This window comes from Cronobacter sp. HA18006 (assembly GCF_011605445.1).
GTDB classification, from domain to species: Bacteria; Pseudomonadota; Gammaproteobacteria; order Enterobacterales; family Enterobacteriaceae; genus Cronobacter; species Cronobacter sakazakii.
On the sequence record NZ_JAANQB010000022.1, the window covers coordinates 1 to 56,161 of the forward strand.

The following is a 56,161-nucleotide window of genomic DNA, read 5'->3' on the forward strand; positions in this document are numbered from 1 at the left end:
AAAACCCCCGCCGAAGCGAGGGTTATAAATGAGTGGTGCCCGGACTCGGAATCGAACCAAGGACACGGGGATTTTCAATCCCCTGCTCTACCGACTGAGCTATCCGGGCAACGGGGCGCATTAAACCCGATTCAACTTACGGCGTCAACGAAATTCCGCGAATTCTGCGCCGCCCGCCCATTCCTGCGCCACTTTGCTTGCGAAATAGCCGTTTTAACGCCTTACGCGAAGAAATGCGTCCAGAGCGCGGAAAGGGGCATTGAAATCAGCAGCGCGGGCAGCAGATTAACCACCGCGAACATCTTGATGCCGCAGATGCGCAGGCCTGTCGCCAGCAGCAGCAAACCGCCCGTCGCGGTAAAATCGCCCATCATCGCGGGTGTGGTCAGCGGCAGGATAAATACCGCGCCGGCGGCGAGCGCTAACTGGATGAGCAGCATCGGCAGGGAGATGGCCGCGACGGCGGCACCAAGCGTTGTGGCGAAAATCGTGGCGGTAAAGAAATCGAGAAACGCCTTGGCGATAAGCAGGCTGTTATCACCGGTCATGCCTTCGCGCATCGCGCCAAAAATGCCGGTTCCGCTCGCGCAAAACAGCACGATGATCGCCACAAAACTCTGGACGAAATTATCCTGCGCGGGCCGCGCGTTTTTACCGGGCCGCAACCGGCGCGCCACGCCGTTCAGGCCATGCACCAGATTGATGATTCCTTTTTCGATATAGCAAAGCTCGCCAATCAGCGCGCCGAGCAGCATCGAGAGCACCATCACCGGCAGGTTCACGCACTTCACCACCAGTAAAATGCCAATGCCGAGCGACGCCAGCCCGAAAATCGAGGGCATAGAACTGCGTAGCCGCTCGGGAAGCCGCTGGCTTAACGCCGCGCCGAGCAATCCGCCCAGCAGTACTGCCGCTGCATTGATAAAAGGTCCGGTTACCACATTGAGCTCCTGCCTGAGTCTGTATCGCGATGGGCTTCAGCATAAGCCCACAGTGAGAGGGAGAAAAGCGCGCCCGCTACCGGCATTTTTATGCGTATCTTATGCTTACTTATTTTAACGATTTATTTTTCACAATAATAATCAAAAAGATAAAAAATAAGGCTGCAAATCTTCTGCTTAAAACCCCGATTTTCTCCACGCGCAGTCTTGCCCCACGCGGCGTAAGGTGACATGATTGCGCGACTTTTCTCCATCAGACAGGGTGTGTTATGACCGCGCGTTCGCTGCCAGCCGTCATTTCTTCGCGACATTGCACAATGCCGCGCGCCCGTCATGTCTGTCCGCCATACTTCTCCATGCCCACCATGCGGTGAGGCCACCGTACGCTCACTGCCGGACAACAGTAAAACCAGGCGTGCTCTGCTTTTACTGATGTCTCGCGGTCGGAGCTGGTAATCAGTCAGACCTCATTGTTTCGCCGGGATACCGTCCCGTTGCCGTGCCCGAAGGCGCTTACACCGACACTCAGGGTTTTTGTGCTTATGAAATCGTTAAAAATTGCCGCCAGCCACGCCGTGGCTCCTCTGCTTTCAACCTCCCGCGACGTGGTGGGGCTCGATAGCACCGACTTCACCGACGTGGCCGCCGTGGTGCTTTCTGTGGCCGATACGCGCAGCGGTATTCTCGCGCTGCTTAAGCGCACCGGGTTTAATCTGCCGGTTTTTGTTTATCTGCAAAGCGGCGAACGCTGCGACGCGCCGGTCAGCGGCACGCTCACGGGAACGTCGCAGGAGTTCCTGGCGCTCGAAACCGCGGCGCTCGCGTATGAAGAGAACCTGCTGCCGCCGTTTTTCGACACGCTGACGCAGTATGTAGAGATGCAAAACAGCACGTTCGCATGCCCCGGCCATCAGCACGGCGAATTCTTTAAAAAGCATCCGGCGGGCAGGCAGTTTTATGATTTCTTCGGGGAAAACGTGTTTCGCGCCGATATGTGCAACGCCGACGTCAAACTGGGCGATTTGCTGATCCACGAAGGCTCCGCCAAGCACGCGCAGAAATTTGCCGCGAAGGTCTTTCACGCCGATAAAACCTATTTTGTGCTGAACGGCACGTCGGCGGCGAATAAAGTGGTGACCAACGCGCTGCTGACGCAGGGCGATCTGGTGCTGTTCGATCGTAACAACCATAAATCGAACCACCACGGGGCGCTGATTCAGGCGGGCGCGACGCCGGTCTATCTCGAAGCGGCGCGTAACCCGTTTGGGTTTATCGGCGGGATCGACGAGCGCTGCTTCGACGAGGCGTATCTGCGTGAGCTGATTGCCGAAGTCGCGCCGTCGCGCGCGCAGGAGGCGCGTCCGTTCCGCCTGGCGGTGATCCAGCTCGGTACCTACGACGGCACCATCTATAACGCCCGTCAGGTGGTGGATAAAATCGGCCACCTGTGCGACTACATTCTGTTTGATTCCGCATGGGTCGGCTACGAGCAGTTCATCCCGATGATGGCCGACTGCTCGCCGCTGCTGCTGGATCTCAATGAAAACGATCCGGGGATTTTCGTCACGCAGTCGGTGCACAAACAGCAGGCCGGGTTCTCGCAGACCTCGCAAATCCACAAGAAAGATAACCATATCCGCGGACAGGCGCGTTTTTGCCCGCACAAGCGGCTCAATAACGCCTTTATGCTGCACGCTTCGACAAGCCCGTTTTACCCGTTGTTCGCCGCGCTGGATGTGAACGCCAAAATCCACGAAGGCGAGAGCGGCAAGCGGCTGTGGGCCGAGTGCGTGGCGCTTGGGATCGAGGCGCGCAAGGCGATTATCGCCAACTGCCACATGATCAAGCCGTTTATCCCGGATACGGTAGCGGGGCGGCCGTGGCAGGATCACCCGACAGACGCGATTGCGCGTGAGCGGCGTTTTTTCAGCTTTGAGCCGGGCGCGGCGTGGCACGGTTTCACCGGTTACGCGCGCGAGCAATATTTTGTCGATCCGTGCAAGCTGCTGCTGACCACGCCAGGTATCGATGCCGAAACCGGCGAGTACAGCGATTTCGGCGTCCCGGCGGCGATCCTCGCCAATTATCTGCGAGAAAACGGCATCGTGCCGGAAAAAGCGGATCTTAACTCGATCCTGTTTTTGCTCACCCCCGCCGAGAGCGCGCAGAAGATGGCGCACCTGGTCGCGATGCTGGCGCGCTTTGAGCAGCATATTGAAGACGATACGCCGCTTGCCGACGTGTTGCCGACGATCTGCCAGAAATATCCGGTGCGTTACAAAGGCTACACGCTGCGCCAGCTCTGTCAGGAGATGCATAATCTGTACGTGAGTTTCGACGTGAAGGCGTTGCAGCGGGCGATGTTCCGCAAAGCCGAGCTGCCTCAGGTGGTGATGAACCCGCAGCAGGCGAATGTGGAGTATATTCGCGGCAACGTGGAACTGGTGCGTCTGAGTGAGGCCGAAGGACGCGTGGCGGCGGAAGGCGCGTTGCCGTATCCGCCGGGCGTGTTGTGCGTGGTGCCAGGCGAAGTGTGGGGCGGCGCGGCGCTGCGTTATTTCCTGGCGCTGGAAGAGGGCGTGAACCTGTTGCCGGGCTTTTCGCCGGAATTGCAGGGCGTTTACAGCCAGACCGACCCGGACGGTATTAAGCGGTTGTACGGGTATATGTTGCGCGAATAAGGCGTTATCGGGCGGGTGTTGGATGTGACGCTGGCGGGTGCGCTTCGCTTACCCGCCCTACATAATTTCAGCGCCTTATGTGTCGTTGGTGATGGTGGGGCGTGAATGGTGGGTGCGCTTCGCTTACCCACCCTACGAGAATGCCATCATTTTTATCGTGTAGGGCAGGTAAGCGTAGCGCACCCGCCGTACAGCCAGAGCATCGATTTCCGTAGGGCGGGTAAGCAACGCGCACCCGCCGTAAAATCACATCCACCGTAACATCACGCTTCTTCCGCCCGGCGGTATAACCGCCGCGGATGGCCAATCTTCCCGTACAGCATCTCCACCGTCAGAAACCCGCTCTCCACGCAGTGCTCCAGATACCGCCGCGTGGTGGTTTTGCTTAAACCCGTCGCGCTCACCACGTCATCGACTGAAAAAATCTGCTCGCGGCTCTCCACAAACAGCCGCTGCACCAGCGTCAGCGTATTCTCCTCAATCCCCTTTGCGCCGGAGTCTGGCCGGAAGCTGCGCGCCTGCAACTGATACAGCGAATCCACGTTCTGCTGATCGACAATCTTCCACACCCGTTGCTGCTCGCGAAACTGCACAAAGCGTTCCAGCGAGTGGCTAAGGCGCTTCCACGACACCGGCTTTAACAGATAATCGAACGCGCCGTTGCGGATCGCCTGGCTACAGGTGTCCATATCGCTCGCGGCGGTAATAAAAATCACTGAGCAGGCGCTGTTCTTCAGCGTCAGGCTCTCCGTCAGCGTAATCCCTTTGCCGTCCGGCAGATAATTGTCCAGCAGCACCAGATGCGGGCGCTTCTCGCGGATCTGCCGCTCGGCGTCGGCGAGCGTCGCCGCCATGCCCACCAGCCGCAAATGCGGGTGCTGCTTTACCATTTCGGCATGCAGCGCCGCCAGCTGGTTTTCATCTTCCACAATCAGTACGTCGGTCATCTCAGGTGGCATAGTCAGGTTCTCCCTGCGGTTGGGCCGGACGAACGTCGGGCGCGTCAGGAATAAAAAGTGAGAAAATCGTGCCGCGCGGCGTATTGGCGGACACTTCCAGCGTGCCGCCTGCGAGCTTCACATAGCTGGCGATAAGATGCAGGCCGATACCGTGATCGCCGCGGCGTTTGGTGGTAAAACCCGGCTCGAAGATCCTGTCGCGAAGCGCGGGCGCGATCCCGACACCGCGATCCGCCACCTCGATGATCAGCTCCCGCTCATTCAGGCGGATCAACACCTCGACCGGATCGTGCGGCCCTTCGGCGCGCTGGGTGGCTTCAATCGCGTTATCCAGCAGATTGCCGATAACTGAAATCAGCTCCGGCTCGCCAAGCCCGCGGAACGCGCGCGTCATCTCGCAGGCCGGATCGAACGTCAGCGTCACGCCTTTCTCGCGCGCTCTGGCGCATTTGCCGATAAGCAGCCCGCATAACGTGGGGGAATGAAACCGCCGGGAGATAAAATCGAGCAGCTCCTGGGTGTGCTCGGTCTGGGCCTGAATATAGCTCAGCGCCTGATCGTAATGGCCCAGATGCAGCAGCCCGGCCAGCGTCGACATCCGGTTTAACTGCTCGTGGCGCAAAATGCGCAGGTTATCCGCGTAGCGTTTCACCTGGCTTAGCTGCACGCTCAGGCTGTCGATATCCTTGCGATCGCGAAAGGTAATCACCCAGCCCTGAAGCTCGCCTTCCAGCAGAATGCGCACCCGGCTTGCGATCACCGTCAGATGGTTGAACACGCAAATCTCATCATGCGTGTCGTTCTCCAGCATCACCTGCGGGGAGAAAAACGAGACCGGGTTAATCACCGCCTCCAGCGGCTGGCCGCGCAGCGAGCGCGACGACACGTTCAGCCCCAGCAGCCGCTTGGCGGCGCGATTAATCACCGCGATGCGCGAATGCTCGTCGATGGCGATAACGCCTTCGTAGATGGACTCCATCAGCGCCTTTTGCTGGCGCACGAGAAGCCCGATTTCCCGCGGCTCCAGAAAAAACATCTGTTTTTTAATACTGCGGGTGAAAAACCACGAAAAGATAAACAGCGCCAGCAGCAATAACACCGCGCCAATCAGGATATTGACCACCTTGCCAAGCGTAATGGTGTCGAGATAGCTGGTCAGATAGCCGACCGAGACAATACCGATGACATGGCCCTGGTCGTCAAAAATCGGCGCTTTGCTGCGCAGAGAGACGCCAAGCCCGCCCCGGCGAATGCTGGTAATGGTTTTTCCTTCTAACACATCCTGATTATCGCCACCGATAAGCGGAGTGCCGATGCGGTCATGAAAAACAGAATGAAACAGGTGCAGACCTTTCTCATCGCCAATAACCATAAAACTGGCGTCGCTGTGGCGCGCCATGCCTGTCATAAAGGTGTTAATCGCCGAAATATTACGTTGTCTGACCGCTTCACGTAATGACGGAATGAGCGAAATCTCTTCCGCCTGTATTCTCGCGCGACTGCTCATCTCCTGATAAAGCTGGCGGCTGACATCGAGATAATAATAAACGCCGAGCGCCGTAAACAATACGGAGAAGAATATGATGAGATGAATAAATAACTTTATGCGAAAGGAAAATTTCATCGTTCACTGGCGCGCCGGAATACAAACAATAGAGAACTGTACCATTTTTTCAGGCGCTTACCGGGCCTGTGCCTGAAACTTGTGATCCCCTGCACAGGGCGCGGTGCGCGGCGGTAACTGTTTACCCGCGTTACGTTTTTACGCCAAAAACGGTGCTTATTGAATAAACGCCATAAAAACCACGCCCGTAAATTGAGCGCTGATCACATCGCGTTAATTAAAACCATAAACACCATAGGTGCCATTAAATTACCGCTGCCGATTCGGCCTTCCTCACAAATTGTAAGGGTAACCTCTTTTACGCTTGTCGGGAAATATAACTACGGAGCTTAATAAAATGAGCACAACCGATGATTCTTACGTTGTACCCCACACATCGTCTGCTACGAAGCAAATATCTCTGAAAGAAAAGTGGTGGCATATCATGGATACCTGGAAAATCGGGATTATTCCATTGCCGCTGTTTCTGCTCTCCGGCGCGCTTATCGCCATTGACTGCCTCGGCGGCAAACTGCCGAGCGACATTGTGGTGATGGTCGCGACACTTGCCTTCTTCGGCTTCGCCTGCGGCGAGTTCGGCAAGCGCCTGCCGGTGGTTGGCAAAATGGGCGCGGCGGCGATTTGCGCCACTTTCATCCCTTCCGCGCTGGTCTATTACGGCTGGCTGCCGGATGTGGTCGTGGAATCCACCACCAAATTCTATAAATCCACCAACATTCTCTATCTCTACATCTGCTGCATTATCGTCGGCAGCATCATGAGCATGAACCGCACCACGCTGATTCAGGGCTTTCTGCGCATTTTCTTCCCGATGCTGTGCGGCGAAATCGTCGGCATGCTGGTGGGGATGGGCGTCGGTATCGCGCTGGGTATGGAGCCGTTCCAGATCTTCTTCTTCCTGATCCTGCCTATCATGGCGGGCGGCGTGGGCGAAGGGGCGATCCCGCTTTCCATCGGCTACGCGACGCTGCTGCATATGGATCAGGGCGTGGCGCTGGGCCGCGTACTGCCTATCGTGATGCTCGGCAGCCTCACCGCGATTATCATCGCCGGTTGCCTTAACCAGCTTGGCAAACGCTATCCGCACCTGACCGGCGAAGGCGAGCTGATGCCGGATCGCGGCGATAAACCGCAGGCCCAGATGCTGAACAGCGCGTTCAGCGGCAAGGCTGATGTCACCACCATTGCCTCCGGCGCGCTGCTGGCGGTGCTGCTCTATATGCTCGGCATGCTCGGCCATAAGCTGATTGGCCTGCCTGCGCCGGTTGGCATGCTGTTTATCGCGGTCTTTATCAAGCTGGTGCACGGCGTTTCTCCGCGCCTGCTGGAAGGCTCGCAGGTGGTTTATAAATTCTTCCAGACTTCCGTGACCTACCCGATTCTTTTCGCCGTCGGCGTGGCGATCACCCCGTGGGAAGAGCTGATGCACGCCTTTACGCTCAACAACCTGCTGGTGATTGTCAGCACCGTGTCGGCGCTGGTGGCGACGGGCTTTTTCGTCGGCAAGAAAATCGGTATGCACCCGATTGATGTGGCCATCGTCTCCTGCTGCCAGAGCGGGCAGGGCGGCACCGGCGACGTCGCCATTCTCACCGCCGGCAACCGCATGACCTTAATGCCTTTCGCTCAGATTGCCACCCGCATTGGCGGCGCGATTAACGTCTCGCTCGCGCTGCTGGTACTGGGCAATTTCCTTGTTTAATCGTCAGGATACGTTGTTATGAAACTTGCGAGTTATCTCCATCAGGGCCGCCGCAGTTACGGCATTGTCACGGATAACGGCGTGGTGGATCTCGGCACCCGTCTCGGGGCGCACTACGCGGATCTCAAAACGCTGCTGGCGCGGGATGCGCTGGAACAGGCGCGCTGCCATGCGCAGGCGCCCGCTGATTTCGCACTCTGCGACGTGACGTTTTTGCCGGTTATCGAGCAGCCGGAGAAGATCCTCTGCGTGGGCATGAACTACGCCGAGAAACGCAAAGAATTCGACCAGCATAACCCGGCGCCGACGCTGTTTGTCCGCTTCCCTGATTCGCAGACCGGCCATAACGCGCCGGTGCTCAAACCGCGCCACTCCAGCGAGTTTGATTACGAAGGGGAGCTTGCGGTGATTATCGGGCGCGGCGGCGAGAACATCGCCCGCGAGGCGGCGCTCTCGCACGTGGCGGGTTACAGCTGCTACATGGACGGCTCGGCGCGCGACTGGCAGCACACCTGGTTTACGGCGGGCAAAAACTGGCGGCAGACCGGCGCGTTCGGCCCGTGGATGACGACCGCCGATGAGATCCCCGATCCGCACCAGCTCGTCATCCGCACCTGGCTTAACGGCCGCATGGTGCAGGACGACAACACCCGCAGCATGATCCACGGCGTGGCGGAGCTTATCGAATACATCAGCACCTTCACTCGCTTAAGCGCGGGCGATGTGATCATCACCGGATCGCCGGGCGGCGTTGGCAAAAAACGCACGCCGCCGCTGTTTATGAAGCCGGGCGACAAAATCGAGGTGGAGATCGAGCGGATCGGCCATCTGTGCAATGTGATCGCCGAAGCGCCCGTCGCGCAACCGGCGCCCGCCCACTAAAGAGACCGGACGGACGTATGAGCAATCTGGAACTCATCACCGTGGCGCTTGCCCGCCAGCCGCAGGAGAAAGCGCGCGTCGCGGCGTTTCTCGCCAGCCATCAGTTAGGCATGGATGAAGACGTCACGCATGTCGTCATCGCCGTCGCGCAGGGTGAGATCGCAGGCTGCGCGGGGCTTGCAGGCAACGTGATTAAAGGCGTGGCGGTGGATGAGCGCTGGCGCGGCGAAAACCTCAGCGCCCGTCTGCTGGTGGAGGTGGAAAACCTGGCGATGAGCCTCGGCCACTTTCATCTGTTTCTCTGCACACGTCCGTATAACCTGGAGCGCTTCCGGCGCTGCGGCTTCTGGCCGCTCGCGCAGTGTGATGATATCGCGGCGCTGCTTGAAAACACGCCCTCCGGCATCCGCCGTTACTGCCAGCAGCTTGGCAGGCTGAAACACCCCGGCAAGCGTATCGGCGCGGTGGTGATGAACGCCAATCCGTTTACGCTCGGCCACCGCTTTCTCGCCGAACAGGCGGCGAGTGAGAGCGACTGGCTGCATCTTTTTGTGGTGCGTGAAGAGGCGTCGTTTTTCCCTTACCGCGAACGGCTTGCGATGGTGCGGGCGGGCGTCGCGCATCTGCCGAACGTCACGGTGCATGAGGGCTCGTCGTATCTCATCTCTCGCGCCACCTTTCCGGGTTATTTCCTCAAGGAGCGCGGGCTGGTGGATAAAGCCTGGAGCGGGCTGGATTTGCAGATTTTCCGCCGCTATATCGCGCCGGCGCTTGGCATTAACCAGCGCTTTGTCGGCAGCGAGCCGTTCTGCCCGGTGACGCGCGCCTACAACCAGGCGATGCACGCGTGGCTTGAGCGCGCGCCACTTAACGCGCCGCCAGTGAGCGTTATCGAAATTCCACGTCTCAGCCACGCCGCGGGCGAGGCGATTTCCGCCTCCGAAGTACGCCGCCTGCTGCGCGCGCAGCGTTTTTCTTCGATTCACGAACGGGTGCCGGAGAGCACTTTCGCCCTTCTCGCGCAACGTTATCGCGCTGAAGTGGCCTGAATTCTTATCTGACAGGACAAACCGTAATGAAGATAGTTAAAGAGGCGCTGGCGGGGACCGCCGAGTCCAGCGACCTGATGGTGAAAATCGCCCCGGCGGCGGGCGAGCTGGAGATAGAAATCTACAGCGATGTGATAAAGCAGTTCGGCGACCAGATCCGCCGCGTGGTGAAAGAGACGCTCGCGGCGATGGAAGTGTACGAAGGGCTGGTGATTATTGAGGATAAAGGCGCGCTGGATTGTGTTATCCGTGCCCGGCTGCAAAGCGCCGTACTGCGCGCCTGCGAGGCGCAGCCGCTGCGCTGGGAGGCGCTCAAATGAGCAAACTTCGCCGCAGTATGCTGTTTTTACCCGGCGCGAACGCCGCCATGCTCTCCACCGCGTTTATCTACCGGCCTGATTCCATCATGTTCGATCTCGAAGACGCCGTGGCGCTGCGCGAGAAAGACACCGCGCGCCTGCTGGTCTTTCACGCCCTGCAACACCCGATGTACCGGGATATCGAAACCGTGGTGCGCATTAACCCGCTCAGCACGCCGTTCGGCTTGCCCGATCTCGAAGCCGCGGTGCGCGCAGGTGTCGATGTGATCCGCCTGCCGAAAACCGACTCGCCGGAGGATATCGACGAGCTGGAAGGCCATCTGGCGCGCATTGAGCGCGAGTGCGGCCGCGAGCCCGGCTCGACGCGCATTATGGCGGCGATTGAATCGGCGGTGGGCGTTATCAACGCCGTGGCGATCGCCCGCAGTTCGCCGCGGCTTATCGGCATTGCGCTCGCGGCGTTCGATTACGTGATGGATATGCAGACCGAGCGCGGCGACGGCACCGAACTCTTCTACGCCCGCTGCGCGGTGCTGCACGCGGCGCGCGCCGCCGGCATCGACGCGTTCGACGTGGTGTGGTCTGACGTCAACGACGAAGCGGGCTTTTTAAAAGAGGTCGACCTGATTCGCAAGATGGGCTTTAACGGCAAATCGCTGATTAATCCGCGCCAGATAGATCTGCTGCACAACGCTTATGCGCCGACGCAGGAGGAAGTGGATTACGCCCGCCGCGTGATTGCCGCCGCCGAAGAGGGTGAGCGCAACGGGCTCGGCGTGGTGTCGCTCAACGGCAAGATGATTGACGCGCCGATTATCAACCATGCGCAGGTGGTGCTGGAACGCGCTGCCGCCTCCGGCGTGCGCCGTTAAGGAGATAGTGATGAATCAGACAGAACTTCTGCATGTGCAGTTTCCGCACCTGCGCGACCTGGCACCGTTCGATACCGCCCATACCGCCACGCCGTGGCTTGCGGATGACGAGTGCAAGCACAACCGCAAACTCTGCGCGTCGCTGGAAGAGGCGGTGCGCAAAAGCGGCCTGCGCGACGGCATGACAATTTCCTTCCACCACGCGTTTCGTGAAGGCGACCGGGTGATCAACCAGGTGGTGGCGACGCTTGCGCAGATGGGCTTTAAAGACCTGACGCTGGCGTCAAGTTCGCTGATGACCTGCAACGAGCCGCTGATTGAGCATATCCAAAGCGGCGTCATCACGCGGATTTACACCTCCGGCATGCGCGGCAAACTCGCCGAGGCGGTCTCTCACGGGCTGATGGCGGAGCCGGTGCAGATCCACTCCCACGGCGGGCGCGTCAAACTGTTGCAGGATGGCGAGCTGAAGATAGACGTGGCGTTTCTCGGCGTGCCGTGCAGCGATGAATTTGGCAACGCCAACGGCAGCCACGGCAAATCCTGCTGCGGTTCGCTCGGCTACGCGATGGTGGATGCGCAGTTCGCCCGTAAAGTGGTGCTGCTGACCGAAACGCTTGTGCCGTACCCGAATATGCCCGCGAGCCTGTCGCAGGATCGGGTGGATTTCGTGGTGCCGGTGGAGAGCGTGGGCGACCCGGCGAAAATCAGCGTCGGCGCGGCGCGCGTCACCAGCAATCCGCGTGAGCTGATGATTGCCCGCTACGCCGCTGACGTGATTGAACACGCCGGCTATTTCAAAGACGGCTTCTCGATGCAGACCGGCTCCGGCGCGGCGTCCACCGCCTGTACGCGGTTTCTCGGCGAGAAGATGGCGCGCCGCGGCGTGAAGGCGCGCTTCGCGCTCGGCGGTATCACCGGCAGCCTGGTGGATTTGCATGAAAAAGGGCTGATAGACGTCCTGCTCGACACCCAGTGCTTTGACAGCCAGGCGGCGGCGTCGCTCGCCCGCAACCCGAAGCACATCGAAATCTCCACCAACGTTTACGCGAGCCCCGCCAGTAAAGCGGCCTGCTGCGACAAGCTCGACGTGGTGATCCTGAGCGCACTGGAAATCGACGTCGGGTTTAACGTCAACGTGATAACCGGCTCCGACGGCGTGATGCGCGGCGCGTCCGGCGGGCACTGCGACGTGGCCGCGGCGGCGAATCTCACCATCGTGGTGGCGCCGCTGTTGCGCAGCCGCATTCCGACGGTGGTTAAACGCGTCACTACCCGCCTGACGCCGGGCGAGAGCATCGATGTGCTGGTTACCGATCACGGCATTGCGGTTAACCCTGCGCGGCCCGAGGTGCGGGAGCGGCTGGTCGCGGCGGGGCTGAATGTCGTCGATATTCATGCGCTGTGCGAACGCGCCGTGGCGATCGCCGGCGAGCCGAAACCCATTGAATTCACCGACCGCATCGTCGGCGTGGTGCGCTATCGCGACGGTAGCGTCATCGACGTGGTGCGTCAGGTTAAGGAGTAACGTATGGAAATTGATACGCCCGTGAATCCGGGCGTCACACTTGATGAGCTGCTGGCGGCGAAAGACGCGCGCGCCCGCCGTCAGCAGGCGTGGCTTACCCGCTACGGCCAGCCGGTGATTTCGCTCTCACTGGTAACGCCCGGCCCGATGAAAGACAGCGTGCGTTACCGCAATGCGTTCGCGGTGGCGGTGCAGGCCTGCGATCAACTACTGTGGCAGCACCGCTGGCCGTGGCTGGCGCGCGAGGTGTTTCACGCGCATACCGGCCCGACGGCGCTCTGGAGCGTGGCGCACCCGGCAAGCGAAATCAAAGCGCTGTGCGTGGCGCTTGAGCAGACGCACCCGCTCGGCAGGCTGTGGGATTTCGACATTCATTGCCCGCAGGCGGGCCCGGTGGGGCGCGCGTCGCTTGACCGTCCGGGGCGGCGCTGTCTGCTGTGCGATGAGCCGGCGCACGCCTGCGCGCGTTCGCGCCGTCATCCGCTGGAAGAGGTGGTCGGGCGCGTGGAGAAGATGATCGATGACTGGTTTGCCCGCGACTGACCGGCGCTCTGCGCGCCAGCCCGATGTGCCGTCACTCGCGGTGGCGGCGCTGTACGCCGAACTGACCCTGACGCCCAAGCCGGGGCTGGTGGACTGCGCCAATAGCGGCGCGCACCAGGATATGGATCATGCGCTGTTTGTCGCGAGCATCAGGGCGATTGCGCCGTGGCTGCGGGTGTTTTATCAGCAGGGCGTACAGGACGCCGGGCTTGCCGAAAGCGAGATGCTGCGGCGGCTGCGCCCGGCGGGGCTTGCGTGTGAACAGGCGATGTTCAGCGCCACCGGCGGCGTAAATACGCATAAGGGCGGGATTTTCTCGCTCGGCCTGCTGTGCACCGCCGCGGGGAGGCTTGCGGCGCAGGGTGAGCCGCTGACGCCAACCACGCTCTGCATGACGGTGAGCGCGATGGCTCGCGGCATCGTAGCGCGCGAGCTGGCGCACGGGCGGCGGGCGGCGACGGCGGGCGAGCGGTTGTATCGCCAGTTTGGTCTGACCGGCGCGCGCGGCGAGGTGGAGAGCGGCTTTGCGACGGTGCGCCGCCATGTTTTGCCGTTCTGGCAGCATGCGCAGGGCGAGAGAGGGTTGCAGCAGGCGCTGTTGCGGCTGATGGCGGTTAATCCGGATACCAATCTGGCGTCACGCGGCGGGCTTGAAGGGCTGCGTTATGTGCAGAAGTACGCGAGCGGCCTGCTGGCGCGCGGCTGGGACGACGAGGCGTTACGCGAGATGGACAGGGCGCTGATTACGCGCAACTTAAGCCCCGGCGGCAGCGCGGATTTGCTGGCGGTGAGCTGGCTGCTGGCGGCGCTGGCTTTGTGATTCGGCGTAAAAAAGGCGGGTGCGCTTCGCTTACCCGCCCTACGATTCAGCCACAAACCATTTGTAGGGTGGGTAAGCGAAGCGCACCCACCAGATAACAAATTATCCGCCTTTTGTAGGGCGGGTAAGCGCAGCGCACCCACCGGATAACAGATTATCAGCCTTTTGTAGGGTGGGTAAGCGAAGCGCACCCACCGAATAACAGAGAACCTCCCCGCGTAGGGTGGGTAAGCGCAGCGCACCCAACAAACCAGCGCTACGCACCCACCTCTCACGCTTATTTACGGCGATACATCTTCTGCGCGGTATTCACCTTGTAGAGATAACGCCGCGATTCGGCAGACGGATGACGGTTGGTCAGCGTCTCGTATACATCACCTGGCGATAACTGGTTGATAATATTCACCGCCTGGTCTTTATCGCTTGAGAACACCCGCAGCACGCTGCCCGCGCCGCCGTTATAGGCGGTGATCACGGCGTAACGACGCGAGGTCGGGTTGGTAATGCCGCCCAGATACACATTATTAAGCATCGCCAGATACGCGGTGCCGGTATCAATGTTGCTTTGCGGATCAAACAGATAGCTGCGGCTCGGCGTGCCCCATTTGCCCTGCGAGCGGAAAACGTCCTTACCGGCGCTGTGCTGCACCACCTGCATTAGCCCGAGCGCATCGGCATGGCTCACCGCATACGGGTTAAACGACGACTCGGTCTGCATAATCGCGAGGATCAGCGATTCCTCCACGCCATATTTGCGCGACGCCTGACGCACCATGCCAATGTACTTATGGGCACGTTTGTCGAGGTGGTTCGGCACCAGGTTAATGGTCACGCTGTAGATAATCCGCAGGCCGTTGCTGCGGCTCTTCAGATGCGTTTGCAGCAGGTAGTCGGCGAATTTCGATGCGCGGCCTTCCCAGCGAATCGGCTGCCCAGTGTTGTCCACCACCTGACCATAAAGGAACGGCTCGCGGGAGATCTGAATGTCATTAACATCAGAATAGAGATCGATAGAGCCGGGGTCGTCGCCCATCAGCAGCGTGGTGATAATCGCCCGACGCAGGCGCGCCGCAGGCTCGGTACCGGCTATCGTCTCAACCGTAATGGTGCCGTCGTCGAAGTTGATGTGGCTGCGCGTCTGGTACTGATCGGTATATTTCACGTAGTCCTTCGGACCCGCGATTAAAACTTCGTTAAATCCCCAGATGTTTTCAATGTTATGGGCAAACTGGCCCATCAGAATGTCAAACCCGTTGGTGTCCTTAATCCAGGCCTCGTTATAGGCGTTTTCGGCGTTTTTTTTGCTGGAGCAGGAGATGAGCAACGGCGCAATCAAAGCGAGCGCAAATATTTTTTTCATCATTCCGGGCGTGCTGTTGGGTTAAGTGAAAGGGCCAGAGGCCCTTACTGTTGTTCCGGCGGCGTATAGCCTTCGATGTGCACCTCTTTGCCTTCAAACAGGAAATTCACCATCTCCTCTTCCAGCAGCTTGCGATGCTCAGGGTTCATCATGTTGAGCTTTTTCTCGTTGATAAGCATGGTCTGCTTCTTCTGCCACTGCGCCCAGGCTTCTTTCGAGATTTCGTTATAGATACGCTTACCCAGTTCGCCCGGATAGAGCTGGAAATCCTGGCCTTCGGCGTCACGCTGAAGAAAAGTACAAAAAATGGTTCTGCTCATCGTCAATCCTCATGAATGGCGCGAGCGGGGCGGGACGCCACCGGCTCTGCGCGCACTTGCTGTAACAGGCGCTCTACGGGGGCGGCGAGGCCCACCGCTGGCGGCTGCGCTAAGTTATACCAGAGACCCGACGCTTCATCCATGCAGGCGGCGGTCTGCTGCACGCCAAGCCACATCGGCACGATATCCAGATGGAAATGGCTGAAGGTGTGGCGAAAGGCGGTGAGCTGCGTCAGGCCGTCATCGTTAATGCCGCGCGCTGAAAGCCACTCGCGCAGCGCGGCTTCGCTCTCAAACTGCGGGAAACAGTACAGCCCGCCCCATAAACCCACCGGCGGGCGCTGCTGCAAAAAGAGTGCGCCTTCATGCTGAAGCAGTAGAAAATAGCCGGTTTTCTCCGGCAGGATTTGTTTGGGCTTCTTGCCAGGGTATTTCGCATAGCTCTGGTGGGCGAACGCCTCGCAGCCATTATTAAGCGGGCAGATCTCGCATTTGGGTTTCGAGCGGGTGCAGACCATCGCGCCGAGATCCATCATCGCCTGGTTAAAGCGCGCCACGCCCTCGGCGGGCGTTACCGTCTCGCTTATCTGCCACAGGCGGTTTTCCACTTCTTTTTTCCCCGGCCACCCTTCGACCGCGTAGCAGCGCGCCAGCACGCGTTTCACGTTGCCATCAAGGATGGGGAAATGTTTGCCAAGCGATAGCGACAGCACCGCGCCTGCGGTGGAGCGCCCGACGCCCGGCAGCGCGGCCACTTCTTCGAACGTTTCGGGGAATTTTCCGCCGTGCAGCGTCGCCACCTGCTGCGCCGCCTTATGTAAATTGCGGGCGCGGGCGTAGTAGCCAAGACCGGCCCACAGATGCAGCACATCGTCGAGCGGTGCATTTGCCAGCGCCGTCACGTCAGGAAAGCGCGCCATAAACCGCTCAAAATAGGGGATAACGGTCGTCACCTGCGTTTGTTGCAGCATGACTTCCGAGAGCCATACTTTGTAAGGGGTTTTTTCCTGCTGCCAGGGAAGGGTTTTGCGACCATATTTGTCGTACCAGTCGAGCACCTGGCGGGAGAACTGCTGTGCCTGCATCATGAACGCGTGGCTTCCGGCTTGAAGAAATCAGGGGCTGTGATTCCAGCACAGGCCCTGTGGGCTGTAAACAGGAACTTTCCTGTGCTTGCATCGGGCAACTATCTTTGGATAATGCCCGTTTCCCGAACCACTACTCAAACAGACTAATCGCCATGAATAACGACGTCATTTCACCGGAATTTGATGAAAACGGTCGCCCGCTGCGCCGTATTCGCAGCTTCGTCCGCCGCCAGGGGCGCCTGACCAAAGGGCAGCAGCACGCGCTGGACCACTACTGGCCGGTGATGGGCGTTGAATATCGCGCAGAGCCGCTCGATCTCGTCGCGCTGTTTGGCCGCGACGCGCCGGTGACGCTGGAAATCGGCTTCGGCATGGGCGCGTCGCTGGTGGAGATGGCGAAAACCAATCCGCAGCAGAATTTTTTAGGCATTGAAGTGCATTCGCCGGGCGTGGGCGCGTGCCTGAGCGCCGCGCATGAAGAGGGCGTCGAAAACCTGCGCGTGATGTGTCATGACGCGGTGGAAGTGCTGGAGAAAATGATCCCGGACGGCTCGCTGCATATGGTGCAGCTGTTCTTCCCGGATCCGTGGCACAAAGCGCGCCATAATAAGCGCCGCATCGTACAGGTGCCGTTCGCGCAGCTGGTGCTTCGCAAATTACAGCCAGGCGGCGTCTTCCATATGGCGACCGACTGGGAACCTTATGCCGAACATATGCTCGAAGTAATGTCTTCGGTGGAAGGATATGAGAACCTGTCCCCGACGCAGGATTATGTACCGCGCCCGGCCTCGCGCCCGGTGACCAAATTTGAACAGCGTGGCCATCGTCTTGGTCACGGCGTATGGGACTTAATGTTCGGGAGAGTAAAATAATGGCGAAGAACCGTAGCCGTCGTCTGCGTAAAAAGATGCACATCGACGAATTTCAGGAACTGGGCTTTACGGTAACCTGGCGTTTCCCGCAGGGCGCCACGGATGAGCAGATCAACACCACGGTGGACGAGCTTATCAGCGAGGCTATCGAGCCAAACGGCCTCGCCTTTGGCGGCAGCGGCAACCAGGCCTGGGAAGGGCTGGTGTTCCGCCAGCAGATCGGCAAATGCACCGATGAAGATCGCGAAGTGGTGCGCAAATGGCTGGAAGCGCGCGGCATGACGGATGTCCAGGTGAGCGAACTGGTCGACATCTGGTGGGATTAAGTTAAACAACGGGTCGGCTCTGCCGGCCCGTTAGCATTTCAGGAGCGAGTATGATGCGTAAAGCGCTGCTGGGCGTGTTGCTGGTGACAGCAATGCAGGCCCAGGCGGAATACAAATGCAGCGTCACGCCGCGCGACGACGTGGTGCTCAAGCCCCAGCATGTTCAGGTGGTGGGCGAAAACGGCGATTTGGTGATTGGCCCTGACGGCGCGGTGCAGTTTAACGGCAAGCCGATGACGCTTTCCGCCGCCCAGCGTCAGCAGGCGCTCGATTATCAGAAAGCGTTGCGCGCCACGCTGCCGTGGGTCGATCAGGGCGCGCTGTCGCGCGTGGAGAAAGGCCGCGTCGCGCTGGATAAAATCATCGCCAAAGAGGTGGGTGAAAACAGCAGCATGCGCGGGCGTCTCACCAAACTCGACGCGCAGCTGAAAACGCAGATGAACCGAATCATCGAGCATCGTGACGACGGGCTGACATTCCACTATAAAGCCATCGATCAGGTGCGCGCCGACGGTCAGCAGCTGGTGAATCAGGCGATGGGCGGCATTCTGCAGGACAGCATTAACGAAATGGGCGCCAAAGCGGTGCTGAAAGGCGGCGGCAACCCGCTGGAAGGCGTGCTGGGGAGCCTCGGCGGCCTGCAAACGGCTATCCAGAACGAATGGAAAAACCAGGAAGCGGATTTCCAGCAGTTCGGCCATGAAGTTTGCACCCGCACCATCCAGCTTGAAGAGCAGCGTCAGGCGCTGGTGGGCAGCTTTAAATAATCGTAACGGGAGTGCTGGCTCCCGTTTTTACCGTTTCGCCTTACTCCGCCAGATACATCCCGTTACACAGAATCACAATCGCTTCCTCTTTGTCTTAATTTTTCGCACTACGCTCTACGAGTGACTTCACACGATAAACGCGAGGATGCGGATGAAACGGGATATTTCAGCAGGGAGCCTTATTTCTCTCTTTTTGCTCGCCATCATCACGCTAAACGTCGCCGTGCTCTGGGTGCAAAATTACCAGGCGGAGAGCGTGCCCGTTAGCGCCTCAGCAGACCGCTGTGTTAACGCTGCGCCGGAATATTGTGAAGACGAAATGCCGCCCGCAGGGCCGCTGCCCGGCGAGCCGCCATTACACGTGACTGAAGATATTTTGCCTCCCGTAAGCCCGCGCTTTTCTCCCGCGCAACTCGCGCTCTACCGTAATGATGATATGTATTGGCCGGACGACCTGCCCGATGATGATTTCTGGCTGGGCGAGGAGTCGGGCGAACCGTGGTAATTCAGGACTCAACTGTCATTACTCTTCTTCCTTTTGCCTGGGCGACGCGGCGTTTCTGAAGACGCCTCGCAGCGTCACGATTCCCTCCTTTACGCCTTTTCATAAACACGCATAGTGATCTTTGTGTTTGTCATCGGCCTGTACAGGCCATTTGTTTTCGTGTGTATGCATGTGTATATTATGAGGGCCAGGAGGGCGGATGAGATCCAGCGAGCTTATCAGGCGGCTGCAGACGGCAGGATGTGAATGCGTGAGGCATAACGGCGGCAGTCATCAAATATGGTGGTCGCCGCTCACGGGCAAAACGTTTCCCGTCCCGCACCCGAAAAAGGATCTGCCGCCGGGAACGCTAAACGCCATCCTGAAAATGGCCGGTCTTAAACCATAACTCGCCGGAGGCAAACATGTTTTTTTCTGTAGGCGTTGAAACGCCCGCGAGCGTTGATATGGCGTGGGGCATCGTGGTGCCTGCTTTATGCAATGAGGAATTTGGCTGTTATTCCGCAGTCGACGACAAAGCGGGTATTGCGCCTGCCGCTCGCGAGGCGATTTTGCTGGTGCTTGAAGAGATGATCCGTCGCGGTAAATATCGCGCGGAGGCGATCAGGGATGCCGGGCATCTCACCTACGCCGCGCACCCGGATTATCGCGCGTATGACAGCTGGTTCGTGATTGAGGTGGATCTGAGCGGGCTGGAAGGGCGTCAGCAGCGCATTAATATCACGCTGCCGGATACGCTTATCCAGCGCATCGACAACCGGGTTAAAGCGAGCGACGGGCGATACCGCGACCGCAGTCACTTTCTGGCGCAGGCGGCGCGCCATGAGCTACAGGGCGAATAATCCTTTATTCGTGTGCTGAGTGCCTGCTCAATCCTTCGGCGCAAGCGATGCAAAGGCGGCGCGGATCTCGTCTTCCGGCAGGTGCGCGCCGATAAACACCAGCGTGCTTTGCGGCGTTTCGTCGCTCGCCCATTCGCGGTCCCAGTCGGCGCTGTAAAGCCGCTGGACGCCCTGGAACAACAAACGGCGCGGCTCGTCCTGAATATAGAGCATCCCTTTGTAGCGCATCAGATTATCAGCGAACTGCAGCAGCAGTCCTTCCATCACGCGGGAAACCGCATCCAGCGCTACCGGATAATCAAAATTCACCACAATAGAGGCGATATCGGTCTGCGCGGGGGGCGCGAAGTGAAAGCGTGGTGCAGGCTGTACGATGCGCTCTTCGAGCATAAAGCCCTGGGTGTCGAAAATCAGGCCCAGATCTACCTCGCCATGTACTACTTTATGCACCGGCGCGCGGGCGTTAATGCGGCGCAGACGGGCCAGCAGCGCTTCGTCTTCGCCCGCCACATCGGTTTTAGTCAGCAGAATGCGATCGGCGTAGCCGATTTGCGACTGCGCCAGCGCGTAGCGGTCCATCTGCTGACCGGCGTGTACGGCGTCCACCAGCGTAATCACGCCATCCAGCAGGTAGCGCTCGCACAGTGTCTCGTGGGAGAAGAACGTCTGGATAATGGGGCCGGGGTCTGCCATGCCGGTGCATTCGATAATCACCCGATCGAATGTGGTAACGCCGCCGTCCAGCAGTTCCAGCAAATCGAGCAGCGCCGATTCCAGCTCTTCCGAGCGGGTACAGCAGATGCAGCCGTTGCTGAGCGTTTTCATCTGCGTGGCGCGGCTGCCGAGGATTTCGCTGTCGATGGGCGTTTCGCCAAATTCGTTTTCAATGACCGCGATTTTATAGTCGTGGTTAGCTTCGAGAATATGACGCAGCAGCGTGGTTTTTCCGGCACCAAGAAAGCCGGTTAAGAGTGTGACCGCAACGGGTTGCATGTTTACCTCCGGTAAGTGTCAGCAGCAGCGCATGCCGCCTTCGCCGCTTGCGCCGTAACGCGCTTCCTGGCGCTCGCGGAAGAATTCGTCGTAGGTCATATACGGTTTATCCGGGTGATTGGTCTTCATATGCTCAACGTAGTTGTCATAATCCGGGATACCAATCAGCATTTTCGCCGCCTGACCCAGGTATTTTTTCGCTTGTCCTAAGTTACCAAACATTGTGTTCCCCAGGCATAAAAGCCCGACGGTACGGGCCGGGGCTTGCGATTGTGTCGATGCAAGGTGGGTGCGCTCCGCTTACCCACCCTACGGATGAAACCTGCACGTATAACGGTGGGTGCGCTCCGCTTACCCACCCTACGGATGAAACCTGTATGTGCGATGGTGGGTGCGCTCCGCTTACCCACCCTACACAAAAAAAGAATCTGTTAAATGTAGGGCGGGTAAGCCTCGCGCACCCGCCGTTTACCGCCATCACATTAATGGTGTGACGAGGTTTTCACGCCGCCTTCCGGCACCGGCACATACGGCGTTTCTTTCGCGCACGGCTGCGCGGAACGACGCGCCTTCATCGCGGTACGCACACCGTAGAAAATGATGCTGTACACCACCACCAGGAACAGAATGCTCAGGCCCGCGTTGGTGTAGTTGTTAATAACGATATGGTGCATGTTGGCTACCTGCTGCTCAGTCAGCTCCGCGCCGCCTGCGGCGATACGCGTTTTGTACTCGTTCGCCATATAGAAGAAGCCTTCCATCTGCGGATTCACGCTAAAGAGCTTCATGCCGAGCGCCCAGGTGGTGCAGATAAGCAGCCACACCGCCGGCACCACGGTCACCCAGATATAACGGGTGCGCTTCATCTTCACCAGAACCACGGTCGCCAGCACCAGCGCCACGGCAGCCAGCATCTGGTTAGAGATACCGAACAGCGGCCACAGGCTCTTCACGCCGCCGAGCGGGTCCACCACGCCCTGATAGAGCAGATAACCCCACAGGCCCACACAGCCCGCCGTCCCGACGATGCCCGCTACCAGCGAATCGGTTTTCTTCAGGAATGGCACGAAGTTGCCTACCAAATCCTGGAACATAAAGCGGCCAGAACGGGTACCGGCGTCCAGCGCGGTCAGGATAAACAGCGCCTCGAACAGAATGCCGAAGTGATACCAGAAGCCCATATTCGCCGCCGGGATGATTTTGTGGAACACGTGGGCGATACCAACGGCAAGCGTCGGCGCGCCGCCCGCGCGGTTCAGTACAGACGGTTCGCCGATATCTTTGGCGGTCTGCATGATCTGCTCAGGCGTTATCACAAAACCCCAGGCGCTCACGGTCGCCGCCGCGTGGGCAGAAACATCCTTGAGCTGCGCCAGAATCAGCGGCGCGTTGTCGGTACCCAGCTCATGCAGGTTCGGCATCGTGATGCCAAGCCCGGCGGGCGGGGTGTTCATCGCGAAATAGAGGCCCGGCTCGATGATAGAGGCCGCCACCAGCGCCATTACGGCGACGAAGGATTCCATCAGCATTGCGCCATAGCCGATAAAGCGCGCGTCGGTTTCGTTCGCCAGCAGCTTCGGCGTGGTGCCGGAGGCAATCAACGCATGGAAGCCGGAGACCGCGCCGCAGGCGATAGTAATAAACAGGAACGGGAACAGCGCGCCTTTCCACAGCGGCCCGGTGCCGTCGATATACTGCGTCACGGCAGGCATTTTCAGTTCCGGATTGAGGATCAGAATGCCTACGGCCAGACCGACAATCACGCCGATTTTCAAAAACGTCGCCAGGTAGTCGCGCGGCGCCAGAATCAGCCACACCGGCAGCAGGGCGGAGACAAACGCGTAGCCCACCAGCGCGTAAGTGATCGTGGTGTCTTTAAAGGTCAGCGCCGGGCCCCAGTACGGGTCGGCTGCGATCACGCCGCCGAACCAGATAGACGCCACCAGCAGCACCACGCCGATAACCGACACTTCACCCACGCGCCCCGGACGGATAAAGCGCATGTAGATGCCCATAAACAGCGCGATCGGCACCGTTGAGCAGACGGTAAAGACGCCCCACGGGCTCTCCGCCAGCGCTTTCACCACGATAAGCGCCAGCACCGCGAGGATAATAATCATGATTAAGAAGCAGCCGAACAGCGCGATGGTGCCCGGCACCGGGCCCATCTCCTCTTTGATCATCTCGCCAAGCGAGGCACCGTTCCGGCGCGAGGAGATAAACAGCACCATAAAATCCTGCACCGCGCCCGCCAGCACCACGCCTGCGAGCAGCCACAGCGTACCGGGCAGGTAGCCCATCTGTGCGGCCAGCACCGGGCCCACCAGCGGCCCCGCGCCTGCGATGGCGGCGAAATGGTGGCCGAACAGCACGTAGCGGTTGGTGGGCACATAGTTCAGCCCGTCGTTATTAATGACTGCTGGCGTCGCGCGCGTTGGGTCGAGTTGCATCACGCGGCTGGCGATATACAAGCTGTAGTAGCGGTAAGCCACCAGGTAGATGGAGACCGAGGCCACCACAATCCACAAGGCGCTGACGCTCTCGCCGCGGCGTAATGCCACTACGGCAAGACAAAAGGCCCCGATGACGCCAAGAAGCGCCCAGGGCAGATGTTTCATTACTGTTTTTTTGTCCATAGGAGACCTGCTTGTCAGACAGAGATAAAACCGGCTGTGACGTACATCCCTGGCGGCGCAGACGGCGGATAACCAAAAGATTTAAAACACGCTTAATGATGACAAAACGCGCAGGCGGCCTGGAAATGGCTTAAACGAGCGGTTACATAGCGAGGCGAACGGTCATATAGCGCAGCGAGCGGTTCGCCAGCGCCCTGAGCGGCGCGGGTTCTGTGACGCCAGTCACGGGGGGCGGGTAGGAGGGAAGAGGTGGCATGGGCGTTCGACGCTGGCACACGACCCTATTCTCTTTCCGACCGGCATTCACTTTCCCGCTGGGTAATAATGGTAAAAAGTAAAATAGTTTCGCGTTGGTAATAAGTTGTCTTCTGAATTAATAATACATGATATATTTTTACTGTGATCGCACGGGGAATGTGATACCCGTATCACTTTCAGTCAGGGTGAACTACTGTGTTATTTTATACGCGCCCCGGAGATAAGCTTGATTATTAAGTGGTAATAAACACGAATTAAGCACTGATTAATGGAGAGGCGAAAGCCTGAAAATTTATTTGAAAATAAAATCTTCTGATAATCATTAACTTAAAAACATGTGAAAAAAGGAGAACAAATCTGCCCCAAAAATTTACGTTAAAAAGAAACGCATAATTGTTTATTTAATGAACGTTAGATTGCGCTTAAGTCTCTACTTTTGCACTTAATTACCTGCGTGATAATATTTTTTTAACATATATCCTGTGATTATTTTACCCAATATATTTTCTTTTTCTGATAATTATTGAATTTTTTTGAACCTTTTAAAATAACGCGTGCGCTAAAGGATCATTCTTTCACTGACGATAAACAGTTAAACAATTTTTATCATTTAACGTGATGGTGAATGCAATGGCTTTAGTGACGTCGTTTGGCGAGAAAGTGAATAATCTGAGCGTCGGCAAAAAACTGACGTCGGGTTTTATTATTGTGCTGTGCATTATGCTGCTGATTGCTGGTGCCGGAATTTATGGTTTTCGTCAGGTGGATGAGAATGCCCGTAAGGAAACGCTGACCGTCAGTATCGTGACTGCCCTGAACGAAGCGCGTATTAACCGCACGATCTTCCAGCTGACCGGCGAGGAAAAATACGCCGAGCTGAACGCCAGTGCGCTGCGTCAGGTGGGTGAGCAGCTCGCGTCGCTGTCGCAATTTAATATGGATACCGAAGGGCGCGCCCGGTTTGCGGCCATGCAAACCAATCTGCAAACTTATCTCGGCGTGCGCGACAAATATATTCAGACGCTGCGCCAGCGTAATACGCTCGCCGCCGATCTGCATGAGCAGTGGCCGTCTCAGTTTATCGATCAGGCATCGGCGTATAGCGAGCAGGCGGCCGCCAGCCCGCAGGCGGCGATGCTGGCGGCCCGTCTTGCCGCGAAAGCGCAGCAGATACGGAGCGCCGTTGACGCGCTGATCACTCATGGCGACCGCGAGACGCTGAACAAACTCAATGAGCTGCTGGGCAGTATCGACACAACCGCCGCGCAACTGGGAGCCAGTACGCGTGATACGCCGCTGCCGTGGCTCTCCGCATTAACCGATCAGACCCGTATGCTGCACAGCAGCGCCGCGCTGTTTGTGTCGGCTTCAGGCGATCAGCAGACACAATCGACCGCGCTCAGCAACGCCGCGACCGCACTTAATGAAACGGTGAGCGAATTCCATGAGTTTCGCAAAATGCGCATGGCCAATTCCATCAGCCATGTTGAAACGCTGATGCTCAGCGGCACGCTGGCAGGTGTTCTGTTCGGGCTGATTGTCGCCGCGTTCATTACCCGCAATATCACCCGCCCGCTGCGTGAAACATTAGCAGTGGCGAACCGCATCGCGCAGGGCGATTTAACCGTTACCGTCTCGTCGCTGCGCCGCGATGAACCGGGCCTGCTGATGCAGGCGGTCGGCACCATGAACGACAGCCTGAAAAGCATCATTACCCGTGTGCGTCACGGCGTCGATAACGTATCGCGCGCCTCGTCGGAAATCGCCGCCGGGAATATCGATCTCTCATCGCGCACCGAAGAGCAGTCCGCCGCCGTGGTGCAGACGGCGGCCAGTATGGAAGAGCTGACCTCCACGGTGAAAGAAACCGCCGGTAACGCCCAGCAGGCGAGCCAGCTGGCCGCGCAGGCTTCCACCAACGCCGATCGCGGCGGGAAAGTGGTGAATGAAGTGGTCGAGACGATGCGCAACATCCAGGCGAGCTCCGGGAAAATCGCCGACATTATCAGTGTCATCAACGGTATTGCCTTCCAGACCAACATCCTGGCGCTGAACGCCGCCGTGGAAGCCGCGCGCGCCGGTGAACAGGGCCGCGGGTTCGCCGTGGTGGCGGGGGAAGTTCGCACCCTGGCAAGCCGCAGCGCCACCGCCGCCAAAGAGATAGGCGCGCTGATTACGGAGGCGAACCAGCGTGTCGAAAACGGCGCGCAGCTGGTGGCGAGCGCTGGTGAAGCGATGGAAGATATCGTCGGCTCCGTCGCCAAAGTGCGTGAAATTATGGATGAGATCGCCCGCGCCTGTACCGAGCAGAGCCGCGGCATCGCCCAGATTGGCCAGGCCATGTCGGAAATGGACACCACGACCCAGCAGAACGCCGCGCTGGTGGAGGAGTCCTCCGCGGCCGCCTCGTCGCTCGAAGAGCAGGCGCGCGAGCTGGAGCAGATGGTCGCGATATTTAACGTCGGCACCAGCGCGCCTCGCCGTGCTGAGCCCGCCGCCGTGCCGGTCGCGGCGCCTGCGCCGAAAGCGCTCGCGGTGGCGGGTGCTCAGGGCGAATGGGAACATTTTTAAGCGTCAGCTCAGACACACATTAACCCCGGCTTGCCGGGGTTTTTTTATTCGCAGAGGCAGGGCGACTCCCCCGACACTGACGCCTGGGTTGCTATACTCTCTGGGTTGCGGCGCGAACCGCGCTTACGTTTCCCGGCAACAGGACGTTCCCTTCAGGCGGGCCCAGGAGAAATTATGATTGTGCTGTATAACGTGGCGATTGTATTGCTGACGGTCGCGGCGATGGAAATCGTGGCGGCGCTGACGCACAAATATGTGATGCACGGCTGGGGATGGAGCTGGCATCTTTCCCACCATTCGCCGCGCAAAGGCTGGTTTGAAGTCAACGATCTCTACGCGGTGGTGTTTGCGGGCGTGGCGATTTTGCTTATTGCGCTTGGGGCAGGCGGACGCTGGCCGCTACAGTGGATTGGCGCGGGGATGACGCTCTACGGCGCGCTCTATTTTATCGTGCATGACGGGCTGGTTCACCAGCGCTGGCCGTTTCGCTATGTGCCGCGCCGGGGTTATCTGAAGCGGCTCTATCTGGCGCACCGGCTGCATCACGCGGTGCGCGGGCGCGAAGGCTGCGTCTCCTTTGGTTTTCTCTACGCGCCACCGGTGGCTAAGCTGCAGGCGGTGCTGCGTGAGCGTAACGGTCGTCCTGCGCGCGCGGCCGCTGCCAGAGCGCCGAAGGGCGAGGCGACGACGACGCGCCGCGAGAACTCACGGCCATAACCGCGCCTTTCGCCAGCAGGGCCACTTTCTCGGCCTTGCTGGTGCCCTGACGCGTTTCCCACGCGTTAACGCCCGCGCGCTTCACCTTTACGCCAATCTCCCGGTAGACCCCATGCGCGGTGGCGATAGCCCAGGCGCTGCGTAGCGGCAGACCGGCAAGCCCGGCGCGCGCCGAGGCGTAATACGGCTCCGCTTCATCCACCAGCCGTGCGGCGAGACGCGCCAGCGCCGGGCGGTGCGCGCGGTCTGTTAAGGTGTCAGCGCGAAGCCCTTCCTCCTGAAGCCACGTCTCAGGGAGATAACAGCGCCCGATGGCGGCGTCTTCGACAATATCCCGCGCAATATTCGTGAGCTGAAACGCCAGGCCCAGATCGCAGGCGCGATCCAGCACGGCCTCATCGCGCACGCCCATCACGCGCGCCATCATCAGCCCCACCACGCCCGCCACGTGGTAACAGTAGCGCAGCGTGTCATCAAAGGTGTGATAGCGCTCGTCGCGCACGTCCATCGCGAAACCTTCCAGATGATCGAGCGCCAGCGCAGGCGGGATCTGATGTGCCAGCGCTACCTCCTGAAACGCTGCGAAATTTGGCTCGCGCATCGGTTTGCCCGCGTAAGCCTCAAGCGTCAGCGCGCGCAGCAGGGCGATGCGCGCCTGCGGGGTGTCTGTCGGCGCGTCGGCCGTGCGAAAACCAAGCGTCTGGCCGTCAGTCACATCGTCGCAGTGGCGACACCAGGCGTAGAGCATCAGCGCGCTGCGTCGGGTTTTTGCGTCAAACAGTTTCGAGGCGGTGGCAAAGCTTTTCGAGCCCGCCTCGATGGTTTCTGTGGCATGCGTCAGCAGCGGTTTGTCACTCATGCATGCCCCTCCAGCATCAGCCCGGCGGTAGCCTTCGCCGAGCCGATAACCCCCGGAATACCCGCGCCGGGGTGCGTGCCCGCGCCGACTAAATAGAGGTTATCAATGCGGCTGTCGCGGTTATGTGGGCGGAACCAGGCGCTCTGGGTGAGGATAGGCTCCACCGAAAACGCCGAGCCATGATACGCGCCGAGCTGGTCGCGGAAATCGAACGGCGTGAACATACGGTGCGTCACCAGTTGTTCGCGAAGGCCCGGCATATAGTGCTGCTCAAGATATTCAAAAATCCGGTCGCGCAGACGCGGCCCTTCGACATCCCAGTTCAGGTTCGCGGTGCCGAGGTGCGGCACCGGGGCGAGCACGTAATAGCTGCCGCAGCCCGGCGGAGCCAGCGACGGATCGGTGACGCACGGCGCGTGCAGATAGAGCGAGAAGTCGTCCGCGAGCGAGTCGCGTTTAAAAATATCTTCAATCAGCCCTTTGTAGCGCGGCCCGAAGCAGACGGTGTGGTGTGCGAGCTGGCTGTGGTGGTGATTGAGCCCGAAATAGAGCACGAACAGCGAGTTGCTCATCCGCTTGCGGCGCAGTGAGGCCGCCTGCGAGACGCCGCGCGGGTGATGGCCCAGCAAGTTGTTGTAGGTATGTACCACATCAGCATTCGACGCCACGGCGCGCGCGGGAATGCGTCGGCCGTCGGCGAGCGTCACGCCGCTGATTTTGTCGCCCTGAGTATCGAGGCGCGTCACTTTGGCGTTGAGTTCAATCTCGCCGCCCAGATCGGTAAACAGCTTCACCAGCCCCTGCACCAGCGCGCCGGTGCCGCCACGGGCGAACCAGACGCCCCACTGGCGCTCCAGCGCGTGGATAAGCGTATAGATTGATGACGTCGCAAACGGGTTGCCGCCCACCAGCAGGGAATGAAAAGAGAACGCCTGGCGCAGATGATCGTCTTCGATAAATTTCGACACCATGCCATACACACTGCGCCACGCCTGAAGACGCGCGAGCTGCGGGCCTGCGCGCAACATATCGCGAAACGAGAGGAACGGCACCGCGCCAAGCTTCAGATAGCCTTCTTTAAACACCGCCTGCGAATACGCCAGGAACTGGCGATAGCCCTCGACATCGCGCGGGTTGAAGCGGGCGATTTGCGCCTCAAGGCTCGCCTGATCGTTATCGTAATTAAACACCTGGCCGTTCTCCCAGCACAGGCGGTAGAACGGCGTGACGGGCAAAAGATCGACATAATCGGCGATGTTTTTACCGGCCAGCGTGAACAGCTCCTCAATGGCTGAGGGATCGGTAATCACCGTCGGGCCGGCGTCAAAGGTAAACCCTTTATCTTCATAAACATACGCCCGCCCGCCGGGTTTATCGCGCTGTTCAAGCAGTAAGGTGGGAACGCCCGCCGCCTGTAAGCGGATAGCCAGAGCCAGGCCGCCAAAGCCGGACCCGATAACAACAGTTTTAGTCATGATGAAAAGCTCGCAGCCGGGGAGTTTGCTTTAGCACGGCCTGCATGGCCTCGCCCACCGGAACCGGGGGTTTGCCTGTCAGCAGTCGCGCCATATCCATTGGGGTCAGTCGTCCGGCGTAAAACCGGGCGATAAGCCCCGCATTGAGTCCATAAAAGCGCTGCATCACCTGCCAGCGTTGGTCCGGTTTTCCGGCCAGAAACAGCATCCGGTTCAGCAGCCGGAAAAAGCGCTGACGCCGCCACTGGCGCTGCGCGTAATCTGCCGTCAGCGCATACAGCGCTGCTGAAGACGCAGGCGGCTGCGCGGCGATAAGATCGGCAAGCGTTGCCGCGTGCGGCAGCGAATAGCCGGTCGTCGCGTGAAACAGCCCGGCGCGCAGGCCTGCGCGCGCCACGCCCTGCGCTTCGCGCCAGAATGCCTGCGGCGCGCCGGTAAGCGTAATCGGCAGGTTGCCGCGCTCCTCGCGCTCAAGCGTCGCGAGCTGCCAGCCCTGCGAACGCGCGTAGCTGGCGATATTTTCCCGCGCGCGGTCATGATCGAGTGTGGCGCTGTCGATGTAGTGGGTGTCTTCTATCAGTAAGGAATCGGGCGTGATCGGCAGCGTGTAGACAAACCGGTAGCCGCCCTGTTGCGCTACCGTGGCGTCCATCAGAACAGGGCGCGTCAGGCCGTGGGGCGCGGCGAGCCGCCACTGCTGGCCGAGGAACGCCTGCTGGCCTGCGGTGAGATGTGGGCTCGCCTGCCAGCCGCGGCCGTCAATCACCGCGCGGGCGTGCAGCGTGCGCCCGTCGGTGAGCGTCACGCTCTGCGGCGTCAGGCTCGCGACCGGCGCGTTGCGCCAGAGGCGTTCACCCGCGGTTTCCTGCAAAACGTGAGCGAAACGCTCAGACGTGACGCTGTAGTAGCCGCCATCCAGCGTGCGCGTCAGCGCCGGAAAGCGCACCTCGTAGCTGTCCCAGCGGTGCGCCACCAGCGGTGTGAGCCAGGCGTGCTGTTCGGCCGTGAGATCCGCGCCGTGAAATGACCAGGTGTGATTGCCGCCGGGCGCGTCGCTTGCCTCAAGCAACAGCACGTTAAGCCCCGGCTGTCGCGCGCGCAGGCGCAGGGCGATAAGCCCGTTTGCCAGACCGCCACCAGCGAGAATCAGATCCCACCGCGTGTTCATAAAGGAGCCTGCGCGAATACAGGGCGGCGCTCATCCAGCGCCTGTTCAGCGATCTGCGCCGCGCGTACGACGCCGCCCGCCTGCGCCAGCGCGCGCTGCATCGCGACGAGACGCGTGCGGCAGCGATCGTCGCCAAGCAGCGTTTTAAGCTTGCGGGCAAAGGTGCGACGCCCGGCGAAGCGCGAGACGCGCTGCCCGATGCCGCAGTGCTCCACCCGCGCCGCCACGCCGGGCTGATCGAACGCCAGCGGCACCACTAACAGCGGCGTGGCGCTGGCGATAGCGTCCATCACCGTGTTAAGCCCGCCGTGGGTAATGACGGCATCCGACTGGCTGAGCGCCAGCGGCTGGTCGGTAAATCCCGTGACCTGTGTGGCCCCGCTGGCTTTCAGCGCGCTGGCCTGCGCGTCATTCAGGCCGCCGCAATGCGCGACCAGCAGTTCGACGTCAGCGTCGCGACAGGCGCGGGCGATGGTGCGAAACAGCCCGTAGCGATGCCCCTGTAACGTGCCGAGTGAGGCGAACACGCGCGGGCGTGTCGCGTCTGGCACCGGTTCCGCTACCGGCGGCTGCGGCGGACGCAGCGGACCGACTGCATGAAAGCAGGGCGGCAGTGCGTGGCGCGGGAAATCGAGCGCGCTGAGCGTCTGGCTGATTTGCGCCAGCGGCGAGAGACAATCATGCAGCCCGCGACGGGGCGAGAGCCCGAAGCGCTGCGCGTGGTGGGCAATCACTTTACTCTGGCGACCCATCAGCCAGTCGTGTATCTGCTGGCTGGTCTGGTAAATCTTGCGGGCGCGCGGCGTCTGCGCATAGCGAAACGGCATGACCGGCAGCGGAAGCCCTGCCTCGCGGTTAACCGGCAGGGCGCAGGCGACCGAGACAAACGGCAGCTCCAGCGCGTCGGCGACGATACCGCCCGCGGGCTCCATCTGATCGACAATCAGGCCGTCCACGCCAAGACGCGTCAGCGCGTCGGGCAGCTCCCGGCACAGCATATCGGTGGTGCGCGCCAGATCGTCAATCAGGCTCAGGATGGCCGGGCCGCCCGGATGCGCGGTCAGGCGTAAGGTGCGGGCGAGGCTGCCGGGCGGATGGCTCGCTTCGCCTACCGGGTAAAAACCGATGTTCGAATCGTCCAGCAACGTGCGGGCCTCGGCCTGCTGAATAAAGGTGATGCGATGCCCGCGCGCGATAAGCGCCTGTGCGAGCGCCTGCATGGCATGAACGTGACTGTAAAGCGGGGGCGTAATGACGGCGTAATGGCTCATTCCTCATCCCCGACGCGCGCCAGCCGGGCCTCACGCAGCGCGCTGATACTGGCGCTGCCGGTGCAAAAACAGGCGACCCGCAACTGTTCAATCACGACCGCGAAATGGTCCAGCACGGCGCTGGTGGAGGTGGTCGCGCTGCCGAGCACCGCCGCGGCCTGCCCGACGAGACTTGCGCCCATCGCCAGGGCTTTGGCGGCGTCGATACCGTCGCGAATGCCGCCAGAGGCGATAAGCGGCATCGACGGGAATGCCTGATGTATCTGGCGCAGCGCCTGCGCGGTGGGAATGCCCCAGTTGGTGAAGGCCATCGCCACGTTACGGGCATGGTCGCTCGCCGCGCGTTCACCTTCCACGGCGGCCCAGCTGGTGCCGCCTGCGCCTGCCACATCCAGCATCGTGACGCCTGCCTCCGCAAGCTGGCGCGCCACCGGCACCGAGAGGCCAGCGCCGACTTCCTTTACCACCACCGGCACGGGAAGGGCGTTCACGACGCGTTCAATTGACGCCAGCACGCCGCGCCAGTCGCGATCGCCGCCGGTCTGCAGCGCCTCCTGCAACGGATTAAGATGAATAATGAGCGCGTCCGCCTCCACCATATCGACGGCGCGCCGGGCGTAATCCAGCCCCTGAATGCTGCCGATTTGCGCGGCACCGAGATTCGCCAGCAGCGGGATATCCGGCGCGTACCGGCGCAGTTCGCCCGTCAGCCCCCAGTTGTCCTCGCTCTCCAGCGCCACACGCTGTGAGCCGACGCCCATCGCCAGCCCCAGCGTCTGCGCGGCTTCGGCGAGGTGACGGTTGATATCGCTCGCGCGCCGCGCGCCGCCGGTCATGGAGCTAATCAGAAGCGGCGCTTTCATCACGCGGCCAAACAGGCGGGTGCTGAGATCGATGTCGTCAAGCGCGAGTTCCGGCAGGGCGCAGTGCTCAAAACGCCACTGCTCAAAGCCGGTGCGAATCGTTTGTTTAGCCCGCTCCGGGTGCAGAACGATATCCAGATGATCGTTCTTGCGTTGGCTCAGTTCCTTGTCCTTCATTCATACTCCAGTAACAGTCACTGTCGGCGACACGGCGCGCTTTCAGCCAAACATAGCCAGCTGTTTATCAAACCAGGCGTACATAAAACGGCGGGTGGACGCGCCGCGCGAACAGGCACCGGTGAGATGCTCATCGGCGCGCAGCAGGTGATCGCGCAGGCGCTGATGCACCGCTTCCGGACCAAGCATCGCCACCAGCGTTGATTTCCCGGCGTCTTTATTAATGTCTTTACCGGTATGGTTCAGGCCATCCGCCAGATCGTCAAGCAGCTGGAACGCCTGGCCGAGATGGCGCGAGAACTCGCGAAGCTTATGGCGCACCGACGCGGAAGCGCCGGCGGCGATGGCGGCGATTTGCAGCGTGGCGTCAAACAGCACGCTGGTTTTGAGATCGTTAGTGGCAAGTATCGCCTCGGCGCTGCGGGCCTGGTTGCCTTCGCTGAGATCGCGAAACTGCCCCTGCACCAGCCCCTGCAACCCGACGGCGCTGGAAAGCTCGCTCACCGCCTGAGTTTTGCAGCTATCGGATAACGGGTTGGCCTGCGCCACCACGCCGAATGCCCGGCTCAGCAGCGCCACCGCCGCGAGGATCGCCACGCTTTCGCCATACTGGCGGTGAATGGTGGGCTTGCCGCGGCGCAGCAGGGCGTTATCCATACACGGAATATCGTCGAGCATCAGCGAAGCGGCGTGCACCATCTCCACGGCGCAGGCGAGATCCATCAACGCGGGCTGACTGGCGTCGCAGCCGAGATCGCGCGCGGCGAGAATGAGCAGCAGCGGACGCACCCGCTTACCGGGCGTCAGCGCGCCTTCGCGCATCGCGGCGCAGACCAGATCGCGCTCCTGGCCCGGCGGCAGAAGCTCGTCAAGGCGGGTTTGCAGCGCGTCGCGCAGCGCCTGCAATTCGATTTCCTGCCCTGAAGATTTCACGGCGTTAGCGTTCATGGTTAAGGCCTCTGATGGTGTCCGTTATCGCTGTGGCGTGGAAGGAATGAAAAGCGCAACTGCGCGCGAGTGCCGCCCTCAGGCGCGCGGCAATCGTCGCATCAGGCGAAATGTGGGATTTTTTGTGTCTGAACAACTGATTATCTTCACGGTAATCTTTCCGGATACGTTCTTAAAAAGCGTAGCGTAATCCCGGAAAATTTCTTCAGCTAACCTCAGTGTGGCACAAAACTTTACAATTCTGTGAGCTGTTGTACAGGTTTATGCGAGCAGAGAGCGCAGCAGCGTCATCACCTGACGGACTTCATCCGGCGTAAGCGCGCCATCTTTGGCGAAGCGGATGCGGCCATCTTTATCCAGAACCACCACGGCGGAACCGCCCGGCTGAAGCCGCCAGGCGCGCTGCACCGCGCCCTGGCCGTCGAGCACAAAGACCGATGAGGGATACGCTTTTTTGGTGCTTTCCAGACTGCGGCGCACAAAGATGGCGCTGCCGGGAATGGCATCATCGGTGTTGATTATCGTGGTGGCCTGAAATTTATCTGCCGGCAGTTGCGCCGCCGCGATGGCGTCGCTGATGCCTTTATTCAGATCTTTCGCCGACAGCCTGCCCGCCACATGCAGCACCAGGCCCACTTTGCCGCTAAGCCGCGCGCTGTTCCAGTCACGATAATCAATCTCGCCCTGATTCAGCGTCAGCTCGCCGCGCTCAGCCACGCCAACCGGTGCCACCCGTTCGCCTTCCGTAAAATTGTGCGCGCAGGCGAAAAAGGGCAGCAGAGTGCAGATGAGCAGTAACGAACGCAGCATGGGAAATCCTCAATATGGGGAGTTGGGAAAAGTGTAGTGGAGATTGCCCGGTTGGGTTGAGGGATGACAGATGAGCGTGTTCTGACGTTTTGATCGGGAGAAGAGTGAGGTTATTGATTTTGAGGTATAAAGGAAAATCAAAAACAGGGAGACGAGAATGATGGGATGGATCAAAGCCGCGTTGTGTAGTATCGGCGTGATGTTTTTCTCAGGCGCTGCATGGGCTGAAAAAATCCAGTGCCCGACTACTCTGACAGAGAAAAATCACGTCCACAGGCTGCATCTGGTCGATGTGTTTGAAGGCCCGCCGGAAGAGCTTGCGTCTTTATTGCCAGATACGGACGATGAAATGATCTGGACATTAAGCGATTCGCAAAACTATGCGAAAGCGCATAACACCGCTGTTTTTCTGGTGTGCCAGTATCAGGGCACCGCTAAAAAAATCACCCTGAAGGTACCTGCCAGCGCCAAAAAATGTATGGCCTGGTTTGGGAATAATAAAAATGATTTCTATGCCGGGTGTGAGTAGTGGTTTCAATTCACGTCCCGCATATTCAAGGAGCGGAAGCCCCGCTACGCGTCTGGTGATGTAGGCGAAGGTAGACGTTTTGGCCGAAGCGTCGGCGGAGGCTGGTTTTATGGAGGCGCAGCCGTCTTCTGGCGCTCTGTCACTAATTGTAAGGGGAAACCAAAATCCCTTTGAATTATTACGGCCTGTCAGTAAAGAGGCTGCGCTAATGCGTTGGGATTATTACGGTAAAACAGGTAACTGAAAAAATAGAGGTTTCACATCGTGGCTTTTTCCTAATCCGTAGAAGTTCCGTAATGAAATGCCTCATAAATGGCATTTCCCTGAATTCATGTAAGCCATTATTGCATGGGGCGATTTCCGGTCAGTTATAGTTACAATCACACTATGAATGGCACTTACATGGAAAAAGCAAAAGGAGACACACATACCTTATGTAGCCGGATAGAGCTGTAAGCTGCTGCACTTGGTTACGTTATCCCTTATATAAAAATGGAATTTACAAAAAGTGCTTATAACATAAAAGATGATGCTCGGGGATACAGCTTCTATACACCAGCGATTCAGTCGAAGATGCAACATATTTCCAGAAGGTATGAGTTCAACTTTAATAATGTTGGTGGGCCAGTATCGCATGTAAGCACGGTTAAATTTTTTTGATGCCCAGAAAATAACAAAAATTGATGACCACCTTGTTAAAAGAGGATTTAAGCAACAAGAAAATGCGATATCGAAGCGACTTGCTGGGTGACGGCAACCCAATAGAAACCGTGTGCGTTAATACTTCTCAAGGGGAAAATAGGGTAATTGTCGAGGTAGTAAATCATTTTCCGTAACAGGCAGCAATTTTAACGTAGATAGATATAGTCGCTCGTCAGGCGATTTGTTCATCACCATTATTCATCCGCTCTGCTCAGCGTCAATTAATACATCGCGATGTGAGTCATGTCTGCATCAGACACATGAGGTTAGCCACAGGAAAAATCGACTCTCAGACGGGCAGAACATGACTGTTCTTCGCAAGACCGAAGCAGTAAACGTATGTCAGGCAAAGGGGTTGTCGCAACATTATGCGGGCTGGTAGGTCTGCTACTGTCGACATATCGTTACTCGGCTCAGCGTTCGGTTGCTGATACGCAACAGTCTCTACGCATTGAGCTGGCGTTTTGGTTACGGGGATATCTGGCAGTTTTTACCGTTATTATGAAATCCGATTAGGTGAACAAAGCCCCAAAATTTCATCAGGGGCTTTCGACAGGCTTACTTCGTGTAGCTATTTCGAATGGTACGCAGAATGACACGCCCGTTTGGCTCTTCGCCATCGCCCTGAATAACAGAAAAGGTGTTTCCATCAAGGCATTTATCAATTCTTTTTTGGCCTAATTCTGTAATACGCCAGGAGGCATCCGCAGCTTTTTTATAATCATAATCGTTGACTTCAGTGTTATCTTTAGCATGGATAACAATCCTGATTCCCTCTGTTTCCCATACTTTATCTTCAAAATCACGTACTTTCATTTTTAATCCCTATTGCTGTTTTTCGTCTAAATAATCCTAAGGCCCCTTTAGATGTTAAAACCTAAACAATCCTTTAAATGCTCAGGAGCCAAATGAGAATAACGCATTATTATCTTAATGTCTCTATGGACGAGCATTAATGTAGAACTAATGAGTTTCCACCATTCATCATAAATCGACAGGTAAATGTGTGCCGTACCATACAGGTGAGTTGTCGTGCTGGTAATTCTGTGTGTGCTCTTTCCAGTACAGCTCGAAACATGCAATAACATGCCCTAACAGATGATCTTTTTTATCCCGGCTAAGGCGGCATAAAGTTCTTTATCGATTAGAACGATGTTTTTTTCTGTCATATATTGTGATTTATACGATTTTATATTCGTGGGCTGGGTTTTTCTCATGTTTACCGCCTCAACAAGGGAGTGTTATTGAAGACAGCCTATGATTACGTCTTCTGAACTCTGTGCAATTTGTTGCCGTCTATCTGCTGAAGTTGAGGCGCTTAAAGCAGAAACAAAAAAGCCACCCTCGCGAGGTGGCTTAATTATATGAATTTAAAGCTAAAATTTGGTGGCCCCTGTTGGGTTTGAACCAACGACCAAGCGATTATGAGTCGCCTGCTCTAACCACTGAGCTAAGGGGCCGTGGCGCTGGATTATAAAGTAACTGGCGACGCCAATCCAGTCTCGGTGTCGCGGCTGCTGAATTTGTAAGCAGGCGCGGCGTAAGGCTTTATACTTTACAGATCCGAGAGTTAACAGGAGAGGACATGATTAACGATATTCTTGAGCCGGGTCTGCGGGTGGTCTTTTGCGGGATTAATCCGGGAAAGTCGTCGGCGCATACGGGGTTTCACTTTGCGCATCCGGGTAATCGCTTCTGGAAGGTTATTCATCTGGCCGGGTTTACGGATCGCCAACTGAAGCCTGAAGAAGAGCGCCATTTGCTGGATACGCGCTGCGGCATCACGAAACTCGTAGAACGCCCGACGGTGCAGGCGAACGAAGTGGACGTAAAAGAATTGCATGAGGGCGGGCGTAATCTCATTAAAAAAATCGAGGATTTCCAGCCAGATGCGCTCGCGGTGCTGGGCAAAAAAGCCTATGAGCAGGCATTCAGCCAGCGCGGTGTGAAGTGGGGTAAGCAGAAGCTAAAAATCGGCAAGACGGAAATTTGGGTGCTGCCTAACCCAAGTGGGCTGAATCGCGCTTCGCTCGATAAGCTGGTGGAAGCCTACCGTGAGCTCGACGACGCGCTGGTGGCGCGCGGCAGATAACAGAACGGCGCAACTCTCGCTGCGCCGTTATGAGCAGAAAAAGGCAGGTGGTTTAGCCGCCAGCCTGTTCAATAATCAGCTTACCGAGCGACGACTGGATGCGGAAGCAGAGCGTCTTGATTTGCGACTGATACATCGTGATGACAATGTCGTTTAGCTCCGGCGTCATCCCGTCTTTCAGCGCCAGATATTTCCCCGTTTTCGCGGAGAGTGCGTCCATTTCAGCGGCGTAGCGGCTGTAGGTTTTCGGGCCGTAGTGCTTGAGCGCGTCGAGCTCTTTACGGCAGGTCGCCATGCTGTTGGTGCTTTCAGAGGCTGCCGAGAAAGGCTGGCTTTCAGGCTGCTGTGGAGCAGGCGGCGTTTGCGCGGCGACCGGAGCGGGCGCTGGCGTAAGCGGCGTTACCTGGCTTTTTGGCGGCTGGCTGGCGCATCCGGCCAGTAAAACGCATGTCATAAATAACAGCGACTTGTTCATCCCGGTTCCTTGCAATGTTATCAACGCGATGTTTCATTTTTATACGCAAAATCTCACAGCAAATTACTCAGAATCTATAATCCTGACAAATTCTTTTTGCTAATTAATCCACGCATATCACGATGATTTATCGTTGCAGGGCCGCCTGTTGAAAGGTAGCCCGTAAAAGTCGCTTCAGTCATTTCTGGTGCCAATAAAAAAGCCCTCCGAAGAGGGCTTTTTAAACGCGTTATCACAGACGATTAATCGTCCAGGAAGCTGCGCAGCACTTCAGAACGGCTCGGGTGACGCAGCTTACGCAGCGCCTTCGCTTCGATCTGACGGATACGTTCGCGGGTTACGTCGAACTGTTTACCCACTTCTTCCAGCGTGTGGTCGGTGTTCATGTCGATACCGAAACGCATACGCAGCACTTTCGCTTCACGCGCGGTGAGACCGGCCAGCACGTCGTGCGTCGCCGCACGCAGGCTTTCGGTGGTCGCGGAGTCCAGCGGCAGCTCGAGGGTGGTATCCTCGATGAAATCCCCCAGATGCGAATCTTCATCGTCGCCGATCGGCGTTTCCATGGAGATAGGCTCTTTGGCGATTTTCAGCACTTTGCGGATTTTGTCTTCCGGCATCAGCATGCGCTCGGCCAGCTCTTCCGGCGTCGGCTCGCGGCCCATCTCCTGCAGCATCTGGCGGGAGATACGATTGAGCTTGTTAATGGTCTCAATCATGTGCACCGGAATACGAATGGTGCGCGCCTGATCCGCGATAGAGCGGGTGATGGCCTGACGGATCCACCAGGTCGCATAGGTGGAGAACTTGTAGCCGCGGCGGTATTCGAATTTATCTACCGCTTTCATGAGACCGATGTTGCCTTCCTGAATCAGATCGAGGAATTGCAGGCCACGGTTGGTGTATTTCTTGGCGATAGAAATAACCAGACGCAGGTTCGCCTCAACCATCTCTTTCTTCGCACGACGCGCTTTCGCTTCGCCGATAGACATACGACGGTTGATGTCTTTCACCTGCTCAATGGTCAGGCCGGTTTCTTCTTCGATCTGCTGCAGTTTTTGCAGGCTGCGGTGCACATCTTCCGCCACGTCGTGGAGCTTTTCAGACCACGGTTTGTTCATGGCGATTGCCGCGTTAAACCAGGTTTCGCTGGTTTCGTTGCCGGTGAAGAGGGTGATGAAGTTCTTCTTCGGCATTTTGCACTGCTCAACGCACATCTTCATGATGATACGTTCCTGGGTACGCACGCGGTCCATCATGGTGCGCATGCTGTTCACCAGATAGTCAAACTGCTTCGGCACCAGGCGGAACTGTTTGAACACTTCAGAAAGCTTCAGGATCTCTTCCTGAGACGCCGCGTTGCTGCGGCCTTTGGCTTTGATGGTGTCGCGGGTCACTTCGTACTGGGTACGCAGCTCACCGAATTTTTCACGGGCCAGTTCCGGATCGATGCTGTTGTCGTCATCGCTGCTGTCGTCGTCAGACTCTTCGTCTTCATCTTCGTCATCATCCATCTCTTCCTGAGAGAGTTCTGAGCCGACATGCGTCGCGGTAGGCGCCAGATCTTCTTCGGCGTTCGGATCGACAAAGCCGGTGATCAGATCGGAAAGACGCGCTTCGCCCGCTTCAACGCGATCGTACTGCTCCAGCAGATAGGTGATCGCTTCCGGGTATTCGGCGACAGAGCACTGAACCTGATTGATGCCGTCTTCGATGCGTTTAGCGATGTCAATTTCGCCTTCACGGGTCAACAGCTCAACGGTACCCATTTCACGCATGTACATACGAACCGGGTCAGTGGTGCGCCCGATTTCAGATTCAACGCTTGAGAGCACCTGGGCCGCAGCTTCTTCCGCGTCTTCGTCGGTGCTGTTGGAGTTTTCAGCAAGCAACAGATCGTCGGCGTCCGGCGCTTCTTCCATCACCTGGATGCCCATGTCGTTAATCATTTGGATGATGTCTTCGATCTGATCGGAGTCGACGATATCTTCCGGCAGATGGTCATTGACCTCGGCATAGGTCAGATAGCCCTGCTCCTTACCACGGGTGACAAGAAGCTTAAGCTGTGACTGCGGGTTTTGCTCCATAAGACGGTATCCACACTTATTTCATGAGGTTGGTGTCGGTAGGCGTTGCCGCCAACAATAACGTGTGCCCCGGGGTTCATATCACAACATGTTGCAAGCGACGGCGTTTCAGTAGTGCCTGGACGCTTCGACAGCGATATAAAACCACAGGGCGGTGCGGGCTGTTTTATTATTGCCGCTGCCCGGCAGTGCGGCTCTCGGGTGCACCCGATCGTCAATCGGCAATTAAGCCGCGGAATTTATTTTCTGGCGCGCGCCTCGGTAATGATGCGCACTTCTTCGCGCTCCGCCGCGCTAAGTCCCTGGGTGCGCGAGCGGGCGATCAATTCTGTTAGTCTCAACTCCAGCACTGAATCAAACATATGGTCCAGCGCGTCGGTGAACGTTTTCTCTGCGATATCCTTATCTGCTATATCGTCCCACGTTGAGAGTTTTTCAAGGGTAGCGGCTTCTTTTGTACCGCGATAATGTTCGAGCAACTGCCCGGTGGTCAGACCAGGCTGTGAAAGACAAGTATTGACCAGCTCTGCAAACAGCTCCAGTCCCGGCAGCTTTGTTTTATCCAATGCGGCCAGTGAGGGCACTAAAGGCGCCAGCTCAGGATTCTGGACTAATAATCCTATCAGTATACGCATGGTTGTACGCTTTAGCGTCGGCGCAGGCCGCGTTTGCGAATTATCTGCCTGGCGCGTCATCAACCGCTCAAGCTGGCTGTCATCCAGAATGCCGAGCTTGTTGCCTAACTCCTGACGCAGATAGATGCGCAGCGTCTCGCCCGGCACCTGGCTGATTAACGGCAGCGCCAGCGTGCTGAGCTGCGCACGCCCGTCCGGCGTGCTCAAATCCACCTGCGGCAGCAGGCTGTTAAACAGGAACGTCGAGAGCGGCTGTGCCTGCTCCATACGCGCCTCGAACGCCGCTTTGCCTTCCTGACGAACCAGCGTATCCGGGTCTTCGCCATCGGGCAGAAACATAAAGCGTAGCTGACGTCCGTCCGTCATGTAAGGCAGCGCGGTTTCCAGCGCGCGCCACGCGGCGCTTCTGCCTGCTCTGTCGCCGTCGTAACAGCAAATCACGTTATTCGTGACACGAAAAAGCATCTGGATATGCTCTGCCGTGGTCGCGGTGCCGAGCGAGGCGACCGCATAGTTAATGTCATACTGCGACAGCGCCACGACATCCATATAACCTTCGACCACCAGAAGCCGCGGCGGGTTCGGATCGCTTTGCTGAACTTCATAAAGGCCATACAGCTGGCGGCCCTTATGGAAAATATCGGTTTCCGGGGAGTTTAAATATTTCGGCAGCGCATCGCCTAACACGCGGCCGCCAAAGCCTATCACTCGCCCGCGCTTGTCGCGGATGGGGAACATCACCCGTTCGCGAAAGCGGTCGTAACTGCGGCCGTGATCGTTGGTCACCAGCATGCCCGCGTCGATAAGCGACTTGCGGTTTTCGCTGTTATTGCCAAAACGCTTGAGCACGTTGTCCCAGCCCGGCGGCGCGTAGCCAATCGCGAAACGTTCAATAACCGATTCGCTCAGCCCGCGTTTTGCCAGATACTGGCGCGCTGGTTCGGCGCTTTGCGCCTGTAAGGCCTGACGATAAAAACCGTTCAGCCCGTCCAGCAGCTCATACAGCGTCTGGCGCTGGTGACGCTCTATTTGCGTCGGTCCGCTACCCGCTTCGAACGGCACTTCCAGATTATGCATCGCCGCCAGCTCTTCGACGGTCTCGACGAATTCGAGCTTGTCGTAATTCATCAGGAAGTCGATAGCGTTGCCGTGCGCGCCGCAACCGAAGCAGTGATAAAACTGTTTTTCGCCGTTTACGGTGAAAGAGGGGGTTTTTTCATTATGGAAGGGACAGCACGCGTGGTAGTTCTTGCCCTGCTTCTTGAGCTTTACCCGTGCGTCTATCAGGTCGACGATATCGGTGCGAGCCAGCAGATCATTGATAAAGACACGTGGGATTCGTCCAGCCATAAGCCCCGTTTTTATCAGCCCATAAACGAGAATAAGCCGCGCATTCCTTTCGGAAGCACGGCCTCTACAACTACTACTCTGTCTGTTTCAGGGGAGGATATCCCCTGAGGAATTAGTACAGACGAGTACGGCGTGCGTTTTCGCGAGCCAGTTTCTTCGCGTGACGTTTCACTGCGGAAGCTTTGGCGCGTTTACGTTCGGTAGTCGGTTTTTCATAGAATTCACGACGACGAACTTCCGCCAGAACACCCGCTTTCTCGCAGGAACGTTTGAAGCGACGCAGTGCTACGTCGAACGGCTCGTTTTCACGTACTTTAATTACCGGCATGTGCCTCTCACCTTTGATTAATTCGGTTCTGCTGGCATCAGATAGCCAGCTTATTTCAAAATGGTGCGGAATTTTACTGCAACTGCTGCTGCTTTGTAAAGCACCGCCAGGACCAGAAACGCGGTTTTTGTGCGGTCTATTCCAGGGGCACGTATTATACACTATCTGGCCGCCTGGGTTGAGCAAAGTTTTACATCGGCCACCGTTGGCCCTACACTGCGCGGCAGGCGAGAGAGGTAAGAAAAACCATGCGTGTACTGGGAATTGAGACATCCTGTGATGAAACCGGCATCGCGATTTATGACGATGAAAACGGGTTATTAGCCAACCAATTGTATAGTCAGGTAAAACTGCATGCCGATTACGGCGGCGTCGTGCCTGAACTGGCCTCGCGCGATCACGTGCGTAAAACTGTGCCCCTGATTCAGGCTGCCATAAAAGAAGCGGGCCTGACGGCGAAGGATATCGACGCGGTGGCGTATACCGCAGGGCCAGGACTTGTGGGCGCGCTGTTAGTCGGCGCGACGGTCGGCCGCGCGCTGGCGTTCGCCTGGGATGTGCCTGCGGTGCCGGTGCACCACATGGAAGGCCATCTGCTGGCACCGATGTTAGAAGACAATCCGCCCGAATTTCCTTTCGTGGCGCTACTGGTTTCTGGCGGCCATACGCAGCTTATCAGCGTGACGGGGATCGGCCAGTATGAATTGCTGGGCGAGTCTATTGACGACGCTGCGGGCGAAGCGTTCGATAAAACCGCCAAGCTGCTGGGTCTTGATTACCCGGGCGGCCCGATGCTGTCGAAAATGGCGGCGCAGGGCACAGCGGGGCGTTTTACCTTTCCGCGTCCGATGACCGACCGTCCGGGCCTGGATTTCAGCTTCTCCGGGCTGAAAACGTTCGCCGCGAATACCATTCGTGATAACGGCACCGACGATCAGACCCGCGCCGACATTGCGCGCGCGTTTGAAGATGCGGTGGTGGACACCCTGATGATCAAATGCCGCCGTGCGCTGGATCAGACCGGCTTTAAGCGTCTGGTGATGGCGGGCGGCGTGAGCGCTAACCGCACGCTGCGCGCGCGTCTCGCGGAAATGATGCAAAAACGCGGCGGCGAGGTTTTCTATGCGCGCCCGGAATTCTGTACCGATAACGGTGCGATGATCGCCTATGCAGGCATGGTGCGTCTGAAAGCGAAAGGCGAAGCGGGGCTTGGTGTGACCGTGCGTCCGCGCTGGCCGCTTTCGGAGCTGCCTGCCGCGTAACGCGTCAGCAAAGTCATAAAGAAAAGGAGTGAATCATCACTCCTTTTTTTGTGGCCGCTTTTTGCGAAACCGGCTCCAGATTTTGCTTTCCTGGCCGCGCCACAGGCGCTGAATATTATCGTGATGGCGCAGAAGAATAAGACACGAGAGCATCGCTACCGGGAATGTAAACTGCGGCTTAAACCACCAGACATAAAACGGCGCCACCAGCGCGCTGACGATCGCGCCAAGCGAGGAATACCCGCTCAGTAACACCGTCAGAAGCCAGGTGCCTGCCATCACGCCAGTAAGATCCCAGCCGATAGGCGCAATCGCGCCGAACGCCGTCGCCACGCCTTTACCGCCGCGAAAATGGAAAAAGACCGGCCAGATATGGCCCAGACAGGCAGCAATGGCGATAAGCCCCAGCCAGAATGGCGTCACGCCCAGCGCATACGCACCCCAGACCGGCAGCATGCCTTTCAGCACATCGAATATCAGTACCGCCAGGGCTGCTCCCTTGCCGCCAATTCGCAGGACGTTGGTCGCTCCGGGGTTGCCGGAACCGCTGTCACGAGGATCGGGAAGACCCGCGATGCGGCAGACCAGAATGGCGCTGGAGATCGAGCCGCAAAGGTACGCGAGGAGGATCATTCCAGGCGCGATTGCACTCATAACGCTGTTCCGTTGTGAAAATGTCGTTGTATTCTCTGCATCTGTGGATAATACGCATATTTTGCCGGAAGTGGTATCCGGCGGGGCTAAAAACAGGCAGGGCCGTGATGGACATAGTATTTATAGAGCAACTTTCGGTAATCACCACTATTGGCGTTTACGACTGGGAACAGACCATCGAGCAGAAACTCGTGTTCGATATCGAAATCGGCTGGGACAACCGGGCGGCGGCGGCGAGTGACGACGTGCGCGACTGTCTGAGCTACGCGGACGTCACGCAGGCGGTGCTGGAACATGTCGGTAATGGTCGTTTCGCGCTGGTGGAACGGGTGGCGGAAGAAGTCGCGGAGATCATTCTGACGCGCTTTAACGCTCCCTGGGTGCGCATCAAATTAAGCAAGCCAGGCGCAGTGGCGCAGGCCGCGAATGTCGGCGTGATGATTGAGCGTAGCAATAATCCGAATTAAAACATTTAAATTCATAATGAGTAAACCAAACGCGGGTATACCGGTCATAATGCAGGAACTTACGCGGCCGTCGCGCTGACTGCCGCGTTTTTTAGCGCTTATTTTTGGGGTACGAGGGTTTACTGAATGACTGATATGCACTCGCTGCTGGTGGCGGCGATCCTGGGCATTGTTGAAGGGCTCACCGAATTCCTGCCGGTCTCCAGTACCGGTCATATGATAATTGTGGGTCACCTGCTGGGGTTTGAAGGCGACACTGCGAAAACTTTCGAAGTGGTTATCCAGTTGGGTTCCATTCTGGCGGTCGTCGTGATGTTCTGGCGTCGCCTGTTCGGGCTCATTGGCATCCATTTCGGGCATCCGCCGCATGAAGGCGTCGGCAAAGGTCGCCTGTCGCTCATCCACATTCTGCTTGGTATGGTGCCGGCGGTCGTGCTGGGGCTGGTGTTCCACGATTTCATCAAGTCGCTGTTTAACCCGATCAACGTGATGTATGCGCTGGTGGTGGGCGGCGTGCTGCTGATTATCGCCGAAGTGCTGAAGCCGAAAGAGCCAAAAGCGCCGGGGCTGGACGACATGACGTACCGCCAGGCGTTTTTTATTGGCTGCTTCCAGTGTCTGGCGCTGTGGCCGGGCTTCTCGCGTTCCGGGGCGACCATTTCCGGCGGTATGCTGGTGGGCGTGAGCCGCTATGCGGCTTCTGAATTCTCGTTCCTGCTCGCCGTACCGATGATGATGGGGGCTACCGCGCTCGATCTCTATAAAAGCATGGGCTTCCTGACGATGGCGGATCTGCCGATGTTCGCGGTCGGTTTTGTCACCGCGTTCGTCGTGGCGCTGGTGGCGATCAAAACCTTCCTGCACATCATCAAACGTATCTCTTTTATTCCTTTCGCGATTTACCGTTTTATCGTGGCTGCCGCCGTTTTCGCGGTGTTCATGTAAACGTCTTAGCCCTCAGCCGCTGGCTGGGGGCATCGCTCTTCCTTCCAGGCCGCCACCGCGCGAATACGCCGTTTTGTCAGTTCCTCACGAATCGCCGGGCCGGTAAAGCCTGCTTCCACCACCTCTTTTGGCGATACCGCGCGCGCCACTTCCCACGCTTCGCGCAATAGCCGCGCCTGCGGATAATCTTTCGCTTCAAAGCCGGTGCGTCCGCGCACGTCAGCCTCGCTGGTAATGGCAATCTGCTCCACGCGCTGCGGCTTGCGCCAGGCGTCTATCGAATCAAACAGGCCCACAATGGTGCGCGGCTTGAGTATCGGGAAGGTGTGAATCAGGTCGTGGAATTCCGCCACCAGCTTCGCGAGATCGCGAATATCGTTCGGCACGCGCAACCGCTCGCAAACCTGCGCCACCAGCCGCACGCCCGCCGGGCCGTGGCCGTGATGGCGCGGCCAGAGGTGCGGCGGCGTTAACCCTTTGCCGAGATCGTGACACAGCGCTGCAAAACGCACGTCCACCGCCGGGCTTAACATTGCGGCCATGGCGAGCGTCATCAGCGTATGGATGCCGGTGTCGATTTCCGGGTGCCATTTGGCCGGGGCCGGAACGCCGAACAGCTTGTCTACTTCCGGGAACAGCACTTTCAGCGCGCCGCACTCGCGCAGCATCAGGAAGTAGATTTGCGGGTTACGGGTGGTGAGCGCGCTTTCGGTCTCTTTCCAGACGCGCTCCGCCGTCAGATGCTCCAGTTCACCGTTCTCCGCCATCTCGCGCATGAGCGAAAGCGTTTCCTGCGCGATGCGAAACCCGAGATGCGCATAACGCGCGGCGAAGCGGGCCACGCGCAGCACGCGCAGCGGATCTTCGTTAAAGGCGGGCGAGACGTGGCGCAGCAGGCGCGCTTTTAAATCGTCGCGGCCGTGGTACGGGTCGATAAATTCGCCGGAATCATCCTGAGCGATAGCGTTAATGGTGAGATCGCGGCGCTGTAAATCCTGCTCCAGTGTCACGTCCGGCGCGGCATAGCAGGTAAAGCCGGTGTAACCCTGGCCTGATTTCCGCTCGGTGCGTGCCAGCGCGTACTCTTCGTGGGTTTGCGGATGCAAAAAGACCGGGAAATCTTTCCCGACCTGCTGATACCCAAGCGCCAGCATTTCGGCGGGCGTGGCACCCACGACCACCCAGTCTTTGTCTTTTACCGGCAGCCCTAACAGGGCATCGCGTACCGCACCACCAACCAGATAACTCTTCACGCATTCCACTCCGACATCAATTCAGCCGACAGATAATACGTTAAGTGTAGAGGAGATGGTGAGTGAAAAGGGCAGCGGGCGCTGCCCTGAGAGGATTAGTTCATCCAGCGGTCTTTGCGTTTGCGGCTTGGGATCATGTGCGGGAGCAGCAAACCGAGCAGCAAACCAACACCCAGCACGCCGCCGCCATACATAAACCACTGCATGATGATGGTGCGCTGTTTATCGTCGATCTGGATATTGGCGGCGTTCACTTTCTTCTGCGCCACGATAAGCTCGTTTTTGAGCTTCTGGTTCTCATTTTTCAGGCCGTTGATGATGCCATCGCTCGCCGCGACTTTCTTCTGCATCTCCGCCGTGCGCTGATTCCAGGTGGTGTCGATATTCGTCAGCTTATCGGTCAGGGTTTTGACCTGATTTTCCAGCTCCGGCACGCGGGTTCGCAGGCTGGGCTCGCTTTTCAGCTGTTCCAGCGGGATCCACGACGTGCGGCCGCTGGCATCACGAATCTGTCCATATTTGCCGTTACTTTCGAGCAGTGCGACTTCTTCGCCGGCGTTGACCGTGCCGACCAGGCGGTAATTGTCACCAGGGCCGCTACGCACCCAGGTGTTGAGTTCATCCGAGACATAGCGTTTTTCTTCGGCAACGGCCTGGAAAGTGACGCTAAGCGCAAGCAAGGAAAAGCAAATCAGACGTAATTTGTGCATCAGTTGGTCGTTATTGTCGTTGAAAGTGGAACGATAGTAGTGGCATCAGTCTGACGATGCAAAGCGTAAACCTGAATGGGAATCTTCCTGGTCAGCCTGTCGCCTGCCACCGCGGCAAATTTCGTATTTTGATGGCGTCAAAAAGCCTCAAACATGGCAATTTTTCACAAAATACTATCTACTGACAGATACCAGGCTATTAAGTTCGCTGGAGTTTTCTTCAGTGTGACCCAACGAGTAAAGCAGAGACATGGCTCAGGAAATCGAACTCAAATTTATCGTCGACCCGGAACAGATTGACGCGCTGCGCGCCACGCTAAACGCCCTTGAGGCTGAACACAGCGCCCCGCGCCAGTTGGTCAACATCTACTACGAAACCGCGGACAACCAGTTGCGCCGTCACGATATGGGGCTGCGTATCCGCGGCGATAATGGCCGTTATGAAATGACCATGAAAGTGGCGGGCCGCACGACCGGCGGGTTGCATCAGCGCCCGGAATATAATGTCGCGCTGGAATCCCCGGCGCTTGCGCTCACGCGCTTCCCGGCGGAAGTCTGGCCGGAAGGGCTGTCGCCCGAGACATTGCAGGCGGCGGTGAAACCGCTGTTCAGCACCGATTTCGCGCGTGAAAAGTGGGTGGTTACTTACGGCGAAAGCCGCATTGAGCTTGCGCTTGATCGTGGCGAAGTGAAAGCCGGCGAGCTGGCGGAACCGATCTGCGAGCTGGAGCTGGAACTGCTGCAGGGCGAGGCGGCCGATGTGCTGAAATTTGCCCGTCAGCTGGTGGCGAAACCGGGCCTGCGCCAGGGCAGCCTCAGCAAAGCGGCGCGCGGCTATCATCTGGCGCAGGGGAACCCTGAACGCCCGCTGCGTCCGCTGACGCTTCTTAAAGTGCCTGCGAAAATCACGGTCGAACAGGGGTTTGAAGCGTCGCTGGAGTGGGCGCTCGATCACTGGCTGTACCACGAAGAGCTATGGCTGCGCGGTAACGATAAAGCGAAGCAGCAGGTGCGTGAGGCCATTGCGCTGGTGCGCCATACGCTGGCGCTGTTCGGCGGCATTGTTCCGCGAAAAGCGAGCACTCGCTTACGCGATCTGCTGACCCAGTGCGAAGCGACGCTCGCGACTGACGCATCGGCCCAGACGGTCGCCTTTAGCGCCATTCAGGCCTCTGCGCGCCTGGCGCTCACCGAATGGCTGATTTTCCGTAGCTGGCAGCCTTTCCTTGATGAAAAGGGCCGTCAGAAAATGGCGGATTCCTGGAAACGCTTTGCCGATATCAACCTCTCGCGTCACGCCGCGGAACTGAAAGCCGCGTTTGGTCAGCCGCTCGGCGACCGCTACGTTGATCAGCTGCCGCGCCTTTCGCGTGAACTGGACGCGCTGCGCCTGCTGGCGGGCGTCTATGACGACACCGTCGCGCTGTTCTGGCTCGATAACTGGCAGGGGCTGCGTCACGCCATCGAAACCGGCCAGCGTATTGAAATCGAGCATTTCCGCAATGAGGCTATCTCGCAGGCGCCGTTCTGGCGGCACAGCGGGAAAGTGTAAATAACCACAGGAAACCCGCATGACGCCGCTCTCCCTCCCTTTGCAACAACAGTGGCAAGCCGTGGTGGAGCGGCTGCCGTTTGATGCCGCCGCGCTCAGCGATGACGCGCGCGCGGTGCTCACCTTCAGCGATTTTGTCCGCGAGGCGCTCAGCGCGCACCCGCAATGGCTGAGCGAGCTGGAAGCCGCGCCGCCCGCGCCTGATGAATGGCGTCACTATCCTGCCTGGCTTCAGACCGCGCTCGCGGAAGTGAACGACGAGGCGGCGCTGATGCGCGCGCTGCGCCAGTTCCGCCGCCGGATGATGACGCGCATCGCCTGGTCGCAGACGCTTAAGCAGGCCACCACGCAGGAAACGCTCACGCAGCTCAGCCAGCTTGCGGAAACGCTTATCGTCGCCGCGCGCGACTGGCTCTACGCCGCCTGCTGTCGCGAATGGGGCACGCCGTGCAACGCGCAGGGCGTTCCGCAGCCGCTGATGATCCTCGGTATGGGAAAACTCGGCGGCGGCGAACTCAACTTTTCTTCGGATATCGATCTTATCTTCGCCTGGCCGGAAGGCGGCTCGACCCAGGGCGGACGGCGCGAACTCGATAACGCGCAGTTTTTCACGCGCCTCGGGCAGCGGCTTATCAAAGCGCTCGACCAGCCCACGCAGGACGGTTTTGTCTACCGCGTGGACATGCGCCTGCGGCCATTTGGCGACAGCGGCCCGCTGGTGCTGAGCTTCGCGGCGCTTGAGGATTACTACCAGGAGCAGGGGCGCGACTGGGAGCGCTACGCGATGGTCAAAGCGCGCATCATGGGCGATAACGACGACGCCTGGAGCCAGGAGCTGCGCGCCATGCTGCGGCCGTTTATCTTCCGCCGCTATATCGATTTCAGCGTGATCCAGTCGCTGCGCAACATGAAGGGCATGATTGCCCGCGAAGTGCGCCGCCGGGGGCTGACCGATAACATCAAGCTTGGTGCAGGCGGCATCCGCGAAACCGAGTTTATCGTTCAGGTGTTCCAGCTGATCCGCGGGGGGCGCGAGCCGTCGTTACAGCAGCGCTCGCTGCTGCCGACGCTTGAAGCGATTGAGCAACTGCGTCTGCTCTCGCCGGACGACGCCGCTTGCCTGCGCGAGGCCTATCTCTTCCTGCGGCGTCTCGAAAACCTGCTGCAAAGCATTAACGATGAACAGACCCAGACGCTGCCTGGCGACGCGCTTAATCGCGCGCGTCTGGCCTGGGCAATGGACGAAGAGAGCTGGGACGCGCTCAGCGCGCGGCTGGAGCGCCATATGGCGGGCGTGCGGCGCGTGTTTAACGAGCTTATCGGCGATGAAGAGCCGGGCACGGGCGAAGAGGCGCTGAACGAAGGCTGGCGCGAGCTGTGGCATGACGCGCTTGATGCCGACGATGACACGCCGGTGCTGAGCGAGCTGGGCGCGGAAAGCCGGATGCGGTTCCTCGCAACACTCGCGGATTTTCGTAAAGAGACCGAAAAGCGCACTATCGGGCCGCGCGGTCGTCAGGTGCTTGATAATTTGATGCCGCCTTTGCTGAACGCCGTCTGTGCAAGTCCGGACGACGCGGCGCTGGCGCTCTCCCGTGTCACGCCGCTGCTCACCGGCATTGTCACCCGTACCACGTATCTTGAACTGCTAAGCGAATATCCCGGCGCGCTGAAGCACTTAATTCGCCTGTGCGCCGCCTCGCCGATGGTCGCAAGCCAGCTGGCGCGCTACCCGCTACTGCTTGATGAACTGCTCGACCCGAATACGCTCTATCAGCCGACGGCGATGGACGCCTATCGCGACGAGCTGCGCCAGTATCTGCTGCGCGTGCCGGATGATGACGAAGAACAACAGCTTGAGGCGCTGCGCCAGTTTAAACAGGCGCAACTGCTGCGCGTGGCGGCGGCGGATATCGCCGGTACGCTGCCGGTGATGAAAGTGAGCGATCACTTAACCTGGCTTGCCGAGGCGATTATTGATGCGGTCGTGCAGCAGGCGTGGGGCCATATGGTGGCGCGCTACGGCCAGCCGACGCATCTGCGCGGTCGCGACGGGCGCGGTTTCGCGGTGGTGGGCTATGGCAAGCTCGGCGGCTGGGAGCTCGGCTACAGCTCCGATCTTGATTTAGTCTTCCTGCATGACTGCCCGGCGGATGTCATGACCGACGGCGAGCGCGAAATCGATGGCCGCCAGTTCTATCTGCGCCTGGCGCAGCGCATTATGCATCTCTTCAGCACCCGCACGTCGTCCGGCATTCTCTATGAAGTGGACGCCCGTCTTCGCCCGTCCGGCGCGGCAGGCATGCTGGTGACCACCGCGGAAGCGTTCGCCGATTACCAGAAAAACGAGGCCTGGACGTGGGAGCATCAGGCGCTGGTGCGCGCCCGCGTCGTCTACGGCGACAGGCCGCTGCAGGCGCAGTTTGACGCGATTCGCCGCGACGTCCTCGCCACCCCGCGCGAGGGCGACAAGCTGCAAACGGACGTGCGCGAAATGCGCGAAAAAATGCGCGCGCATCTGGGCAATAAAAACCGCGACCGGTTTGATATCAAAGCCGATGAAGGCGGCATTACGGATATCGAATTTATTACGCAGTATCTGGTGCTGCGCTACGCGCCGGAGCAGCCGAAGCTGACGCGCTGGTCCGATAACGTGCGTATTCTGGAGCTGCTGGCGCAGAATGACATTATGCGCGAGGACGAGGCGAAAGCGCTGACGCACGCTTATGTTACGCTGCGCGATGAACTGCACCGGCTGGCGCTACAGGAACAGCCAGGTCATGTGGCGCAGACGGCGTTCGGGCCTGAGCGCGAACAGGTGCGCGAGAGCTGGCGGCGCTGGCTGGCCCCGGCGTAACCGTGCGATTGCGCGTAACTGTGCTATCATCGCGCGCAAATTTTGGTGTCTCTCAGGAGAGTCAGGAATGAAAGTAACGCTGCCCGATTTTGAACGCGCAGGCGTCATGGTAGTGGGTGATGTGATGCTGGACCGCTACTGGTATGGCCCGACGAGCCGCATTTCACCAGAAGCGCCGGTGCCGGTCGTTAAAGTGGAAACCATCGAAGAGCGCCCGGGCGGCGCGGCGAACGTGGCGATGAACATCGCGTCTCTTGGCGCCAGCTCGCGCCTGGTCGGCCTGACGGGTATTGACGACGCGGCGCGCGCGCTCAGCCAGTCTCTGGCACAGGTGAACGTGAAATGTGATTTTGTATCAGTGCCGACGCACCCGACTATCACCAAGCTGCGCGTGCTGTCCCGCAATCAGCAGCTGATCCGCCTCGATTTTGAAGAAGGCTTCGATGGTGTGGATCCCGAGCCGCTGCATGAGCGTATTAACCAGGCGCTGGGGCAGATCGGCGCGCTGGTGCTTTCTGACTACGCCAAAGGCGCGCTCGCAAGCGTCCAGCAGATGATCCAGCTGGCGCGTAAAGCAGGCGTTCCGGTGCTTATCGATCCGAAAGGCACCGATTTCGAGCGTTATCGCGGCGCGACATTGCTGACGCCGAACCTGTCTGAGTTTGAAGCAGTGGCAGGCAAGTGTAAAACCGAGCAGGACATTGTCGAGCGCGGCATGAAAATCATCGCCGATTTCGATCTCAGCGCGCTGCTGGTGACCCGCTCAGAGCAGGGTATGACGCTGCTGCAACCGGGCAAAGCGCCGTTCCACCTGCCGACGCAGGCGCAGGAAGTCTATGACGTGACCGGCGCGGGCGACACCGTGATTGGCGTGCTGGCGGCGACGCTGGCCTCCGGCAATTCGCTGGAAGAAGCCTGCTTCTTCGCCAACGCGGCGGCGGGTGTGGTGGTCGGCAAACTCGGTACGTCAACCGTGTCGCCGGTCGAGCTGGAAAACGCGGTGCGCGGACGCGCGGAGACGGGCTTCGGCGTGATGAGCGAGGCGGCGCTGAAAGAAGCCGTGCTGGCGGCACGCAAGCGCGGCGAGAAAGTGGTGATGACCAACGGCGTGTTCGACATCCTTCATGCAGGCCACGTCTCGTATCTGGCGAACGCGCGCAAGCTTGGCGATCGCCTGATCGTGGCGGTCAACAGCGACGCCTCCACCCGACGCCTGAAAGGCGATACGCGCCCGGTAAACCCGCAGGAGCAGCGTATGATCGTGCTGGCCGCGCTGGAAGCCGTGGACTGGGTAGTGCCGTTTGAAGAAGACACACCGCAGCGGCTTATCAGCGAAATCCTGCCGGATCTGCTGGTTAAAGGCGGCGACTATAAGCCTGAAGATATCGCGGGCAGCAAAGAGGTGTGGGCGAATGGCGGGGACGTCATGGTGCTGAACTTCGAAGATGGCTGCTCGACCACCAATATCATCAAGAAGATCCAGAAGAACAGCTAACGCACGTTGCACGAACGCCCCTTGCCTGGCAGGGGGCGTTGTCGTTTCTGTCAGTCCTGTTTGTCGAGGCTATCGACCGGCGGAATGGCAGGCGGCGGCGTTACGGCAGTCACGGGCGCGCTGGCGCTGCCTGCGGTCGTGGTCGCTGAGGTGTCAGCCGGTGCGGAGGTAGTCGCGCCACGCGATTCCAGCGCGGTCAGACGCTGCTCCAGCGCCGTCAGTTTCTCGCGAGTGCGCAGCAGTACCTGCGTCTGCACGTCAAACTCCTCACGACTCACCAGATCCAGGCGAGACAGCTGGGCCTGCAGTACCTGGCGGATTTTCTTCTCAACATCTTCCCCGATCTCACGGATCCCTTTTGGCATCGATTCATGGACCTGACGGGCGATCTGTTCAATTTTCTTCGGGTCAATCATAGCGGTTTCCCTGATCTGGTATGGTCTGAAGAGTAATTGTAATCGCTGATCGGAAGGGTATAAACCGGAAATGTTTGAATCTCATGCATTGCCGACGATTATCAATGGCGTTATAGTTATCCCGCTTATTCTCAGGGCGGGGTGAAATTCCCCACCGGCGGTAAATCAGGCTTGTTCTGCTCCAGCGCGAAAGCGAAGACGCAAGATAAACTGAAAGCCCGCGAGCGCTTCAGGTTGTTTCTGAAGGTCAGCAGATCCGGTGTAATTCCGGGGCCGACGGTTAAAGTCCGGATGGGAGAGGGTAACGATCTGCCTGGGCTTGCGCCCACTCACGTTATTTTGCTTGCCGCTTGCCGGCACTCCTAAGACCGCCCTGATTCTGGTAATCCATATAATTAATGAGGTTTCTTTACCATGAATCAGACGCTTCTTTCTGCTTTTGGCACCGCTTTTGAACGCGTGGAAAACGCGATCGCCGCACTTCGCGAAGGGCGCGGCGTGATGGTGCTCGATGACGAGAACCGTGAAAACGAAGGCGACATGATTTTCGCCGCCGAAACCATGACTGTTGAACAGATGGCGCTGACCATCCGTCACGGCAGCGGCATCGTCTGCCTGTGCCTGACCGAAGAACGCCGTAAACAGCTTGACCTGCCGATGATGGTGGAAAACAACACCAGCGCGTTCGGCACCGGCTTCACCGTGACCATCGAAGCGGCACACGGCGTGACCACTGGCGTTTCGGCCGCCGACCGCATCACGACCATTCGCGCGGCGATTGCCGACGACGCGAAACCGTCCGATCTGCACCGTCCTGGCCACGTTTTCCCGCTGCGCGCGCAGCCGGGCGGCGTACTGACCCGCGGCGGCCACACCGAAGCGACTATCGATTTAGTCTCGCTGGCGGGCTTTAAACCGGCAGGCGTGCTGTGTGAACTGACTAACGACGACGGCACCATGGCGCGCGCGCCGGAGTGCATCGCGTTTGCCCGCGAACACAATATGCCGGTCGTGACCATTGAAGATTTAGTGAGCTATCGCCAGGCGCAGGAGCGCAAAGCGAGCTGACAAAAAGCCCGGCGAGCGCCGGGCCTGAATGCTTCTGAAAGCCCGGTCTGACCGGGCTTTTTTATTAGCCGCTAAGGCCGCTCGTTTGCAGCAGCGTCAGGCTTAATCCCATCACTGACATGCCGCACAGCACGCCGTAGCTCGGGTTGTTATGCGGATCGATCTCTTTGGCAAGCGGCATCAGTTCATCCACCGACAGCGCCACCATGATCCCGGCGACTGCCGCCATAATCGCCGCCATGACCACCGGCGATACCATGGTGCCGAGAATAAGCCACGCCAGCACGCCGCCCAGAATTTCGGCCATCCCGGAGAGCCCCGCCCAGATAACCGCTTTACGGCGCGAGCCGGTGGCCGCGTAAACCGGGCCTGCCACCGCCAGGCCTTCAGGAATGTTGTGCAGCGCGACGGCGAGCGCAATCCCGAAGCCCAGCTCCAGGTTGGTGCTGGCCGTCACATAGGTGGCGATACCTTCCGGGAAGTTATGCAGGCTGATGCCCAGCGTCAGCAGAAGGGCGGTGCGGCGCAGATTGCGTG

52 protein-coding genes, 2 tRNA genes, 1 pseudogene and 1 riboswitch (1 of these 56 cut by a window edge) are annotated in these 56,161 nt (G+C 58.7%); of the genes and pseudogenes, 26 read left to right on the plus strand and 29 right to left on the minus strand.

The window, feature by feature from the left end:
- Positions 1–33: 33 nt before the first annotated feature.
- Both G9X48_RS14645 and G9X48_RS14650 read right to left on the minus strand, forming a co-directional pair.
- A tRNA-Phe gene (locus G9X48_RS14645) sits at positions 34–109 on the minus strand.
- Positions 110–221: 112 nt separating this feature from the next.
- Entirely contained in the window at positions 222–941 is a 720-nt protein-coding gene (locus tag G9X48_RS14650; RefSeq protein WP_029038989.1) for a DUF554 domain-containing protein, read from the minus strand.
- 542 nt (positions 942–1,483) lie between these two features.
- Here G9X48_RS14650 and G9X48_RS14655 point away from each other — a divergent pair.
- Complete coding sequence (locus G9X48_RS14655; RefSeq protein WP_097641223.1) at positions 1,484–3,622, plus strand: ornithine decarboxylase; 2,139 nt, start codon at positions 1,484–1,486, stop codon at positions 3,620–3,622.
- A 263-nt stretch (positions 3,623–3,885) separates the two neighbouring features.
- Here G9X48_RS14655 and G9X48_RS14660 read toward each other — a convergent pair whose 3' ends face one another.
- Positions 3,886–4,581, minus strand: a complete 696-nt coding sequence (locus G9X48_RS14660; RefSeq protein ID WP_014728052.1) for a response regulator — start codon at positions 4,579–4,581, stop codon at positions 3,886–3,888.
- Positions 4,571–6,205 carry a sensor histidine kinase gene (locus G9X48_RS14665; RefSeq protein WP_097569912.1) on the minus strand — a complete coding sequence of 545 codons (1,635 nt, stop codon included), beginning with the start codon at positions 6,203–6,205 and terminating at the stop codon, positions 4,571–4,573. The genes G9X48_RS14660 and G9X48_RS14665 overlap by 11 nt, the downstream gene beginning before the upstream one ends.
- A 337-nt stretch (positions 6,206–6,542) precedes the next feature.
- Between G9X48_RS14665 and G9X48_RS14670 the strand changes: the two genes are divergently transcribed.
- From G9X48_RS14670 to citG, 8 genes are read left to right on the plus strand one after another with little or no spacing between them, the layout of a single operon-like run.
- Positions 6,543–7,907, plus strand: a complete 1,365-nt coding sequence (locus tag G9X48_RS14670; protein WP_097641224.1) for a 2-hydroxycarboxylate transporter family protein — start codon at positions 6,543–6,545, stop codon at positions 7,905–7,907.
- An 18-nt stretch (positions 7,908–7,925) separates the two neighbouring features.
- A complete protein-coding gene (locus G9X48_RS14675) occupies positions 7,926–8,789 on the plus strand; it encodes a fumarylacetoacetate hydrolase family protein (RefSeq protein ID WP_012123779.1) in 864 nt (287 codons plus the stop codon).
- A gap of 17 nt (positions 8,790–8,806) precedes the next feature.
- Positions 8,807–9,838, plus strand: a complete 1,032-nt coding sequence (citC, locus tag G9X48_RS14680; RefSeq protein ID WP_097641225.1) for a [citrate (pro-3S)-lyase] ligase — start codon at positions 8,807–8,809, stop codon at positions 9,836–9,838.
- A gap of 26 nt (positions 9,839–9,864) precedes the next feature.
- Positions 9,865–10,158, plus strand: coding sequence for a citrate lyase acyl carrier protein (citD, locus tag G9X48_RS14685; protein WP_004388224.1), 294 nt, complete (start codon positions 9,865–9,867; stop codon positions 10,156–10,158).
- Complete coding sequence (citE, locus tag G9X48_RS14690) at positions 10,155–11,030, plus strand: citrate (pro-3S)-lyase subunit beta (protein ID WP_032970705.1); 876 nt, start codon at positions 10,155–10,157, stop codon at positions 11,028–11,030. The genes citD and citE overlap by 4 nt, the downstream gene beginning before the upstream one ends.
- Before the next feature lie 10 nt (positions 11,031–11,040).
- Entirely contained in the window at positions 11,041–12,558 is a 1,518-nt protein-coding gene (gene citF, locus G9X48_RS14695) for a citrate lyase subunit alpha (protein ID WP_097641226.1), read from the plus strand.
- A 3-nt stretch (positions 12,559–12,561) separates the two neighbouring features.
- The gene (citX, locus tag G9X48_RS14700; RefSeq protein WP_087600111.1) at positions 12,562–13,101 is read left to right on the plus strand and encodes a citrate lyase holo-[acyl-carrier protein] synthase; all 540 of its coding nucleotides are present in this window, start codon (positions 12,562–12,564) and stop codon (positions 13,099–13,101) included.
- On the plus strand, positions 13,079–13,921 hold the full coding sequence (gene citG, locus G9X48_RS14705) for a triphosphoribosyl-dephospho-CoA synthase CitG (RefSeq protein WP_097641227.1): 843 nt from the start codon (positions 13,079–13,081) through the stop codon (positions 13,919–13,921). Before citX ends, citG begins: the two co-directional genes overlap by 23 nt.
- 277 nt (positions 13,922–14,198) lie before the next feature.
- On the opposite strand, the gene mltC is transcribed toward citG, so the two are convergent.
- The 3 genes from mltC to mutY are packed head-to-tail and all read right to left on the minus strand — an operon-like array spanning position 14,199 to position 16,689.
- The gene (mltC, locus tag G9X48_RS14710) at positions 14,199–15,281 is read right to left on the minus strand and encodes a membrane-bound lytic murein transglycosylase MltC (RefSeq protein ID WP_097564091.1); all 1,083 of its coding nucleotides are present in this window, start codon (positions 15,279–15,281) and stop codon (positions 14,199–14,201) included.
- Between the two features lie 44 nt (positions 15,282–15,325).
- Positions 15,326–15,601, minus strand: a complete 276-nt coding sequence (locus tag G9X48_RS14715) for an oxidative damage protection protein (protein WP_004388230.1) — start codon at positions 15,599–15,601, stop codon at positions 15,326–15,328.
- Positions 15,602–15,603: 2 nt separating this feature from the next.
- On the minus strand, positions 15,604–16,689 hold the full coding sequence (gene mutY, locus G9X48_RS14720) for an A/G-specific adenine glycosylase (RefSeq protein ID WP_097641228.1): 1,086 nt from the start codon (positions 16,687–16,689) through the stop codon (positions 15,604–15,606).
- Positions 16,690–16,841: 152 nt separating this feature from the next.
- Between mutY and trmB the strand changes: the two genes are divergently transcribed.
- From trmB to G9X48_RS14750, 6 genes are all read left to right on the plus strand, one after another.
- Positions 16,842–17,561 carry a tRNA (guanosine(46)-N7)-methyltransferase TrmB gene (trmB, locus tag G9X48_RS14725; protein ID WP_063265260.1) on the plus strand — a complete coding sequence of 240 codons (720 nt, stop codon included), beginning with the start codon at positions 16,842–16,844 and terminating at the stop codon, positions 17,559–17,561.
- Complete coding sequence (locus tag G9X48_RS14730) at positions 17,561–17,887, plus strand: YggL family protein (protein WP_004388233.1); 327 nt, start codon at positions 17,561–17,563, stop codon at positions 17,885–17,887. Before trmB ends, G9X48_RS14730 begins: the two co-directional genes overlap by 1 nt.
- A 50-nt stretch (positions 17,888–17,937) precedes the next feature.
- Positions 17,938–18,654 carry a DUF2884 domain-containing protein gene (locus tag G9X48_RS14735; protein WP_007870927.1) on the plus strand — a complete coding sequence of 239 codons (717 nt, stop codon included), beginning with the start codon at positions 17,938–17,940 and terminating at the stop codon, positions 18,652–18,654.
- A 151-nt stretch (positions 18,655–18,805) separates the two neighbouring features.
- Positions 18,806–19,159: a hypothetical protein gene (locus G9X48_RS14740; RefSeq protein WP_097641229.1), complete on the plus strand. Its 354-nt coding sequence runs from the start codon at positions 18,806–18,808 to the stop codon at positions 19,157–19,159.
- A gap of 199 nt (positions 19,160–19,358) precedes the next feature.
- Positions 19,359–19,547: a type II toxin-antitoxin system HicA family toxin gene (locus tag G9X48_RS14745; protein ID WP_007764109.1), complete on the plus strand. Its 189-nt coding sequence runs from the start codon at positions 19,359–19,361 to the stop codon at positions 19,545–19,547.
- 16 nt (positions 19,548–19,563) lie between these two features.
- Positions 19,564–20,001: a type II toxin-antitoxin system HicB family antitoxin gene (locus G9X48_RS14750; RefSeq protein ID WP_097641230.1), complete on the plus strand. Its 438-nt coding sequence runs from the start codon at positions 19,564–19,566 to the stop codon at positions 19,999–20,001.
- Positions 20,002–20,028: 27 nt separating this feature from the next.
- Here G9X48_RS14750 and yjiA read toward each other — a convergent pair whose 3' ends face one another.
- The 3 genes from yjiA to G9X48_RS14765 form a co-directional block, all read right to left on the minus strand.
- The gene (gene yjiA, locus G9X48_RS14755; RefSeq protein ID WP_097641231.1) at positions 20,029–20,994 is read right to left on the minus strand and encodes a GTPase; all 966 of its coding nucleotides are present in this window, start codon (positions 20,992–20,994) and stop codon (positions 20,029–20,031) included.
- Positions 20,995–21,012: 18 nt separating this feature from the next.
- The gene (locus G9X48_RS14760) at positions 21,013–21,216 is read right to left on the minus strand and encodes a YbdD/YjiX family protein (RefSeq protein WP_007796381.1); all 204 of its coding nucleotides are present in this window, start codon (positions 21,214–21,216) and stop codon (positions 21,013–21,015) included.
- Positions 21,217–21,476: 260 nt separating this feature from the next.
- The gene (locus G9X48_RS14765) at positions 21,477–23,630 is read right to left on the minus strand and encodes a carbon starvation CstA family protein (RefSeq protein WP_097641232.1); all 2,154 of its coding nucleotides are present in this window, start codon (positions 23,628–23,630) and stop codon (positions 21,477–21,479) included.
- An 888-nt stretch (positions 23,631–24,518) separates the two neighbouring features.
- Between G9X48_RS14765 and G9X48_RS21615 the strand changes: the two genes are divergently transcribed.
- Together G9X48_RS21615 and G9X48_RS14775 are read left to right on the plus strand one after the other, a co-directional pair.
- Complete coding sequence (locus tag G9X48_RS21615; RefSeq protein WP_279537497.1) at positions 24,519–26,459, plus strand: methyl-accepting chemotaxis protein; 1,941 nt, start codon at positions 24,519–24,521, stop codon at positions 26,457–26,459.
- Positions 26,460–26,633: 174 nt separating this feature from the next.
- Entirely contained in the window at positions 26,634–27,176 is a 543-nt protein-coding gene (locus G9X48_RS14775) for a sterol desaturase family protein (protein ID WP_097641233.1), read from the plus strand.
- Here G9X48_RS14775 and crtB read toward each other — a convergent pair.
- From crtB to G9X48_RS14810, 7 genes are all read right to left on the minus strand, one after another.
- Complete coding sequence (gene crtB / locus G9X48_RS14780; RefSeq protein ID WP_097641234.1) at positions 27,064–28,035, minus strand: 15-cis-phytoene synthase CrtB; 972 nt, start codon at positions 28,033–28,035, stop codon at positions 27,064–27,066. The genes G9X48_RS14775 and crtB overlap by 113 nt on opposite strands.
- On the minus strand, positions 28,032–29,510 hold the full coding sequence (locus G9X48_RS14785) for a phytoene desaturase (protein WP_007870891.1): 1,479 nt from the start codon (positions 29,508–29,510) through the stop codon (positions 28,032–28,034). Before G9X48_RS14785 ends, crtB begins: the two co-directional genes overlap by 4 nt.
- Complete coding sequence (crtY, locus tag G9X48_RS14790) at positions 29,503–30,678, minus strand: lycopene beta-cyclase CrtY (RefSeq protein ID WP_097641235.1); 1,176 nt, start codon at positions 30,676–30,678, stop codon at positions 29,503–29,505. Before crtY ends, G9X48_RS14785 begins: the two co-directional genes overlap by 8 nt.
- Entirely contained in the window at positions 30,675–31,949 is a 1,275-nt protein-coding gene (locus tag G9X48_RS14795) for a glycosyltransferase (protein ID WP_097641236.1), read from the minus strand. Before G9X48_RS14795 ends, crtY begins: the two co-directional genes overlap by 4 nt.
- Positions 31,946–32,989 carry a type 2 isopentenyl-diphosphate Delta-isomerase gene (fni, locus tag G9X48_RS14800; protein ID WP_097641237.1) on the minus strand — a complete coding sequence of 348 codons (1,044 nt, stop codon included), beginning with the start codon at positions 32,987–32,989 and terminating at the stop codon, positions 31,946–31,948. Before fni ends, G9X48_RS14795 begins: the two co-directional genes overlap by 4 nt.
- Before the next feature lie 42 nt (positions 32,990–33,031).
- The gene (locus G9X48_RS14805; RefSeq protein WP_004388238.1) at positions 33,032–33,937 is read right to left on the minus strand and encodes a polyprenyl synthetase family protein; all 906 of its coding nucleotides are present in this window, start codon (positions 33,935–33,937) and stop codon (positions 33,032–33,034) included.
- A gap of 261 nt (positions 33,938–34,198) precedes the next feature.
- The gene (locus tag G9X48_RS14810; RefSeq protein WP_004388240.1) at positions 34,199–34,747 is read right to left on the minus strand and encodes a YtfJ family protein; all 549 of its coding nucleotides are present in this window, start codon (positions 34,745–34,747) and stop codon (positions 34,199–34,201) included.
- 157 nt (positions 34,748–34,904) lie between these two features.
- Here G9X48_RS14810 and G9X48_RS14815 point away from each other — a divergent pair, with 157 nt between their 5' ends.
- Complete coding sequence (locus tag G9X48_RS14815; protein ID WP_097641238.1) at positions 34,905–35,276, plus strand: STY0301 family protein; 372 nt, start codon at positions 34,905–34,907, stop codon at positions 35,274–35,276.
- Positions 35,277–36,536: 1,260 nt separating this feature from the next.
- Here G9X48_RS14815 and G9X48_RS14820 read toward each other — a convergent pair.
- The 3 genes and pseudogenes from G9X48_RS14820 to G9X48_RS14825 form a co-directional block, all read right to left on the minus strand.
- Complete coding sequence (locus G9X48_RS14820; protein ID WP_012123803.1) at positions 36,537–36,794, minus strand: hypothetical protein; 258 nt, start codon at positions 36,792–36,794, stop codon at positions 36,537–36,539.
- A gap of 47 nt (positions 36,795–36,841) precedes the next feature.
- Positions 36,842–37,065, minus strand: a pseudogene (locus G9X48_RS21660) (site-specific integrase); the annotation flags it as partial.
- Between the two features lie 297 nt (positions 37,066–37,362).
- A tRNA-Ile gene (locus G9X48_RS14825) sits at positions 37,363–37,438 on the minus strand.
- 125 nt (positions 37,439–37,563) lie between these two features.
- Here G9X48_RS14825 and mug point away from each other — a divergent pair.
- On the plus strand, positions 37,564–38,070 hold the full coding sequence (mug, locus tag G9X48_RS14830) for a G/U mismatch-specific DNA glycosylase (protein WP_004385589.1): 507 nt from the start codon (positions 37,564–37,566) through the stop codon (positions 38,068–38,070).
- Positions 38,071–38,122: 52 nt separating this feature from the next.
- On the opposite strand, the gene G9X48_RS14835 is transcribed toward mug, so the two are convergent.
- The 4 genes from G9X48_RS14835 to rpsU all read right to left on the minus strand — a co-directional run bounded on the left by G9X48_RS14835 (position 38,123) and on the right by rpsU (position 42,945).
- On the minus strand, positions 38,123–38,545 hold the full coding sequence (locus G9X48_RS14835) for a hypothetical protein (RefSeq protein ID WP_004385590.1): 423 nt from the start codon (positions 38,543–38,545) through the stop codon (positions 38,123–38,125).
- Between the two features lie 242 nt (positions 38,546–38,787).
- Positions 38,788–40,632 carry an RNA polymerase sigma factor RpoD gene (gene rpoD, locus G9X48_RS14840; RefSeq protein WP_004385591.1) on the minus strand — a complete coding sequence of 615 codons (1,845 nt, stop codon included), beginning with the start codon at positions 40,630–40,632 and terminating at the stop codon, positions 38,788–38,790.
- A gap of 239 nt (positions 40,633–40,871) precedes the next feature.
- Positions 40,872–42,617, minus strand: coding sequence for a DNA primase (gene dnaG, locus G9X48_RS14845; RefSeq protein ID WP_097641239.1), 1,746 nt, complete (start codon positions 42,615–42,617; stop codon positions 40,872–40,874).
- A gap of 112 nt (positions 42,618–42,729) precedes the next feature.
- Positions 42,730–42,945, minus strand: coding sequence for a 30S ribosomal protein S21 (gene rpsU, locus G9X48_RS14850; RefSeq protein WP_001144069.1), 216 nt, complete (start codon positions 42,943–42,945; stop codon positions 42,730–42,732).
- A 248-nt stretch (positions 42,946–43,193) separates the two neighbouring features.
- Between rpsU and tsaD the strand changes: the two genes are divergently transcribed.
- The gene (gene tsaD / locus G9X48_RS14855; RefSeq protein ID WP_007778149.1) at positions 43,194–44,207 is read left to right on the plus strand and encodes a tRNA (adenosine(37)-N6)-threonylcarbamoyltransferase complex transferase subunit TsaD; all 1,014 of its coding nucleotides are present in this window, start codon (positions 43,194–43,196) and stop codon (positions 44,205–44,207) included.
- Between the two features lie 36 nt (positions 44,208–44,243).
- Here tsaD and plsY read toward each other — a convergent pair whose 3' ends face one another.
- On the minus strand, positions 44,244–44,861 hold the full coding sequence (gene plsY, locus G9X48_RS14860; protein ID WP_004385594.1) for a glycerol-3-phosphate 1-O-acyltransferase PlsY: 618 nt from the start codon (positions 44,859–44,861) through the stop codon (positions 44,244–44,246).
- Positions 44,862–44,968: 107 nt separating this feature from the next.
- Here plsY and folB point away from each other — a divergent pair, with 107 nt between their 5' ends.
- The gene (folB, locus tag G9X48_RS14865; RefSeq protein ID WP_007707315.1) at positions 44,969–45,328 is read left to right on the plus strand and encodes a bifunctional dihydroneopterin aldolase/7,8-dihydroneopterin epimerase; all 360 of its coding nucleotides are present in this window, start codon (positions 44,969–44,971) and stop codon (positions 45,326–45,328) included.
- Positions 45,329–45,454: 126 nt separating this feature from the next.
- Positions 45,455–46,273: an undecaprenyl-diphosphate phosphatase gene (gene bacA / locus G9X48_RS14870; RefSeq protein WP_004385596.1), complete on the plus strand. Its 819-nt coding sequence runs from the start codon at positions 45,455–45,457 to the stop codon at positions 46,271–46,273.
- Positions 46,274–46,278: 5 nt separating this feature from the next.
- Here the strand turns inward: bacA and G9X48_RS14875 are convergent, their stop codons facing one another.
- Both G9X48_RS14875 and G9X48_RS14880 read right to left on the minus strand, forming a co-directional pair.
- Complete coding sequence (locus G9X48_RS14875; protein ID WP_097641240.1) at positions 46,279–47,526, minus strand: multifunctional CCA addition/repair protein; 1,248 nt, start codon at positions 47,524–47,526, stop codon at positions 46,279–46,281.
- 95 nt (positions 47,527–47,621) lie between these two features.
- On the minus strand, positions 47,622–48,236 hold the full coding sequence (locus G9X48_RS14880) for a TIGR04211 family SH3 domain-containing protein (protein WP_004385598.1): 615 nt from the start codon (positions 48,234–48,236) through the stop codon (positions 47,622–47,624).
- Between the two features lie 250 nt (positions 48,237–48,486).
- On the opposite strand from G9X48_RS14880, the gene G9X48_RS14885 reads away from it, so the two are divergent.
- From G9X48_RS14885 to hldE, 3 genes are all read left to right on the plus strand, one after another.
- Positions 48,487–49,788, plus strand: a complete 1,302-nt coding sequence (locus G9X48_RS14885) for an inorganic triphosphatase (RefSeq protein WP_063265308.1) — start codon at positions 48,487–48,489, stop codon at positions 49,786–49,788.
- A 19-nt stretch (positions 49,789–49,807) separates the two neighbouring features.
- Positions 49,808–52,645, plus strand: coding sequence for a bifunctional [glutamate--ammonia ligase]-adenylyl-L-tyrosine phosphorylase/[glutamate--ammonia-ligase] adenylyltransferase (gene glnE / locus G9X48_RS14890; RefSeq protein ID WP_097641241.1), 2,838 nt, complete (start codon positions 49,808–49,810; stop codon positions 52,643–52,645).
- 67 nt (positions 52,646–52,712) lie between these two features.
- Positions 52,713–54,140, plus strand: coding sequence for a bifunctional D-glycero-beta-D-manno-heptose-7-phosphate kinase/D-glycero-beta-D-manno-heptose 1-phosphate adenylyltransferase HldE (gene hldE, locus G9X48_RS14895; protein WP_004385601.1), 1,428 nt, complete (start codon positions 52,713–52,715; stop codon positions 54,138–54,140).
- 50 nt (positions 54,141–54,190) lie between these two features.
- Here hldE and G9X48_RS14900 read toward each other — a convergent pair whose 3' ends face one another.
- Complete coding sequence (locus tag G9X48_RS14900) at positions 54,191–54,556, minus strand: accessory factor UbiK family protein (RefSeq protein ID WP_097641242.1); 366 nt, start codon at positions 54,554–54,556, stop codon at positions 54,191–54,193.
- A gap of 123 nt (positions 54,557–54,679) precedes the next feature.
- A riboswitch (FMN riboswitch) is annotated at positions 54,680–54,863 on the plus strand.
- A 107-nt stretch (positions 54,864–54,970) separates the two neighbouring features.
- Between G9X48_RS14900 and ribB the strand changes: the two genes are divergently transcribed.
- Positions 54,971–55,624, plus strand: a complete 654-nt coding sequence (ribB, locus tag G9X48_RS14905; protein WP_012123813.1) for a 3,4-dihydroxy-2-butanone-4-phosphate synthase — start codon at positions 54,971–54,973, stop codon at positions 55,622–55,624.
- Positions 55,625–55,688: 64 nt separating this feature from the next.
- Here the strand turns inward: ribB and zupT are convergent, their stop codons facing one another.
- A protein-coding gene (gene zupT, locus G9X48_RS14910; RefSeq protein ID WP_032987919.1) for a zinc transporter ZupT crosses the window boundary here: on the minus strand, positions 55,689–56,161 show its 3' portion. Its footprint extends 304 nt past the window's final position; 473 of the gene's 777 nt are visible here — the last part of the coding sequence; its start codon lies off the right edge, out of view — the gene reads right to left on this strand; its stop codon occupies positions 55,689–55,691.

Excerpts from the sequence above, each read along its gene's own strand:
- G9X48_RS14655 (WP_097641223.1), top strand. The coding sequence starts at position 1,484 with ATGAAATCGTTAAAAATTGCCGCCAGCCACGCCGTGGCTCCTCTGCTT.
- G9X48_RS14660 (WP_014728052.1), bottom strand. The coding sequence starts at position 4,581 with ATGCCACCTGAGATGACCGACGTACTGATTGTGGAAGATGAAAACCAG.
- G9X48_RS14665 (WP_097569912.1), bottom strand. The coding sequence starts at position 6,205 with ATGAAATTTTCCTTTCGCATAAAGTTATTTATTCATCTCATCATATTC.
- G9X48_RS14670 (WP_097641224.1), top strand. The coding sequence starts at position 6,543 with ATGAGCACAACCGATGATTCTTACGTTGTACCCCACACATCGTCTGCT.
- G9X48_RS14675 (WP_012123779.1), top strand. The coding sequence starts at position 7,926 with ATGAAACTTGCGAGTTATCTCCATCAGGGCCGCCGCAGTTACGGCATT.
- citC (WP_097641225.1), top strand. The coding sequence starts at position 8,807 with ATGAGCAATCTGGAACTCATCACCGTGGCGCTTGCCCGCCAGCCGCAG.
- citD (WP_004388224.1), top strand. The coding sequence starts at position 9,865 with ATGAAGATAGTTAAAGAGGCGCTGGCGGGGACCGCCGAGTCCAGCGAC.
- citE (WP_032970705.1), top strand. The coding sequence starts at position 10,155 with ATGAGCAAACTTCGCCGCAGTATGCTGTTTTTACCCGGCGCGAACGCC.
- citF (WP_097641226.1), top strand. The coding sequence starts at position 11,041 with ATGAATCAGACAGAACTTCTGCATGTGCAGTTTCCGCACCTGCGCGAC.
- citX (WP_087600111.1), top strand. The coding sequence starts at position 12,562 with ATGGAAATTGATACGCCCGTGAATCCGGGCGTCACACTTGATGAGCTG.
- citG (WP_097641227.1), top strand. The coding sequence starts at position 13,079 with ATGACTGGTTTGCCCGCGACTGACCGGCGCTCTGCGCGCCAGCCCGAT.
- mltC (WP_097564091.1), bottom strand. The coding sequence starts at position 15,281 with ATGAAAAAAATATTTGCGCTCGCTTTGATTGCGCCGTTGCTCATCTCC.
- G9X48_RS14715 (WP_004388230.1), bottom strand. The coding sequence starts at position 15,601 with ATGAGCAGAACCATTTTTTGTACTTTTCTTCAGCGTGACGCCGAAGGC.
- mutY (WP_097641228.1), bottom strand. The coding sequence starts at position 16,689 with ATGATGCAGGCACAGCAGTTCTCCCGCCAGGTGCTCGACTGGTACGAC.
- trmB (WP_063265260.1), top strand. The coding sequence starts at position 16,842 with ATGAATAACGACGTCATTTCACCGGAATTTGATGAAAACGGTCGCCCG.
- G9X48_RS14730 (WP_004388233.1), top strand. The coding sequence starts at position 17,561 with ATGGCGAAGAACCGTAGCCGTCGTCTGCGTAAAAAGATGCACATCGAC.
- G9X48_RS14735 (WP_007870927.1), top strand. The coding sequence starts at position 17,938 with ATGATGCGTAAAGCGCTGCTGGGCGTGTTGCTGGTGACAGCAATGCAG.
- G9X48_RS14740 (WP_097641229.1), top strand. The coding sequence starts at position 18,806 with ATGAAACGGGATATTTCAGCAGGGAGCCTTATTTCTCTCTTTTTGCTC.
- G9X48_RS14745 (WP_007764109.1), top strand. The coding sequence starts at position 19,359 with ATGAGATCCAGCGAGCTTATCAGGCGGCTGCAGACGGCAGGATGTGAA.
- G9X48_RS14750 (WP_097641230.1), top strand. The coding sequence starts at position 19,564 with ATGTTTTTTTCTGTAGGCGTTGAAACGCCCGCGAGCGTTGATATGGCG.
- yjiA (WP_097641231.1), bottom strand. The coding sequence starts at position 20,994 with ATGCAACCCGTTGCGGTCACACTCTTAACCGGCTTTCTTGGTGCCGGA.
- G9X48_RS14760 (WP_007796381.1), bottom strand. The coding sequence starts at position 21,216 with ATGTTTGGTAACTTAGGACAAGCGAAAAAATACCTGGGTCAGGCGGCG.
- G9X48_RS14765 (WP_097641232.1), bottom strand. The coding sequence starts at position 23,630 with ATGGACAAAAAAACAGTAATGAAACATCTGCCCTGGGCGCTTCTTGGC.
- G9X48_RS21615 (WP_279537497.1), top strand. The coding sequence starts at position 24,519 with ATGGCTTTAGTGACGTCGTTTGGCGAGAAAGTGAATAATCTGAGCGTC.
- G9X48_RS14775 (WP_097641233.1), top strand. The coding sequence starts at position 26,634 with ATGATTGTGCTGTATAACGTGGCGATTGTATTGCTGACGGTCGCGGCG.
- crtB (WP_097641234.1), bottom strand. The coding sequence starts at position 28,035 with ATGAGTGACAAACCGCTGCTGACGCATGCCACAGAAACCATCGAGGCG.
- G9X48_RS14785 (WP_007870891.1), bottom strand. The coding sequence starts at position 29,510 with ATGACTAAAACTGTTGTTATCGGGTCCGGCTTTGGCGGCCTGGCTCTG.
- crtY (WP_097641235.1), bottom strand. The coding sequence starts at position 30,678 with ATGAACACGCGGTGGGATCTGATTCTCGCTGGTGGCGGTCTGGCAAAC.
- G9X48_RS14795 (WP_097641236.1), bottom strand. The coding sequence starts at position 31,949 with ATGAGCCATTACGCCGTCATTACGCCCCCGCTTTACAGTCACGTTCAT.
- fni (WP_097641237.1), bottom strand. The coding sequence starts at position 32,989 with ATGAAGGACAAGGAACTGAGCCAACGCAAGAACGATCATCTGGATATC.
- G9X48_RS14805 (WP_004388238.1), bottom strand. The coding sequence starts at position 33,937 with ATGAACGCTAACGCCGTGAAATCTTCAGGGCAGGAAATCGAATTGCAG.
- G9X48_RS14810 (WP_004388240.1), bottom strand. The coding sequence starts at position 34,747 with ATGCTGCGTTCGTTACTGCTCATCTGCACTCTGCTGCCCTTTTTCGCC.
- G9X48_RS14815 (WP_097641238.1), top strand. The coding sequence starts at position 34,905 with ATGATGGGATGGATCAAAGCCGCGTTGTGTAGTATCGGCGTGATGTTT.
- G9X48_RS14820 (WP_012123803.1), bottom strand. The coding sequence starts at position 36,794 with ATGAAAGTACGTGATTTTGAAGATAAAGTATGGGAAACAGAGGGAATC.
- mug (WP_004385589.1), top strand. The coding sequence starts at position 37,564 with ATGATTAACGATATTCTTGAGCCGGGTCTGCGGGTGGTCTTTTGCGGG.
- G9X48_RS14835 (WP_004385590.1), bottom strand. The coding sequence starts at position 38,545 with ATGAACAAGTCGCTGTTATTTATGACATGCGTTTTACTGGCCGGATGC.
- rpoD (WP_004385591.1), bottom strand. The coding sequence starts at position 40,632 with ATGGAGCAAAACCCGCAGTCACAGCTTAAGCTTCTTGTCACCCGTGGT.
- dnaG (WP_097641239.1), bottom strand. The coding sequence starts at position 42,617 with ATGGCTGGACGAATCCCACGTGTCTTTATCAATGATCTGCTGGCTCGC.
- rpsU (WP_001144069.1), bottom strand. The coding sequence starts at position 42,945 with ATGCCGGTAATTAAAGTACGTGAAAACGAGCCGTTCGACGTAGCACTG.
- tsaD (WP_007778149.1), top strand. The coding sequence starts at position 43,194 with ATGCGTGTACTGGGAATTGAGACATCCTGTGATGAAACCGGCATCGCG.
- plsY (WP_004385594.1), bottom strand. The coding sequence starts at position 44,861 with ATGAGTGCAATCGCGCCTGGAATGATCCTCCTCGCGTACCTTTGCGGC.
- folB (WP_007707315.1), top strand. The coding sequence starts at position 44,969 with ATGGACATAGTATTTATAGAGCAACTTTCGGTAATCACCACTATTGGC.
- bacA (WP_004385596.1), top strand. The coding sequence starts at position 45,455 with ATGACTGATATGCACTCGCTGCTGGTGGCGGCGATCCTGGGCATTGTT.
- G9X48_RS14880 (WP_004385598.1), bottom strand. The coding sequence starts at position 48,236 with ATGCACAAATTACGTCTGATTTGCTTTTCCTTGCTTGCGCTTAGCGTC.
- G9X48_RS14885 (WP_063265308.1), top strand. The coding sequence starts at position 48,487 with ATGGCTCAGGAAATCGAACTCAAATTTATCGTCGACCCGGAACAGATT.
- glnE (WP_097641241.1), top strand. The coding sequence starts at position 49,808 with ATGACGCCGCTCTCCCTCCCTTTGCAACAACAGTGGCAAGCCGTGGTG.
- hldE (WP_004385601.1), top strand. The coding sequence starts at position 52,713 with ATGAAAGTAACGCTGCCCGATTTTGAACGCGCAGGCGTCATGGTAGTG.
- G9X48_RS14900 (WP_097641242.1), bottom strand. The coding sequence starts at position 54,556 with ATGATTGACCCGAAGAAAATTGAACAGATCGCCCGTCAGGTCCATGAA.
- ribB (WP_012123813.1), top strand. The coding sequence starts at position 54,971 with ATGAATCAGACGCTTCTTTCTGCTTTTGGCACCGCTTTTGAACGCGTG.